The sequence below is a fragment of the Aporhodopirellula rubra genome (assembly GCF_014192335.1).
GTDB classification, from domain to species: Bacteria; Planctomycetota; Planctomycetia; order Pirellulales; family Pirellulaceae; genus Rhodopirellula; species Rhodopirellula rubra.
Map to the genome: position 1 here is coordinate 173015 of NZ_JACHXU010000003.1, position 57671 is coordinate 230685.

Sequence of the window (57671 nt, forward strand, 5' to 3'; positions counted from 1 at the left end):
ACCGTGTTGTTGGCGAAGTACGGATTCGTCGTTCATGTCGCGAGAGACGGTGCCGAGGCGTTCGAGCAATTGCAGCAGTGGGCGGTTTTGCCCGACGTGATTCTGATGGACATGCAGATGCCGATGTTCGACGGTCTGCAGGCGCTGCAGCGGATTCGCGAGGACGTGCGTCTTCGCGACGTTACGGTTTATGCCGTCACCGGATCACGACGAAATCAACAAGACGAACCTGTCGGGCGTGGTTGGGACCGTTGGTTCGCCAAACCAGTTGACGTTGAACAACTCATGCATGCGATCACGGAAGATTGCGCGAAGACTCGCGCCGGCGAGAATCGAATTGCTGGACAGGGAGTCGGTGCATGTCGTTTCTCGTGATCAATCGCAACGAACGTTCTTGGTCGGCTCTCGGTTTTCGCTACGCGACCGCGATCCTCAGCACGGGGGTCATGATTTGGGTGCGATTCCTGTTGCAGCCTTGGCTTAACGAGGAGTGCCCGTTCAGTCTGTTTTACCTCAGTGTTCTGTTGACGGCGTGGATTGCCGGCATTGGGCCCGCCATTCTCGCGATCGCTCTGGGAACGTTTGCCGCAGCGCACTTCTTTATCTTGCCATCGGCGAGTTTATGGGTGGATCACCTGCCGGATCTCGTGCAGTTGATCATCTATGTGTTTGTTAACTGCGTGGCAATCTTCCTGTTCGAACGTGCCGAACGGGAGCGACGGTTGGCGGAGACTCGGTCGGCCGAAAATCAACGTCTCAGTGACGACCTGCGCCGCGCCGACATTCGCAAGGATGAGTTTCTGGCGTTGCTCGCACATGAACTCCGAAACCCGCTCGCTCCGATCCGATCGAGCCTTGTTTTGTTAGAGCGAAAGGTGGACTCGCCTGACGTGGTCCGGCGCGTGCGTGACGTGATTCATCGTCAAACGTTACATCTGATCCGGCTCACTGAAGACTTGCTCGACGTCTCGCGTTTCTGTCAAGGAAAGGTGGAGCTGCAGGTTTGCCGCATGGACTTGCGAAAGGCCGTGCATGATGCGATTGAGATGGTCGAGAGTTCATTTGACGCCAAATCGCAGCGTTTCGAAACGATGTTACCCGACCATCCGATTTGGATCGAAGGAGACCGCGTGCGGTTGGCCCAATTGACTGCCAACCTGCTGTGCAATGCTTCGAAATACACGCCCGAGGCCGGTCGAGTGGTGTTGAACCTCGAGCAGATCGAAGGTTCGATCTCACTGGTGGTGTCGGATAACGGGATCGGATTTGATCCCGACCAAGCCGAACGCATCTTGGAACCGTTCGTTCAAATGGACGGCAGTCGAACGCGTGAATATGGCGGGTTGGGTGTCGGCCTGACAATCGTCAACCGACTCGTGTCGCTGCATCATGGTCGATTGTCGGCAAACAGCCGCGGACCAGGGATGGGCAGCAGTTTCTCGGTGACGTTGCCACTCGCGGCAGCCCCCGAAGACAGCAAGGACGTATCGAACGATCAATTCGAACCAGTGGGTTTGATCAGTGAAAACCGTTTCTCGGCGCCAACGTTTCCAATGCCAATGCTACCTCCACCGATCTTCACCGCCGCAAAATTCTCTGCACCAAAGATTCCCGCGCCGAAGTTTGCGGCAAAGCAGGCAGCCGATTCGAAACGGCTGTTATTAGTCGATGACAATGCCGACGCGTCTGCAATTTTGGCCGAGTTGTTTCGGTTCGAAGGCTTCTGTGTCGAGATGGCGAGCGACGGCTACGAAGCCGTTCAGCAGGCGCGGAGTTGTCGGCCGGACGTCATTGTGATGGACATCGGTCTGCCCGGGATGGACGGATATGAAACGGCGAGGCGAATTCTACGGTCGAATACGAGCGGCGATCTCAAACTGATCGCGTTGACCGGATGGGGACGTCCAGCGGACCGTGCACTCGCCGCGGAAGCCGGGTTTCATTTGCACCTGATCAAACCGGTCGCGTTCCGAGAACTGCTCGCTCATGTCCAGCGGGTGATCGCGGAACAGGACAGCGGTATGACCGGGCAGCCGGTGGTGTCGCTGTAGTCGGCAGCGGCAGATCGCCGTGCCGGAGAGATGCTCGCGTGAAGGAGGTGCACGCGGTATGGTTGGATGAGTGCCGCCTCGTTGGGCGGTTTAGTAGCGACCACGGTTCGGTGCCGAGACGCGGCTACTGACTTGAGGAACCATCGGAGCCTGAGTCAGGTTTTGCGATGCTTTGCCACGGAATTCGACAAACATCAACGCGTCGGCACGGCCGGCCGTGGTGCCCGTGATCGCACCAAGATCAAGGAAAGGCATCGCGGATTGCGTGCGATCAGGGCTAGCGACGACGCCGCACGAGAGCAGCAGCACCATGTCCGAAGGCCAACGGAAACGTTCGTGCAAACGCCAACTGACGAGTTGCGGGACTTCGATTTTGGTTCGGTGGACCTGTTGATTGGGCAGAGGCAGGTCGAGTTCAACGGGCACAAACTTGTCGACTTGGTCGATGTTCGCGTTGATCACACAGTCGAGTGTGCGTCCGTCAACGCTCAACAGTGGGCTGAGTTCGAGTTGATAGCCTTCTTGGATTTCCCCGGTTTCGGGTTCATAGGGAGGCCATCCGGCGGGAGACGGTTTGACGTTGATGACGTAGTTGCGTCCACGGGTGCTGGCGAGTTTTTCGGTTTGCCCGTTGTGCATGATCAGGTCAACCGCCTGAACTTGTCGAACGTCGGTTCGTTGACGCAGCAAGTTCATGACCAGAGCGGCGTTCTCTTTTGTCAGCAACCAGGCTTGGATGCCGGGAGTTTGTACGCTGACATGTTGCATCAACATGTGGGCTCGTGAACGCCAGTTGGGATTGCCGACCGTCATGACTTTGAGGTTCATGACTTGCGGGTCTTTGTCACCGGCGACGAATCGATCGACGATTCCCGCGATGACTTGATGCATTTCGTTGGTGTGATAGACGGTGAGTTCGTCACGGTCGGCGCTCATGAATCCGAACGGTTCGGTATGCCAAACGTCGGTTCCTGTTTCTCGAACGATCCAGTCCACCACGGCTTGGTGAGGTCGATCGTGAGTCGTGAGGTAACCGGTGTAGGATCGTAGGTCGTAGACGCGGTGTTCTTGCCCGGCGCCGCGTGGCAATTGTCCACCGGAACTGAGCTTTCCGCCCGGGGAACCGCCGGGGTTAGGTTGGTTCGGGGCCGCTTGCAGGCTGGGGGGCGTGTCGGCATTGCGAGGCATGAAGCCGCCTTGCGGCTGCGTCGAAGGTGGTTGGGTTCGGGACACCGAACTCGACGGAAGAGCCATTCCCTGCGCAAACGTTGCTTCATTCGAAGTCAAAAATGCGATGAGGGAGATCGCAAAAATCGCAGTCTTTCGGATCGCGTCCTGGATGGTCACAGGGGCGGGCGCGAGAAGGGTTGGATTGCGTCGCATGATGTGTTTGTTGAGCAAGAGGAACGGCCGTCGAATTGCCGGTGACGGGCATGCGTGCCTGTCGCCAACCGTTGCTCCTGCTATAAGAATTTTGCAGCCCGCTACGCAATATGAATCGCGAGGAAAACTCGGCGGAGCCGGCGTTATTCGCGATTTTTCTCGCCCCCTATTTGTTCTCCGCCTGCGCCAGCAATTTCTCCGCGTTCGCCAAAGCCACCTCGGCTTCAGTGAGTTGAGGTGCGGGCGTCTCGTCGGCGGGGTCCGCAGCGGGAGTCTCGTCGGCGTCGGGTTCTTCGGCTCGTCGTTTCGTTTCCATCATCGTTTGAATCTGGACGGCCTTTTTTCCTTTGTAGGCACCCGCCGACGCGTGGAATTTGGGGACGTCCTGAATCGCGACTTCGAGTGACTGCCCGACTTCCTGTTCCGTGGTGATGATATCGCCGACCGACAGATCGAGCAGATCGCTGGTTTTGATTCGGCTGCGGGCGAGCGTGACGACGACGTCAACGGCTGCGGTGTCGATGCTGTCGGTGATTTTCCGTCGGGTGCGATCGGTGGGTTTGCTTTTGCCGTAGCCGACCCAGCCGTTGCGAGAGAGTTTTGTGTTGTATTTTTCGATCGAGTTGAAGGGGATGCACAAGTTCATCATGCCTCGGTTTTTGCCGAGCAGAACTTCGAATCCGATCAAAATCGCGACTTCGTTGGGAGGAACGATTTGCGCCAGTTGTGGATTGCTCTCGGTGGATTCAATCACCGGTTCCAACTTAATGACGTTTTCCCAGGCCGGGACAATCTGTTCTAGAAACAAATCGACCACGCGGCACATCAGTCGGGTTTCGATCTCGGTGAGAGGCCGGCGGATCGTTTCCCCTGGTACCGGATCGCCGCCGAGCATCCGGTCGATGATCGCAAACGCGAGCGAGGGGGCGATGTCGAGGACCCAGTGGCCTTCCAGGGGCGAGGGTTTGATGATGTTGAAGCAACTCGGGTTGTCCAGCGAAAACACGAATTCGCTGTACGTCAATTGATCGACACTGAGCAGTTTGACCTCGAGCATGGTCCGCAGCAGGCCCGAGATCGATGCACCGAAGTTACGTGCGATTGACTCGTGGAGCGACTGCATCGCCCGCATTTGGTCTTTGCCGACTCGCTCAGGCCGCTTGAAATCGTAGGCGGTGATACGTGCCCCGGGCTGAACACCGGGGGAATAGGGCTTGCCTTCCGGGCTGCGTGCTTTGGTGCCCGAAATCATCGGACCGCGGTCAACGTCCGTTTTTTCGTCGGTGACTTCCGAATCGGTACTGGGCGAATCGGCAGATGGGGAATCAACGCTCGCGGTCTCTTCCATGGTTGAGACGGCGTCCTCGGTCGCGGCGTCTTCGGAATCGGACTCAGTTGCAGCGTCGTCCTCGTCCAAATTGGCCGTTTCCATCGCCTTAAGCAGATTTTCGACTTGATTTTGGCTCAGTGATTCGTCGGACATAAATAACCTCAGCTTCGCAGATGACCGTTCCCACGTACGATGTACTTGTAGCTGGTCAATTCACGCAACCCGCATGGGCCGCGAGCGTGGAACTTATCGGTGGAAATTCCGATTTCGGCCCCTAATCCGAACATTCCGCCGTCATTGAACCGCGTGCTGGCGTTGACCATCACGGCGGCACTGTCGATTAAGTCCGTGAATTTCTCTGCGGCCGCGATTTTACTGGTGATGATCGCCTCGGTATGGCCGGAACCGTATCGGGCGATGTGTTCGGCGGCCTGTTCCAGGGAGTCGACTACCGCGATGCTGATCGTTGGGCCTAGATATTCGGTCCCGAAATCCTCCTCCGTGGCTACGACGCCGCCAGGAATGTGTGGCAGGGCTCGTTCGTCGGCTCGCATTTCGATACCACGCGATGCCAACCGTTCCGCAATGGCGGGCATCGCATCGGCCAAGATCTGTTCGTGAATTAGCAGTGATTCACAGGCGTTGCACACGCCCAAACGTTGGCATTTTGAGTTTTCAATCACGTTGACGGCCATTTCGATATCTGCGCTGGCGTCCACGTAGACATGGCAGTTTCCGTCATAATGCTTGATCACGGGCATGGTGGCCTCGGCCGCAACGCGGCGGATCAGGCCTTCCCCACCGCGTGGGATTGTGACGTCGATCAGCTCGTGCATCTTCAAGAATTCGCCCACCGCGGCTCGATCGGTCGTGCCCACCAATTGGACGGCGTTTTCAGGAACACCGACTTTGGCTGCCACCCGGCCGAGAATTTCAACGATCGCTCGGCTGCTATGCATCGCTTCTTTTCCGCCACGCAAAATCACCGCATTGCCGCTTTTGACGCAAATGCCGGCGGCATCCGCGGTGACGTTGGGACGGCTTTCGTAGATGAAAAACACCACACCCAATGGCACACGGCGTTTTTCGATCCGCATTCCACCCGGACGGGTGAACCCGTCGAGCACTTCCCCGATGGGATCTTTCAGTGCCGCGATTTCACGCAGACCGGTGGCAATCCCTTCGATTCGACCCGCGTCGAGTCGCAGCCGATCAATACTCGCGTCCGTCAGCCCGTACCCTGGGGCGGCGGCGAGATCCTGTTCGTTGGCGGTCATGATCTCGTCAGTCGCCGCGATCAACGCGTCCGCTGACTCGAGCAGCCACTGGTCTTTGATCGTCGTATCGAGCGACGCAAGCTCCCGGGACGCCTTTTTGGCAGCGGTGGCGGTTTTCAAACAGGTTTCAGACAACTCAGCAGACATACGTTTGGTTTGGCAAGGATGGATTGCGGGAGATTCAGTGAGAGCTTCGCGAAATGGTCGTGCAGCTTAGGACAAGACGGCTTTTGCGTGCAAGGAGCGTTGCATGAGAGGAGCGGCAAACCGTCGCGGCGGGCCTCCGTCCCAAAACAGGAATTGTCCTGAGCCTTGATTGTTCTGCGACATAATAGGTCAACCCACGGAAAGGAAAGCCCTCAAGGCCAGACACGACCGGTTTCGCACCGAGTCACCCGAGCATCTTGCACGACGCAGCGAAGCATCCTGCACCTACGACGGAGACGCGAATGGTGAACGGTGTTCGTGAAGTGCAATCTTCATCTCGTTCGACGCCCAACGACGTTCCGGTTGGCCTTAGAATGAGCGGGTGTTATTCCAGAGAGGTTCGGCGGTCACGAGGTTCGTGCGAATGGATTGTGGACGTGGAGAGTGTTTCGTGATGCGAGTTCTTGCAACGATTGTTATGGGAACCGCTCTTGAAACGACGTTCCCGATGACGGTGTGCTTCACATTGACGCATTGCCTTTACACAGCCGTGGCATAACCCAGAATGCCCCCATCGCTAACGCAGCCCACGCCTGCAAGACGCTTCTTATCACTGCAAAAAAGGAAAAGGCTCATGAAACCGGTTCAATCTCTAAATCACATTGGAATCGCCGTGCGGTCACTAGATGACCAGAAAGCCTTTTACGCTGACACGTTGGGTGCCGAATTCGAAGGCGTCGAAGAAGTTCCGAGTCAGAAAGTTCGTGTTGCGTTTTACAAGATCAACGACGTTCGTTTGGAACTGCTCGAGCCGACCGATCCTGAGAGCCCGATTGCGAAGTTTATCGAAAAACGTGGTGAAGGAATGCATCACATGGCCTTCACGGTAGATGACCTTCCCGCCCGCATCTCTGAACTGCAAGCCGAAGGGTTGCGGATGATTGATGAAACACCGCGTCCGGGGGCTCACCACATGAAAATAGCGTTTATCCATCCCAAGAGTAGCTGCGGCGTTTTGACCGAGTTGTGCCAACCACCCCAATAAACAGTTGATGTTGTGGTTCATCAATGAGTAAGAACGATCGACCACAACGAACGGCTACATCCATGAGAGACCAAAGCATGTCAACGATACCTGAACTCACGATCGCGGATGATTTTCCGCCTGTTGATTACGATACCTGGCGGGCGACCGTCGAAGCGGACTTAAAAGGAGCTCCCTTCGAACGCAAACTTGTTTCGCATACGTACGAGGGCATCGATGTCCAGCCTGTCTACACGTCGCGTGACGACCTCGGCGAGGATGCGGCGGGGATGCCGGGTTTCGCTCCTTTCGTGCGTGGTTCCCATCCGCAGGGGCCCGTCATGTGTGGGATGGATCTGCGTCAGGAACACGCCCATCCGGATATCAAAAAGACCAACGAGGCCATCCTGGGTGACCTAGCGGGTGGCGTGACATCGTTGCTGTTGCGGCTCGACCTTGCTGCCCGGCACGGTTTTGGAGTGGACGATCCTCAATACGCCCATCTTGGCGGCCAGGACGGTGTGATGGTCGCGGGCGCCGATGACCTCGACGCCGCACTCGCTGGCGTTCACGTCGATCTTCTTGACGTGGCAATCGATGCTGGTGCCGCCTTCTTGCCAGCGGCCGCAACGCTCGCCGCGGTGTGGAAGAAACGTGGGATCGGAGACGCCGCCGCACGAGGATCATTCAACGCTGATCCGCTGGCCGCGCTGGCTCGCGACGGAGAACTTCCCGTTGCACCGGAGAGAGCGTTAGCCGATTTGGCGGAACTGGCGCAGTGGACCAAAGACAATTATCCGAAGGTCACCACCGTTGTTGTTGATACATCGCCTTACCACGATTCGGGGGCCACCGCGGCTCAAGATATCGCGATGGCGATGTCCACGGCGGTTGAATATTTGCGAGCCATGACTGGGGCGGGGATGTCGATGGAAGACGCCGCCCGGCAAATCTGTTTTCGAATGAGTTTAGGGACACACCACTTCTTAGCGATTGCAAAGATTCGGGCCGCCCGGATGCTTTGGTCTCGTGTTTTGGAAGCGTCGGGATGTCCGCCGGTTGGCATGCGGATACATGCCCGCACCAGCAACCGTGTGATGACTCAACGTGACCCCTACGTTAATTTGCTGCGAAATAGCGTCGCGATGTTTGCCGCGATTGTTGGCGGCGTTGAAAGCGTCACTTCTTTGCCGTTCGATCATGCGTCGCGATTACCGGATGACTTCAGTCGCCGAATCGCCCGTAATACCGTGTTGGTCCTGCAAGAAGAATCTCACCTGCACCGCGTGCTCGATCCCGCCGGTGGCAGTTGGTTTATCGAGAAACTCACCAAAGACGTTTCCGAAAAAGGCTGGGAGGTGTTCCAGAGCATCGAACGTGAAGGCGGGATGCTCGCGGCCTTGATGAGCGATCACATCCGAGAACAACTCGACACCGCCTACGCACCTCGAGCCAAGGACATCGCGTCTCGCAAAGAAGGCATCACGGGCGTGAGTGAATTTCCCAATCTCACCGAACAGCGTGTCGAAAATGTCCCACCGGACCTCGATGCGTTGCGAAGCGATGCATCGACGCGGGCAGCGGCCCAAGACAAATCGGGTGTCGCTCTCGAACAACTCGCGGGGATCTCTTCGCGAGTAGAGATGGCATTCGATGCCGCCGACATGGGAGCATCGATATCTCAAATCGCCGGTGTCCTTGGGTTTGAAGAGGAGGCGACCACGATTCAACCGATCGAACCGCACGCCTTCGCACAGCCGTTTGAAGAACTGCGGGATGCGAGTGATCTGTGGATGGAGAAGGAAGGACACCGTCCTCATGTGTTCCTCGCGAACATGGGACCGGTTGCTCACTTCACCGCCCGTGCGACTTTCTCGAAGAACTTCTTCGAGGCGGGAGGATTCGACACCATCGCCAGCGAGTCGTGTGCGGACGCTGAGGCCGCCGTTGCGGCGTTCAAGGCCAGTGAAGCAAATATCGCGGTGATCTGTTCGTCTGACAAACTTTACGCGGACATGGTTGTTCCCGTCGCTCAGGCTTTGAAACAGGCTGGTGCTCGCAACGTTATCGTCGCCGGTTTCCCCGGTGCGAATGAAGACACGTGGCGGAAAGCGGGTGTCGATCGATTTATCTTTATGAAGTGCGACGTGCTCGGCACGCTCCGCGAGTTACTAGCACAAGAGGGGGTACTCTAATCATGACTACGACCAACGCCACCAAACTACCGAACTTCGCCGATGTGCCCCTGCAATCCGAGCAGGCGGCGAAGGCGACCACGAAAGAAAACTGGGCCGACGCGATCGGCGGTGACCCGTCCCGTTTGAACTGGAAGACGAACGAACAGATTCCGATCAAGGGGCTCTATACCTCGTCCGACCTTTCGGACGTCGATCACCTTGAAACGATGCCAGGGTTTGCACCTTTTCTTCGCGGTCCCTATCCGACGATGTACGTGATGCGTCCTTGGACGGTCCGGCAATACGCGGGATTCTCGACCGCAAAAGAGTCCAATGCGTTCTACCGCCGGAACCTTTCCGCCGGTCAGAAAGGGTTGTCGATCGCATTCGATTTGGCGACCCACCGTGGTTACGATTCGGATCACCCGCGAGTCGCGGGGGACGTCGGCATGGCGGGCGTCGCGATCGACAGTATCTACGACATGCGGACACTGTTCGATGGCATCCCGCTCGACGAAATGAGCGTCTCGATGACAATGAACGGTGCCGTCTTGCCGGTGATGGCGTTGTATATTGTCGCCGCCGAAGAACAAGGTGTTGCGCCGGAGAAGCTTTCCGGAACGATTCAGAATGACATTCTGAAGGAGTTCATGGTCCGGAACACTTACATTTATCCGCCCGAACCGAGTATTCGGATCATCGCGGATATCTTCGACTACACCAGTCGTTTGATGCCTCGCTTTAACAGCATCAGCATCAGTGGCTATCACATGCAGGAAGCCGGTGCGACGGCCGACTTGGAACTCGCCTACACGCTCGCCGATGGGCTGGAATACGTTAAGACCGGGATTCAAGCAAACCTGGACGTGGATGCCTTTTGTCCGCGACTGTCCTTCTTCTGGGGCATCGGGATGAACTACTACATGGAGGTCGCCAAATTGCGAGCGGCCCGAATGATTTGGGCGAAGCTGATCAAACAGTTCAACCCAAAACAACCCAAGAGTTTGTCGCTGCGAACGCACAGCCAAACGAGTGGTTGGAGTCTTGTCGCTCAAGACGTTTACAACAACGTGATTCGTACTTGTGTGGAAGCCATGGCGGCCACACACGGGCACACGCAGTCGTTGCACACCAACGCACTCGACGAAGCGATCGCGTTGCCGACGGACTTCTCCGCCCGGATCGCACGTAATACGCAGTTGTTCCTGCAACAGGAAACGGATACCTGCGACGTCGTCGACGCGTGGGCGGGCAGTTACTATGTCGAAAAACTGACGCATGATCTGGCTCAGCGAGCGTGGGAACACCTCGCCGAAGTCGAAGCGGCAGGCGGAATGACCAAGGCCATCCAGGCGGGGATTCCGAAAATGCGGATTGAAGAAGCCGCCGCTCGGACGCAAGCTCGAATCGATTCGGGGCAGCAAACCGTGATCGGTATGAACAAATACCGACTCGCCAAAGAAGATGACTTGAAGGTTCTCTCGGTGGACAACACCGCCGTGCGGGAATCTCAAATTGCCAGCCTGAAACGGTTGCGTGAGGACCGAGATCAAAACGAGGTCGATCAACGACTCGCCGATCTACGTGCCGCCGCAAACGACTCGAGTAAGAACCTTTTGGAAGCCGCCGTCGCTGCCGCTCGTGCGAAAGCGACCGTGGGTGAAATGAGCGATGCCCTCGAATCAGTTTATGGGCGTTACGAAGCACCGGTCCAAGCGGTCCGGGGAGTCTACGCAAGTGAAACGGAAGGAAACGTGTCGGTTCAAGCAGTGCAACGATTGGTGACGGCGTTCGAGAAAGCCGAAGGGCGACGACCTCGGATTCTGGTTGCGAAGATGGGCCAGGACGGACACGATCGAGGGCAGAAGGTCATCGCGTCCGCGTTTGCTGACCTCGGGTTCGATGTTGACATCGGGTCGTTGTTCCGCACGCCCGCCGAAACCGCAAAGCAGGCTGTTGAAAACGACGTGCATATCGTTGGCGTCAGTTCGCTCGCGGCCGGTCACCTGACTCTCGTGCCTCAACTGCGTGATGAATTGGCGGCACTGGATCGCGAGGACATCATGATCGTTGCCGGTGGTGTGATCCCGCCTCAGGATTACGACACGTTGTATGAAGCCGGCGCGGCTGCTGTGTTCGGTCCGGGCACGGTAATCAGTGAAGCCGCCGCGGCGCTGCTGAAACGACTGGCCGAGGAACTCGAGCTCGATATCAAAATCGACGACGTTTCCGCATGAGTCGTCGCCGAATCATCACAGCAGATGACTATTTCGACGGGGTTCGTGGTCAAAACGTCTCCATGCTCGCGCGAGCGTTCACGCTCGTCGAATCGAGCAGTGCGCGGCACATCCCCGTCGCCGAAGAATTGCTGACCCGTTTGATGCCGCATACCGGCGGCGGATTGCGGATCGGCATCACGGGCGCACCTGGTGCGGGTAAGAGCACGTTTATTGAAGCACTCGGGTTGTTACTCGTTGCGAAAGGTCTCCGTGTAGCGGTGTTGGCCGTTGATCCATCGAGTGGGATCACCGGTGGCAGTATCCTGGGTGACAAAACTCGCATGGGGAAACTCGCCGCCGAGCAAAATGCGTTCATCCGTCCTTCGCCGTCGGCAGGGACCCTTGGCGGCGTCGCGAACAAAACCCGCGAGATCATGCTGGTCGCCGAAGCAGCCGGATACGATGTGATTCTGGTCGAGACGGTCGGTGTCGGCCAAAGTGAAACGATGGTCGCCGAGATGACGGATTGTTTCCTCGCGATCATGTTGCCGGGGGCCGGAGATGAACTGCAAGGCATCAAACGAGGTCTGCTCGAACTGGTCGATGTCATTGCGGTAAACAAGGCCGACGGTGCCAATCGGAAACCCGCGTTGCTCGCCGCGCAGCAATACCATAATGCGTTAGATTCGATCTCAGGCAGTGCGAGCGATGCCGCTCCCGCGATTTTGACATGCAGTGCCCTGCAACAAGAAGGCATTGATGATGTCTGGGATGCGATCGAGAAAAGGTGCCAGCAGAGCAAGGAAAACAAACGGTTCGAACATCGTCGCCGTCAACAGAATTTGCGTTGGCTATGGGCGATCGTGGAAGACCGATTGAGACAAACGCTGCACACGCATCCCGGTGTGCAGGAAATATGCGATGATGTCGAAACACGCGTCCTCGCCGGTGAAATGCCACCTGCTGCCGGAGCACGGCAACTGTTTGCCGCATTGAAACTAGACCACGAGTAAGTCACCGAGATCACGAGTCGATCCTATGCCGATTATCAAACCCGTTCGCGGATTCACGCCTCAGTTTGGCGAGAATTGCTTTTTCGCCGAGAACGCCGTCGTGGTCGGTGATGTGATCATGGGAAACGATTGCTCGGCATGGTTCAGCACCGTGATTCGCGGAGACGTCAACTCGATCCGTATTGGGAACAAGGTCAACATTCAAGACGGCGCGGTTCTCCACACGCTGTATCAAAAGTCCGTCATCGAAATCGCCGACAACGTGTCCATCGGACATAACGTCTGTGTTCACGGCGCGAGGATCGACCAAAACTGTTTGATCGGAATCAACTCCGTCATTCTGGATCACGCCCACATCGGCGAAGGTTCCATCATCGGTGCAGGATCGGTTGTCCTGCAGGGAACAAAGATTGAACCGGGAAGTCTTTACGCCGGAACGCCTGCTCGGCGGATCAAAGATGTTGATCCGGAACAGGCAAAAGAAATGATCGAAAAGATCGCCAACAACTACATGATGTACGCCAGTTGGTTCCAAGAAGAGTCGTCTGCACCAGACTCGTAAACCGAACGCATCTTGTTGGTTGAGAGGGCGTTCCCGCGAGTTTGTTCGCTGGGGTTAGTTTGCCGCGCCGAAGAGGACGCAAATCGAAGACGGTACCACCTGTGTCTCGCGAATGAAGGTGAGTTCGCCTGTTTCGGCATCGATGGAGAAGACGGTCGCGGTATTGCTTTCTTGACCGACGACAATGAGCCAACGGCCGCTCGGGTCCATGCCAAAGTTGCGAGGCCATGCTCCGCGAATCGGTTCCACTTCCGTGAGTGAGAGCGTCCCCTCGTCGTCAACCCGGAACGCACTGATGCTGTCATGGCCTCGGTTTGCGGTGAAGATAAAACGGCCGCTTGGGTGAACGCGGATTTCCGACGCGCTATTGAACGTTTCCTTGGCTTTCACTTCCTCGGACAACGTCGCAATCGTTTGCCCGGGAGTCATCGTGCCGTCGTCCGCGTTGTAATCGAAGACGGTAATCGACAGGGCCAATTCGTTGAGAACGTAAACTCGTTTCCCGTCAGGGCTGAATTTCATGTGTCGTGGTCCTCCGCCGGGCGGGCAGACACCAAAACCATGAGGAGTCAATGCGGGAGTTTCCGCATCGAGTTTCCAGATGACAACCCGATCCATTCCCAGGTCAGGTACAAACGCGAAACGGTTGTCAGGTGATGTGCCCGTCCAGTGCGCGTGCGGTGTGTCCTGGCGGTTGGGAACCACTCCAGAACCGGCCTTAGGCAGCAATTCGGAATGTTCTTTCACTTCCGCGAGTCCTTTGATCGAGCCGTCGTCGGCAAGACCATAGAGCGACGTTGAGCCGCCACCGTATTGCGCCGACATTAACACTTTGCCTACTCGGTCCGTCGAGACATGAGCTGCCCCGCCGTCTCCCGTTGGTGCCGATCCGATGTACTCGAGTTTCGCTTTTCCGACTTCGCCCGTGATTCGAAATGCCGACACCGCATCGCCGGAAGTGACCGAGCTGTTTGCTGGGCGGCCCGTGGCGTAGAGGGTCTTTCCATCGGGATGCATCGCCAAGAAACCGGGGTTTTGGATTTCCGCAGCAAGTGTCGTTGGCGTCAGCTTTCCCGTCTCCGTGTTGAAGGTCGCGTAATAGATCCCGCGGCTGTCACTCCCTCGACCGGTCGAGGTGCCAAACCAAACATCAACCATCTGTCCGTAAGAATTTGATACTGAGGTCAAAAAACAAATGGCCGAAAGGAATGCGATACACAGCGTGCGAATCATGGGCGGGAGCCTCTTGGGGTGGGAAAGGACGAAGTCGTCGCCGACAGTCTAAATCCTTTCAATCCACGAGTGTGCTTTTTTGAGACACCGCGGCGAATTTATCTCGCATCCTATGCAAGCACGCGATTTTCGCGGATATCGGCTACATCGTTTTAGGGGATGATCTAGGCATCCGCGCAGAAAAATACCCTCCGTCAACTGAGTTGGCGGAGGGTAGTCGATGAATCAGAACAGTTTAATCCGGCGGAGTCGGGTAGTCCTTGGGCGTTCCGGTATGTCTGCAAAGATGCAGGTGGAAGCGACGTCTCGTTAGCCAGCCATACGTGTGATGCGGTTGTGCGGTTGGGCGAGTTCTTCGGCGGTCGGCTGATAACGGAATTGCATGAGGTACGCGTCTTCGGTGGCGTCGTCATAGAAGTCACGCAGAACCGAAATCGCTTTGAAGCCGAGGTTCTTGAAGAACAACTGAGCTTCGAGGTTCGTTTCGCGAACTTCGAGCATGATGCGGTTTCGCCGCTCTTGGGAAAGCTTGCCGAGCAGTTTTTGCATCATGACGTTACCGATGCCTTGGCGACGGTAATCGCTGTGTACGGCGAAGTTCAGGATGTGCAGGCGGTTCTTGTGCAGTTCATAGATCATGAACCCGACGACGCGGTCATCACACTCGGCAACCATGCCGATGCAGTTTCGTTGGCGAAGGCAACGGATGAAATCATCCTCGGTCCACGAAAACTCGAAACAATCACTTTCGATGCCCAACACGTCTGGCATATCACGACGGATCATCCAGCGGATGTGGGCGGTTTTGGTCGCTTGTTTTGTGTGTTCCACGTCGGACTCCCTTCCGGTGCAATGAAGTTTTTATCGTCGGTTTCGGAAACCATCCTGGTGTCCCCGGCGAGGAAACGGAAATTAGCAGATCACCCCGATGGCACCAAGACAGAAAAAGAAAAAGGCAGCCGGCACATTGAATGTGCCGACTGCCTCGGTTTACTTGCACAAGGCAAGCCAGTGGCAGGGTGATTAACGCAGTTTGCGGGGACTAGGGTGCTTTCTCGAACGGCGTATCCAATATTACCGGATCTCGGAAGACCGGATTGTGGTGGGGCCAGCGCGTATGTGCGTGCCATCGTTTCGCAGGCTCGAGATCGCGTTGGCGGATTGGATCCGCACGAGCCACATACCTGGACCGGAAGACGTTCGCTCGCGTACCTCAGCCTGCCCCGAGTTCGACGTCGATTTTGGCTTCACGGGCCGCGTCGCGGAGTTTGCTTAGGGCCCGAGCTTCGAGTTGGCGAACGCGTTCTTTGGTCACGCCCATCTCGGCGCCGACTTCCTTCAATGTCAACGGTTCGGCACCGCGTTGGAGACCGAAGCGAGCCGAAATGATCTTCTGCTCACGTTCGTCCAAACGATCCAAGATCCGAGCCAACTCACGTTGACGTTGGCGTTGGACGGTCTCTTCCGTGTACGGGTCGAGACGTTCGTCTTGATGGCCCACGAAGACCTCTTCACCGCTGGTGCGGAAGCGATCGCGGTGACGGAATTCCTTTGGAATCGTGCGAGCGAAGTTCTTCATGATCGCCCACGTTGCGTACGTGCTGAACTTGTTACCACGCGAGTAGTCGAACTTCTCGACCGCACGGATCAGCGACATGTTGCCGTCGCTGATCAGCGAAAAGAAGTCTTCACTGCTAGCGACGTGTCGTTTGGCGATCGAGACGACCAAACGCAAGTTAGCTTGGACGATCTTGTTCTTCACTCGGACAGCGTCTTCGTAGAGCGATTGGATTTTGTCCATCGTTTCGCTGCTGCTCTGGCCGCTGGCGATCAACTCGTCACGCAAAACACCGGCGCGGTGTTTGAGGTAGTTCATCTTGCGGAACAGGTGGCCTTCTTGCTCGCGGTTGAGCAACGCGACGTCGTAAAGTGCCGCCAGATAGCTGGGCAAGTCCGCAGGCGGACGCACTTTGCGTGACGCGGTGGCTTCCGGCATCTCGGCGAGGTACTCGGACTCTCGGCTGAGGTCTTCGAAATCCTCGTTGTAGATGTGGTCGAGCGGCAGTTCAGACAATTGCTGCATCCGAACTTCGTCGAGGATCCGGCGGATGCTCGAGCGGGTGCGTTTGAAGCGTTTGCACAGTTGAGGAATGGTGGCGCCGTGAGCGTGGAGCTGGGCGACGACCCGTTTGTCTTCCTCGGTCAGCGATTCACGGTGATGCGGGAAGATCGCGAGTTTCTGGTTCTGGGCATCGAAATTCTTCAGCGTGTAACGGATCGTTTCGGGCGATCGGTTCATTTGCTGAGCCAATTGCACGGTCACCTCCGACAAGCTCGCACCGCCCTCGGCCAATTGCCGAGCACGCTCGATCATCTCGGTCTTCTCGTCGCTGCTGAGTTGGCTGAAACGCTCGCCACGGCGGACTTTGTCCCGGTTGGCGGCGATGAACCGTTCCACGCTGCTGTGCAGGAACCCAACACGTTTGCGTTTGCCAAACAGGAACTTGCGGCTGACGAGGCCGGCTTCGCGCCACCGGCTGATCGTCTTGGTCGAAACATGGAATTGTTTCGCCAAATCGTTGACGGTGTGAACCCGCTCGCCTGCGGATTGCGAATCCAGATCGGCTGAATCGGCGAGATCCTCGATCAGCAGACGCAAATCATGCTGCAGGTCTTCCGAGCGGATCGTTTGACGAAGTTTGGATTCGGGGCGGTAGTTTGTGATGCGAAAGCAAACATAGTCGATCACATAATCGCGATCGGGTACGAGTTCGCCGAGCAGTTTTTCTGCGAGCAGTCCTTGTTCGATTTTCTTGTTACGAGGTGCGAATCGTGTGAGTTGATCGCGAAGTTCGATCAGTCCGACATGACGATAGCTGGTATGCATTGTCTCTAGTTCCCAGTGCTTGATCGTGCGTGTCCGATTTTTCCTTGCAACCCCGGCGGGTCGCCGACACGATAATCTGATTTGCCCGGGGATCGCCAAATCCATAAGGCGATTAAGGGTGCTGACTCGCAGGCAATCCAACAACCGGTCAATGCCGGGAAGTCTACCAAACGAGTCAAGTGTCTTCGTGCGGCTCCATGCCGCCCGAAACCGGAACTCTTTGCCGAACGCTAGTCTGCTTGTCTCCTACCGTTGGTTCATACCGTGGTTGGAGACGCACCCGTTCGACGCGGAAGTCCATGTCCTCATGAGACCGTTGAAGTGACGAAGGAGTTCATCGAAAAGTTCGAAAATTCCCCGGAATCACTGGGCCAGGACTCTCCGTTTTACCTGACTTGCCTGGTCGGAAACGCACATGGTTCGTTTCGTCTCGCAGCTTCACAGCGGAGATGTCAATTCTGGTCACCAATGAGTCGCCACGAATGGCGGCACCCAGTTGGACGGGAGCTACTAGTGAAAATTTCAGACCAAAACGGCCGATCTCGCCAGAATGCAGCGGCTTGACTTCGTAAGTGTCCCGCAAATCGCAGGCTTTTCGGGCCAAGAAAAAATTCGGAGGCTTGACCAAGTGTCCTATTGAGGACAGCAGAATTGTCACATTTACAATCAGATTGCAACATTTGCCGTCTCAAAACGAGATTCTGGTCAATTCTTACACAACCATTCAATCGGTTGACCGGTTCATGCCGATTCTGCCGGAGTAGCGGTACTTTTTCGCCGTTTTCACGGGTGTTTCTCCCTCCGCCTTCCGTTGTCTGAGTTTGTCCCCATGAGCCACCAAACCCATCGCGAAAACCCAGCCCAGAGTCCTCTTTTTGCTCATCCGACCCAGTGTGATTCTGGCCGCATTGTCTCGGCGGATTCTGCAAACTGGGCCGGTGACTTCGCGGGCGAACTGAATGCGTCTGGCAACGTGTCTGACAACGTGAAGGCCTCGCGGCGTGGTTTCTTAGCGTCTGCGATCATTGGCGGAATGTGTGGGGCAGGCGGATTGTTGCCCGGTGGAGTGTCGGACGCTGGTGCGGCAGGTGCTGGGGAAACCCGTTTGTCGATTTCGCACAACAACGATCTCTTTCGCGTGCGGATGCAGATGGAGGTCAAAGGCAATGTGACGTTGGTGGAAGACCCGTTGCTGCCCGATGGCAAGAAAAAGCTGTTGCCGGTGACCGCGGACTTAAACCTGGATTACGAAGAACGGTTTTTACGCCCCGCCGGCGCGACACCCGAATCGGAAGTGGTCGCCGTCGAGCGACACATTCACGACGCGGTCGAGAAGAGTCGTCTGAGCCGCACCGCTCAAACGACCGAGCTTCGCGGAACCGTCACGGACGTCATCGCACGTCGCGAGCAATTGCCCGAAACGATCTATTCCAACGACGAATACTTAACGCACAAAGAGATCGATTTGCTTCGCACGCCGATTTCCAGCGTCGCGATCGATCGGCTGGTTCCTCAGCAAATGATGCGTCCTGGGGAAAAGGTCGCCATCACGAAAAACGACTTGGCTTCGTTTTTCAATCTCTCCGGAGTCGCCTCGAGCGACGTGGAAATCGAGTTGGTCTCGGCGGATTCGTCGCAAGCAAAACTGCAGATGCGTGGCAAGATCGAAGGATCAGTGTCGGGAGTTCCCACTCGATTGCAAATCGTCGGGAAGTTGACACTCGATCGCCGTGCCGGCGCCGTCGCGTGGGCAGCGGTCGCGATCCACGAAACACGTGAGATCGGCAAAGCGGAGCCAGGTTTCGATATCACCGCGACGGTCCGCATGGTCCGAAAACCACTGGCCAAAGTCCAGACGCTGCCCGCGAAGCCGGCCGAGATCGTATTCGATGAACCGCCACCGACAGACCGTTTGCTGGTTGCCGTTGCGAGTCGGCACGTTGGGCTGGAGGGATTGATGGACCGTCGATGGCGGATGATGCAAGACGTCCCCGGCGATGCGGTGCTGCGGATGATCGAAAACGATCAAGCAATCGCGCAGTTGAACCTGCGTCCTTTGCCCCGTTTGCCTGAGGGGCAGCAGTGGACACTCGCGGCATTCGAAAACGATGTTCGCAAAACGCTCGGAAAACGCTTCGGTGAACTCATCGAGAGCCATGAGGGAATGACCGACGGCGGGCTCCGGTTGTTGCGCGTCGTCGCGGGAGGACGTGTCAAAGGAGTGCCGATCCAGTGGATTATGATGCACATCAGCGACAACGAGCGACGTCGGGTTTTGGCCACTTGGACGATGGACGGGGACAGCGTTCCGCGACTCGCCGGGTCCGATATTCAGCTCGCCGCTTCGCTGCGATTGCTCGATGGGGTGAATCAGACCGCCCAAAACGACTCAAAAGCAATGAAAACCGGGGAAAACACTGATTTGTCCGTCGTCGATTCGTTAGACGAAGTAGAATCGGTGGCGTCGACCGCAGACGTGGTTTCGCCGAGTGACGTGAAACGCCGATAAGGCCGTATTACCGTTGGGAAATGAACGTCACGGGGGTGGCTCGTAATCCTCCCGATCAGTTTTGTCAGTCTGTGCGTCGTACAGAATGTCCCCGCATCCGGTCGGCACCTCATCAGCACGCTATTTTTGACGAAACCAATGCAACTACCCGGCATCGATTGTTCTCATCGCCCAGGCATCGGACGACGCGTTCGCGAGTTCGTGATCGCGGTTTGCCTACTTTCCACCCTGGTTTCTTCGGAAGTCATGGCCCAAGACGGGGCCGTTGGCGGAAAAGCGGACGCGTCGAGTCAATCGCAGACGCAGTTTGCGCCGGGCGTTGTGACGGTGATTCCGCCTGCTCCCGATCCGAAGGAGACCTTCGACGGGCCACTGACGCTGCAATCGATGATTGACGCCCATCCTGAAATCAGTTGGGAGGGAACCGGAAATCACCCCGAGGGGCGGCCCCATTTCGATCCGCGGAGCCGCACGCTTCAGGAACAACTGAAACAGGTGATTCTTCGCCGGGAGATCTATTGCTTCGAGTTTTCGTTCAAGCCGCTGCGACAGATTTACCTCGATATTCCTCGTCCCGACGGGCGAATGCAGCGAAAACTCGTTCAGTACATGGTTTACCGCGTGCGATATCGTGGCGGAGACATGCGTCCGGCGGCCGATGATCTGAATCAGCCGATTTATCGCCGGATCGAGTCGGTTAGCTACAACTCACGCCGCCTGTTTCCTATGTTCGTTCTCGAAAATCACGAAACGGGGAAACAATTCACCGACCAGATTTTGCCTACGGCCGTGGACCGGATCGCGATCCGCGAGCAAATCACGGCACCGCTGTATAACAATGTCGAAATCTCGCGGGTGAAAGTACCGCGAACGAAAGACGAGGACGCCCCGGGTGTCTGGGGAGTGGCGACATGGGTCGATGTCGATCCCAATCTCGATTTCTTTTCGGTCAACGTTTTTGGTCTGACCAACGCGTTTGAGCAGGATGGTGAGGGGGCCGACGCACCCTATCGTCGCAAGGCTCTGATGCTGAATTTCTTCCGTCCGGGGGATTCGATGGACCAAATCGCCGACCGGGTCCGTTTCGGTGTGCCCGCCTACGAGAACGAAAAAGACCAAGCATACGTGCTGGAAAAATATGGTCTCGATAAACGGCTTGATTACCGGTGGGTGTTCCGGTAACTTTCTCCCCTCTCACATCGAACATATCCGCGTCACCTTTGCGTGACGCCTCCCCCAACCAATTATCGGCCGGCCGCATCAGCGTCGGTTTCGAGATCAGCAAGCGAAAAGACAATGGCACACAAAAAGGGTCAGGGCAGTAGCCGTAACGGTCGCGACAGTAACGCACAACGTCGTGGAGTGAAGCGATTCGGCGGCGAATCCGTCCGAGCAGGCAACATTCTCATCCGCCAGGTTGGCACGAAGTTCCACCCCGGTAAGGGCGTTGGAATGGGCAACGACTACACGCTCTATGCATTGGTCGACGGAAATGTCCGTTTCGACCGCGAAGGCCGTCGCATCAATATCGACGTCGCCTGAGCATCTACGATTGAATGGATTCAGCGTTGAGGGACTGAACCCTCCGCAAGCCGAAGCGGTCAAGACACTGTCGGGGCCGCTGTTGGTGTTGGCCGGTGCGGGGACCGGAAAAACCCGTGTGGTGACGTTTCGCATTGCGAACTTGATCAAGCACGGCATCGCTCCCGAGCGGATTCTCGCTGTGACGTTCACTAATAAAGCCGCCGGCGAAATGCAGGAGCGGGTGGGCGAACTGCTCGGGCACAGCAACAAACGCCGCCGCAAAGGCGAGCCCGCTCCTCCCAAACCCACTATCAGTACGTTCCACTCGCAGTGCGTTCGCATGTTGCGGGAGCACGCCAACGTGCTGGGGTTTCCTAAAAAGTTTTCGATCTACGATCGGAGCGATCAGGAGTCACTCGCTCGTGCGATCTTGCGCGAGTTGCGATTGCCCAACACCGCGCTCAAGCCGTCGGACATGCTGTCGATCATCGGTTCGTGGAAAAACGAGTCGATCACGCCTGACCAAGCGGTCGGTCACGCCAGCACGGATAAAGAGCACTTCGCCGCCGCCGGGTATCGTCGATATCAGAATGCACTGCGGGCACGTGGGGCGATGGATTTCGATGACCTTCTGTTGCACACCGAAGTGTTGCTCACCGAGCACGAAGAGGTTCGCGTTGCCGAAGCGGCGAAGTATGACCACGTGCTCGTTGACGAATATCAAGACACCAACGGCAGCCAATATCGGATCACGCAGGCGCTCACCAAAGAACACCGTAACTTTTGCGTTGTCGGCGACGACGACCAATCGATCTACGCTTGGCGAGGTGCCGACGTCACTCACATTTTGAGTTTCTCGAAGGATTGGCCCGACGCGAAGATCGTGTGGCTCGAGGACAACTATCGCTCCACCGGCGCGATCCTTGAAATGGCGAACCGCCTGATCGCGTTCAATACCGAACGCCACGATAAGATTCTTAAACCCGACCGGCCGACCGGCAAGCGACCCCGTATCGTCCAACATAAAGATGAGACGACGGAGGCGGAGACGGTCGTGCGTGAGATTCGCCACCTGATCGATAACGAGCACATTCAACCGCGAGACATCGCGATTCTGTTTCGTACCAACGAACAGCCACGATTGTTCGAAACCGAACTGCGAAAGGCGGACGTGCCTTACGTGATGTTGGGGAGCCAATCGTTTTTTGATCGACGCGAAGTTCGCGATTTGATTGCTTACTTGAAATGGATCAATCAACCCGATGATGAGATCTCGTTGCTGCGAGTGATCAACACGCCCGCTCGTGGTTTGAGTAACAAGACGACGAAGCTGTTGATCGAGCGTGCGGTGCAGCGTGGAGTTCCGGTTTGGCAGGTGATGCAAAACAACGCTGCCATCGAGGATCTCCCGCCGGCGGCGAAGCGAGGCATCGAGCAACTCCGGCAGCTTTGCGCCGACGTGCAATTACGGGCCGAGAGCGATTCGCTCGTCGACGCGATGGAAACCCTGATGCAGCGAACCGGTTACGCCGACGAGATCGCGAGGTTGTATGAACAACCGGATGAACGCGAAGCCCGCATGGCGTCGATCGGTGAATTCACCAACGCGATCGCCGCCTATCAAGACAAGCAGGAGAAACCGGAGCTGTCTGGTTTTCTCAGTGACATCGCGCTGGCGGGGCGAGAGATGGGCAGCGAAAAAGACAAACTCGCGATGAAGAACGCGGTGTGGTTGTTAACCATGCACGCGGCCAAGGGGCTCGAGTTCCCGGTGGTCTACATGGTCGGGATGGAAGACGGCTTCCTGCCGCACAGTCGTAGCGTGAAGAGCGGGCGTGAGGAAGACATCGCCGAGGAAAGGCGTTTGTGTTACGTCGGAATCACGCGTGCCCAAGAAACGCTGACAATGTCGCTGGCGCTTACCCGGCGTAAATGGGGGAAGCCGCGACCGACCCAGCCCAGCCGGTTCCTGTATGAGATCACTGGCAAGGCTGACAATTCGAACAAGTATCGCAAGCAAGGCGTTCGCGGCGCTCGCGTTCAGCGCTGAGGCGAACCATCGGTGGGCGGAATCAGTCTTCGTAGGTGAACGTGTCACTCGCATTTGTGTTTGCTTTGACCCGCAATGGAGACTGACCGATTCCGATGGTGGTTCACTGTCACGCGTGAGTCATCAGTCGGTGTCCGGTTCCAAAGCGGATGCTGATCGGGTCTGATTGAATTGGCGGCAGCTAGGGTGTGTTTTAAAAAGACGTAGCCAATGTTGCCTGACTTCGACGGCTGAATTCGGGCGAAATCGGCTACCGTGAAGAGGCACGTCTTCATTTGAAACGCTCTCGGTTTTGCAACGTGCGCGTGTTGTAAAGCGTTCTCAATGGTGGTGCCGGCGACCAAGGCAAGGGAATTTCCAATTGGTTACAAAAATGAAGAATACGGGCGGACGTGGACGTCGTGCCAAAAACACTTCTCAGTGTCAGCGGGTGTTCTGTGGTTGGGACACACCGCTGCTACAAACGGCAATGCATTGGTTGATTGAAAACAGCGGGCAGTGGGGATCGGTCCAGGAAGAAGCCGAGGCGATGCCGTTGCTCGCCGATCAACTTGATGAGGAGCCTGGGCAGCCGGCTGGTGATGGTGCCAGCAATGCGATCGATTTGAGTTCGATTGACCTCGTGTTGCCATCGAGCCGTGCGGTCAGCCGCCTCAAAGAGAAATTGCTGATGGCGGCGCAGGCTGCGGGACGTGCCTACCGTCCGCCGCGTTTTTACTTGGTCGGTCGTTTGCCGAGTCTTCTGTATCGCCGGCCTGCGGAATGGGCCTCGGACTTTGAACAAACACTTGCTTGGGCACGTGTTTTGTCGTCGTCCGATCCGGCGCAATTGCAGACGCTCGTTCCGACGTTGCCTGACGCGGATTCGACAACCGGTTGGCTCGATTTAGCGACCACAACGAGACGGTTGTGGACGAAGACGTCGGCGGAAAATTTGACCTTCGCGGCCGTGGCAGACAAAGTCGAAAATGCGGCCGAGCGTCGACGTTGGGAGTTCTTGGTCAAAAGCCATGATGACTATCTCGCTGAACTGAAGAAAGCCGAACGTTGTGATCCCAATGCAGCCGCGCTCGATGCGATCGCCGACAATCGATGTCGGGCACTGCGTCCTCTTGTTCTCGTCGGCGCGACCGATTTACCTGAAATGGTGAAGGTGATGTTGTCGCAAATCGACACACCGTTGACGTCGTTCGTTGCGGCCCCCGAAAGCATGGCTGGCCACTTTGATGCGTTGGGATGTTTGGTTCCGGAAAAGTGGAAAGACCACGTTTTGCCGATACGTGATGAACAACTCATTCCTGCCGCCGGAATCGAAGATCAGTCGCACGGCGTGACGGAACTGCTCGCCGAGTTCGGTGAAGACTACAGCGTCGACGCGATCACGATTGGGGTAACCGATGAATCGCAAATCGAGCCGATCGAGAATCAATGCCGAATGTTGAAAGTGGACACTTATCGACATTTCGGATGGACGGTGGCGGAGACGTCGGTTGGTCGGTTAATGGATCTGCTCGTTGTTTATCGCCAACGCAGAAATTGGCGTTCACTCGCTGCTTTGGTCCGGCACGCGGCTGTGTTTGAAATGGTTCAAAATCATTTTCGATCGGTTGCGGAAAAAGAGGGCGGTAATAAAACGAGCGTCGATTGGTTAACGCGTTTGGATCAATTGATGGCCGAGGCATTTCCACGTAGCCTCGATCAACCGTTGCCATCCAAGCGATTTGAATCTGCGCTCGCGGATGAAATTCGCGACTGTGTCGAAACATGGCTTGCGCCGCTGAATCAAAAACGACAAGCGATTCGGAGTTGGAGTAAGGTCGTTGCGGAGGTGCTCGGTAAACTCTTTCCGCATGCTGAGCGACCTGAAATCGACTCGCCAAAGGATGCTCCTTCGGATCGTACGGCAAAAAGTGCGGCGCGAACCGTCGAGGCCGTTGAGGCGACGTTCCGAGTCCTCGAAGGTTTTGAGGAACTCAGCGTGCCGTTGGATTCGCCCGTTGATTCCAATACCGCACTCGAGCTGTTGTCCGCTCGTATCGCAGAAATCAGTCTGCCAGACTCCCCTGCCCCGAACAAAATTGAGATTCTCGGTTGGCTCGATTTGGCGTTGGACGATGCACCAGCGTTGGCGCTTTGCGGGCTCAATCACCCGTTCGTCCCGGAGGCATCGTCGGGTGATCCTTTCCTGCCATCGTCGCTGCAGAAATCGCTCAACCAACGGATCAACGATCGACGCTACGCTCGCGACGTGCATGCAATGCACCAGATGTTGTGTGGTCGGCAACAAACCCGCATTCTCGTCGGGACTCATTCAGCGGACGGATCTCCGACACCGCCGAGTCGCTTGCTGGCGGCGTCGACGGCCGATGACGCCGCTCGACGTGTTTGTCGTTTATTAACCGATCATCGGGTGAGCGTTGAGATCGTTGCGGAATCCAACGAAGCCGAGCAGGAGAGCGGTGGCGATACGAATCGAATCGATTATTTCCGTCCGCCTCCCCCGGAGCCCGGGCGAACGATCGAGACGCTCAGCGTGACTGCGTTCTCTGCGTATTTGGCATGCCCGTATCGGTTCTATCTGCGTCACGTTTTGCGGTTGCGTCCGCTCGATGATGCGGCGTTAGAACTTGCCGCGAATCAGTTTGGTGATCTCGTCCATGGAGCTCTCGAGTATTTCGGTGAGAGCGATTTGAAGGATGAGTCGGATCCGAGCAAGATCGAAGCCGAGTTGATCGCTCAGTTGCATCGTTTTGCGGACGAACGTTATGGCAACAACACCGCGTCGACGGTCGCTCTGCAGGTGCGTCAAGCCGAGCGACGATTGAAAACAGTGGCACTTCGACAGGCTGAGCGAGTCGCGGCGGGATGGCGGATTCACGCGGTGGAGGCGTCGGTCGACGAACTCGACATTGACCGTGTTACCAAGAAGCCGAAAAAGCCCACCGGGATTTTGCTCGATGGTCAGTTCACCGGATTGCGAGGACGGTTTGATCGTATCGACTATCACCCGGAATTGGACCGATGGGCGATTCTCGACTACAAAACGCATGGGCATTTGCCGGAGAAAAAACACCTGAAGAAACTCGCCGATGGATCCACCACTTGGGTCGATTTGCAACTGCCGCTGTATCGGCGATTTATTCCGGATCTCAACATTCCTGCTGATCCCGTGGATGTTGAGTTGGGGTACTTCAATGTTGCCGAGAAAGACACCGAAACAAAAGTGAATATTGCTTCGTTTACCGAAGCTCAGTTCGCCCAAGCGGACGAATTGATTCACTACTGTGTGCGTCAAATTCGAGACTGCCGGTTCGAACCGAGTGAGTCGGGTGTCGAGTATGACGACTACGAGATGATGTTCAACGAAGCCACAACGACGATCGCTGAGGACGACGATGAATCGAGCGAGGTGTCACGATGAATAAAATGGCCGACTCCAATCCGGAAACTGAGGACATGCAATTCGTTTTTGCGGACGACGACGTCAACGATGCGTTTGACGAGTTGTTGCTCGAACGTGAAATGTTATCGCCCGAGTTGTTGCGGAGTGCGTTTGAACCGACGCTCGTTCGTGCGTCCGCGGGGACCGGGAAGACGTATCAATTGACTGCGAGACTGTTGAAGATCTTGCTGACCGGTGCGCCACCGGAATCGGTGCTCGCGACGACGTTCACTCGGAAGGCAGCGGGCGAGATTTTGACGCGGGTGCTCGTGACGCTTGGGGCGGCAGCGGATCCGGACAATTCCGATGCGCTCGAAGGATTGCGGCAACAGGTCGGTTTGCCCGGATTGCCGCGTCATGTTTGCGGTGACCTTTTTCATCGTTTGCTGCGAAATATCCATCGATTACGAATCTGCACGCTCGACAGTCTCTTTTCGCAGCTGGCTCGCGCGTTGCCGTTTGAACTCGAATTGCCGCCGGGTTGGCGATTGACCGATGAGGTCGAAGAAGTTTGGTTGAGGCAGCTCGCCGTCGGTAACATGATCGACGTTTTGGAGTCGTCTGAGATCGAGTCGTTGATTTCCATGCTCGGTCGGGGTGACGTCAAACGCAACATCGCTCGGGAATTGATCCAGGTTGTCGAGACGACCTACGAAATGTCGCGACAGGGTGGCGTTGAGGCGTGGGATTCGATTCAGGTGCCGACGCGTCCTGAGTCGAAGCTCGTGACGTCGACCGCGGGTGCGTTTCGAATGGTGGAGATCAAGCAAAAGTCGCTACGAGAACTGCTCGAGAAAATGGCTGACCATCTCGACGCTCGTGATTTCGGTCCGTTGGTCGAGCAGACGTTGCTCAAGAATATTCACAAGTCCCGAATCGCGAAAGAAGAGGTGAAGTTCGGACGCAGCAAGTTTCCGCCGGAGTTGGATTCTAATTTTGATGTGCTGTATCAGGCCGTGCAGTGTGAGTCGTTGTCGCTGCTGCGGAGTCAGAATCAAGCCACCGGAAGTGTTGCGGTTTACTACGAGGGAGCGATCAATGATGTCAAACAGTCACAGCGTGCGTTTGCGTTTGACGACATCGCGGTCCGATTGGCGAGAGTGTTTCGTGATCTCGATGCCGCCACCATTCAAAACCGGCTCGACTCGAAAATCGATCATTTGCTCCTCGATGAATTTCAGGATACCGCTCCGGTGCAGTGGCAGGTTCTCAAGGTGCTTGCGCAGTCGGTTGTTTCCGGCGCAGGCGGAGACGACAGTGCGGACGCGGAGGGCGGTTCATTGGTGCGAACGATCGATCCGCGACGCAGTCAGTCGTTCTTTTGTGTTGGAGATACGAAGCAGGCCATTTACGGCTGGCGCGGTGGTGTTGCGGAAATCTTTGACGCCGTCGATCGACAGGTCGATGGGATCATCAGTCGTTCGCAGGACCAGAGTTTCCGAAGTTCGCGAGTGGTGCTCGATGCCGTCACGGTGGCGTTTCAAAATCTGACGAAGCACCCGTTGGCGGAACCGCCCGAGATCGACGACCCATCGGAGAAGTCGGTTTATGAGGCAGAGGCGTTGCAGGACTTCGCCAAGAAGTTTCCTGCCCATACGGCAGCCAAGGACCTTCCCGGTTATGTCCGTTTCGTGACGGGGCCTCTCGTTCCACCCAAGGTGGATCCCGAGAATCCAAAAGCGAAACCGGTCAAGCCGACCGCAAAGGAAATTACTGCAGCGTTGATGGATGCGACGGCGGAACAGATCCAAGCGTTGAACCAAGCGGCGCCGGAACTGACGATCGGTGTCCTGACGCGAACCAACGCCACGGTGGCGATGTTGATCGATCGGTTGGAGTCGCTCGGTGTGGACGTTAGTGCCGAAGGTGGTAACCCGTTAACCGATTCGGTGCCGGTGCGATGGGTGATGTCGGCGTTGATGATGGTCGAACATCCCGGCGATGGACGATGGCGTTTTCATATCGCCCATTCTCCGTTGGCCGATCATCTGCCACTGGCTGAATCCGATCCCGTTGATGCGGCTGCCAATCGATTGCGGTCCATGATTGAGGACCGAGGGCTTGCTGAGACGGTGATGTTTCTCACCGAATCGCTTCGTCCAGCCTGCGATTCGCGTGACAGCGTTCGGCTGCATCAGCTCGTCGAACTGACCACGTTGTATCGACATACCGCTCGTTCCCGATTGCGTGACTTTGTCGATCTGGTCAATGTGAAGCGGGTGCAGCGTCCTCGTGCTGCGGCGGTGCGTGTGATGACGGTTCACCAGTCCAAGGGGCTCGAATTTGATGCGGTCTTTTTGCCTGAGATTCACAAAGAGTTGATTGGTCAACCGCCCCAGTGTGTCGCGGACCTGCCTGATCTCGGGCAACCACCCGTTGGCATGAGCCGAAGTGTGAGTGAAAAACAGTGGCATTATTTGCCGACCCGCTGGCAACGAACCTTTGGTGGTAACGTGAAATCTCGCGTGACTGAGGCCTTGTGCCTGTTGTACGTGGCGATGACTCGTGCCCGACAAGGCCTTTATATCGTCACGCCACCGAGCACCAAGCGTGACTTCGCCAACAAGAACGCCGCCTCGTTGTTGTTTCATGCTTGGGCGGGGGCCTCCGATGAAGCGGACATCGACCCGACGTCGGGCAACGCGGTCTTATATGAGTCGGGGGATCCGAGCTGGTGGGACAATCTGGATCGGGGCGAGGATGCGGGGCCCGATTCATCCGGAGCCGAATCCGCGGACAGCGATGATGTTACGCCGCGACGCGCGATCCGATTCCGTCCCGTTGGGGAAACTCCCTTGCGAAACGCTGTCTCGGTCTGATTTGCTGTGTTCGCGGGGTTAAACGGAGGCGTCGGCTGAAATGGGCGGATGGTCACTGCCCGAATCATCCGCGGCCCCCTGTGGCGTCTTCGGCGAGATGGGTAATCTTTGGTGCATGCCGACGCATTGCCTTATCAGTTTTGGATCCAATTTGGGCGATCGCGATACCGTCGTCGCCCGAGCGGCACGGTTGGTCGATCAGTCCGGCGTGGTTGCGCGCTCGACCGAGAGTCTGTCGGCTTCGTCTGGCGCTCAATTAACTGAGGCTGCCCAATCAACTGGGGCGACCCAATCAACTGAGGCGACACTGAGCGGTAGCGGATTGCGGACGAGCCGGCTGTTTGAGACACCGCCGATCGGTGGTCCTGGTGGACAGTCGCCGTTTCTCAATGCGGTTGCCGCGTTTGCGACCGAGGCTTCCGCGGCCGAAGTTCTCGACGTTCTGCAGCATGCCGAGCAACAACTCGGCCGCGAGCGAAACGACCGTTGGGGGGCCCGTTCGATTGATCTCGACGTCGTTCTGCACGGCAGGCTGTGCGGCGAGGCGCCTGCGGGGCGTCGCGGTCTGATTGGTGGTCGTGGCCCCATCGGATCGGCCGGTGCGTTGGTCGTTCCGCATCCACGCTACACCGCTCGCAAGTTCGTTGTCGTGCCGGCTTGTGACGTGGCGGCCGACTTTTGCGATCCTCGGTTCGGTTGGTCGCTCGCGGATTTGGCGGCGCACCTCGATGCGGCACCACCCTCGATGGCTCTCGCCGGAGGCGATGACGCGTTGCGTCGAACCATCTGCGAACGGCTGGCGGCCGAGCATGCGATTCAAATTGTGGACGCCGACGCGGTTGCTTCCGGGATTCCGATTCAGGACGCCTGTTGGGGCGAGTCGAAATGGGACTCGTCACGTTCCTGGGTTTCGCCGAGCGTGCCACGACCTCTGCGCGAGAACGTATCGGATGTCGACGTGAAGTCGGTGATGCGAGGTTGTGAATCGGTGCGGACGCTCGGATTGCCACGTTTGATCGCACGAATCGAACGGACAACGGAAGCGACGCGTTGGCCGGCCCCTCATCGGATGTGGCCGTCGAGTTGGAGGTGGCCGGAATACCGACTCGAGGTTGATGACCTTGACTGGGCGGTCGGAGAAATCGCGTCGGCATTGGATTCAATGTGTTGCGAGGCGAGACCCGTGACCGACGACGGAGATTGGTGGTGATCGACCGCCACGGGCGGAGTCGTTGCGGCGTCCTCGTTATTGATAAAACACTAGCCAGAGAGTTTTGAAAGACATGTTTGAATTAGTACTCGGAACGAACAACGCAAAAAAGTTGATCGAGCTGCAGATGATGATGCCAGCCGGGATGGCACGCCTGACAACACTCGCGGACATCGAGGGTTCGATTGACGTGGTCGAGGACGGAACCACGTTTGCCGAGAACGCCGCGAAGAAAGCGACCGAGCAGGCGTTGCATCTCGGTCGATGGGTGCTCGCCGAAGACAGCGGCCTATCGGTTGATGTGTTGAAAGGCGAACCCGGCGTTTACTCGGCCCGGTATGCGGGAACGCACGGTGATGACGCAGCCAACAACGAAAAGTTGCTCGATGAACTTCGCGGAAAGCCCGCCGAAAAACGAGACGCACAATTCAATTGCCACCTTTGTCTGTCGGATCCAGAAGGCCAAGTGCGATTGACCGCGTCAGGAATTTGTCGCGGGCGGATCGCCGAATCGTTGTCCGGTGCAGCAGGATTCGGTTACGACCCGCTCTTCATTGTCCGTGAATATCATCGCACGTTCGGTGAACTCGATCTGACGGTGAAACGCGCCATTAGCCATCGTTCGCGTGGTTTGCGAAAACTATTGCCGCAACTCGCCGCGTTGATCGCACGAACAGCGAACTAACGTCGCTCGATTTCGGAATCGAGTGCGACGCGTGTCGTACTCGACTATTGTGGCGCACCAAAGACGGGACGTGTCGGCACCGGATGAAATCGCGGCCAGGGCACTTCGGGGGGCTTTTCTTTGGGCTCTTTGAGGCATCCCGTTTTGGGGCTGACGTCCAATGGTGAGACGTCGGAGCAAAACACTCCTTCATCAGGAGAGGTCAGCACGGCTCCTTCGTGCAGTAACTCTTGCGCCATTTCGGCAGGGCCATACTGCACGTCACTGTTCCAGTCGCCTAGCAGTCCGCCTCGATCGGCGGGATCGTGGATCCGCTCGCTCGGGATACCGAGTGCGAGACATCCGCTCGAACAAACACAAACGCACGTCCACAGGCTGAGCCAGCAAGACCGTCGGAGTGATCGTTGGAGGTGAGTGGAATCCATATTCTCCTGTATCGGGCGTCAGAGGCGATGTCTTTAGAAAAAACTGTGCAACCGTTCTTTCTTGCCAAGCCCGCCACTTTAAACGCTCGGTGTTGGGTCCGGTTTTGACGCCCTGTAGGGTTGTTCTGGTCGTGTTTCGACGGAAATTCATCGTTTTTGAGTTCTGGATTGTCATCCATTGGGGGTGTGCACCTCAGTCGCACACTTTTGAATTGTGCGATCTGAGGCAGACGTTCGGTGAGTTGTATCGGTGGTGTGACGTCATCGCACATTTAGAAGGATCGGAGGCTGATCGCGCGTGAATGTTTGACGGTTGGATCGCTAATAGAGCCCCAGCCAAGATCATAGGAAGCACATGTGTTCCCTATTCGATGTCGTCTTCAGGAAGCCAGCGCTGTGAAGCATTCATCGCAGGCCCATTTGCCACTAAGGCGGTAGTTGACGAATTCGAATCAGGAGATTGAACGGTGAAACGGACTTATAGAAGATGTTTGATGGTTGCCACACTCGTGTGCGGGCTGGCGGGCGCATCGGCATCGGACGTTCAGGCAAACGGGGCGTGCTTTAGTGACCTTTTTGGTGGATCGTCCGCGTGTTGCGACGACGTCTGCTGCGACGACGCATGCATGACCGAGTGCTGCTGTGGAGATGCCGAATGTGATTCCTTCGGGTGTTGCGACGACGGGAGCTGCGATTCACTGTCTTGTTGTGACTCGGCCGGGTGTGCGGAATCGTGTTTGCCGAAGCTCGACAGCTTTGCGAAAAAGCTCGGATGTGGAGGCTGCATTCAAAAGAGCGATCAGTGCTTTGATGACTTCATCAGTCCGATGATCGACTTCGTGCACTTTGAGGATCCTCGGAACGTGACCGAGTTGCGTCCGATCTTCGTGCATCATCGTTTTCCTAACCAACTCGGCCCGGGCAATATTCCTGCCGGTGGTAGCCTGCAACTCTTCGCGTTGCAGTTTCGGATCGCGTTGACCGAACGATTAAGTTTGATCGCGGTCAAAGACGGTTATGCGATCGACAGCAGCGAAGGTGCGTTGGATGGGTTGCTCGATTCAGGATGGGCCGATGTCACGGCAGGCTTGAAATACAACCTGATTCGCAACGTTAAAACCGGCACGCTGTTGTCGGCCGGTTTCACGTATGAGATTCCGATGGGCAGCGAGCAAACGTTGCAAGCGATTGGAGATGGTCAATTTCACTTCTTCGCCACCGGTGGCCAGCGATTCCTCGATGGCAACGCTCACGTGCTCAGTTCGGTCGGCTTTCAAATGCCTGTCGATCAATCGGTGCAAAGCACCACAGTGCACTGGAACAACCACATCGACGTTCGATGTCATGACAAGGTTTATTTGTTCACCGAAAACTCATGGTGGCACTGGACCGATGACGCGGATGCCGGCAGTGCCTTCGGTGTGTCCGGATTGGACCTGTTGAATCTCGGTGATACTGCGGTGGAAGGTAACGACGTTGTGACGCAGAACGTTGGCCTGAAACTGAAACCGAAACGCAACATGGAACTCGGGATGGCGTACGAATTCCCGTTGACGGATTTCGAAGACATCATCCGCGATCGTTGGACCTTCGACGCAATCGTTCGCTACTAGGTCGTAGGCGAATTGATCGTACTGAAGTGAATTTTTCGTTGGAACAATACGAGAACCGCTTGCCCGACGACTCGGGGTGGAAACGCCTCGGGTCGTTTTTTTGTTGTGACGCTTCGATTTCGCCCGAGCACGTCGTGCACCACAGGCCGTCATCGGCGGCGGTATTCTGTCTGTCGTCTTCGTAATCGAGGCGGCGTTAGGTAGGCCATTGAGCTAAATGCGTGGAGGCCGTCGCAACCGAGATTGAGGAGCGTGCCAGGGAATCGGCGATTCTTGGAGGTCTTGCTTCACCGGGCTGACCCCGCTTTTCGCCGCGTTCTGTGGGGAATTTAGGGGGCCGCGAGGGCGAGATCTTCGAGACCGGTTGGTGTCACCGTTCTGCACATGACGGCTCCGCCATGCTAGACTTTGCCAACGTGGTTTCGGCCACTTAAAAATGCTATTTTTCATTTTGGCTCTCACCTTTGGCGTTCAATCATGTCCACTGTCGAATCGATGCAGGCCGACGCAGAGGAATTTCGCAACCGCTACACCGCGGTACGCGAGATGATCGGTCGTGTGATTGTGGGCCACACCGACATCGTGGACGGTGTGTTGACCGCAATGCTGTGCCGCGGCCACTGTCTTCTCGAAGGAGTCCCAGGGCTCGGCAAGACGATGTTGGTGCGAACGCTCGCCGAGGTGCTCGAGTTGCAGTTCAGCCGAATTCAGTTTACGCCCGATCTGATGCCTGCGGATATTTTGGGCACGAACATGATCGTCGAGGACGAGAGCGGACGGCGCAAGTTTGAGTTCCAACGCGGCCCCGTGTTCACCCAAATTTTGCTCGCCGACGAAATCAACCGGGCCACGCCGAAAACTCAGTCCGCCATGCTCGAAACGATGCAGGAAGGCACCGTTACCGCAGCGGGAACGCGATTCGAGTTGTCACAACCTTTCTTTGTTCTTGCGACGCAAAACCCGATCGAGCAAGAGGGGACGTATCCGTTGCCCGAAGCTCAGATGGACCGGTTCCTGTTCAAGCTCGTCGTCGGCTATTCGTCACGCGAAGAGCTCGGAACAATCGTCGATCGGACGACAAGGGGCGAACATCCGACCATCGAAAAGGTAATAAACGGCGATGAAATCATTCGCTGGCAAAAACTCGTCCGCGAAGTCATTTTGGCGCCACACGTTCAGGACTACCTCGTGCGTTTGACCATGGCTACGCACCCACAGGGCGCGCACAGCGTTCCGATCACCAACGAATATGTTCGCTGGGGAAGCAGCCCCCGTGGCGCTCAAACACTCGCCTTGACGGCCAAGGTTCGCGCCTTGCTCGATGGTCGGTTTAATGTTTCATTCGAAGACATTCGACGTGTGTTTTTGCCCGCGATGCGGCATCGAGTGCTGCTGAATTTCGAAGCCCAGGCCGAAGGCATCGAAACGGATCAAGTGTTGCTCGACATCCTCGAAAAAGTACCCGAAAAAGCGGAGTGAACTTTCGTTCTCCCCTCCAAATCTCTCATCAATTGAAAATTAATGTCCTCGCCAGGTTCGATCGAAATCTCGTCACAGTTGCTTCGAAAGCTACACCGCATCCATCAACAACGCGCGGATTTGCAGGGGCAGGCCCGTCGAGGACCGATGCAAATCAAGGCTGTCGAATCATCGGTCGTTGCGGCGCAGGCAGAGCTCGATAACGAAATCGCGGTTTTGAAAAAAACTCGCATGGTGTCGGATGAAAAGCATCTGCAACTGCAAAGCCGCGAGGCTCATGTTCTCGACCTGAATCGAAGGCTCAACGAAGCGGCGAGTAACAAAGAATTCGCGTTGCTGAAGGAACAGATTGCGGCCGACGAACAGGCCAACAGCGTTCAGAACGATGAGATCTTTGAGATCCTCGAACGGATCGATACTCTTGAATCGGGTTTGGTTGAAACGAAAGCCAAACTCGCCGAGGCAGAAACCGAGCGAGACAAAAGACTCGCCGAGATTGAAGATCGGCAGAAAAAAATCGCGATGGACCTCGAACGCGTCGAGATCCAACTCGAGGAGGCCGAGACGTTGCTTCCTGTTGCGGTCCGCGGCGATTACAAGCGTTTGTTGGAAGCCCGCGGTGAAGAGGCCCTCGCCCCGATCGAAGACGAGTCCTGTGGCGGTTGCTATCAAACTCTGACCACGCAGGTCGTCAGTCAGGTCATGTTATCGAAGCTGACCTATTGCCCCAATTGCAACGCGATGTTGTACCTCGCCGAAGATCGATACGTTTGATCGGGCATTTGCGAAACTCCCTGTTTCTCCGCGGTCAATTGATCCCACGCGAGGTTCACAAACCAGGTTGAGATTTACTGCGTAGAGCTGACTTCGGTAAACAGGTTGCACTGTCGTTGGTAAATCGGTTTGCTCCGTCGAGAGGTGTTCCACAAGATCTGCTATGCAATTTGATTTCACCCAATCTCCATTGCAGTTGCTACTTCGTCGTTCATTTGCCGGCTTCGCGTGGTTGTTGCTCGCAGGCTCCTACGGGTTCCTGTCTGAAACGCGCGGTTCAGCCGCGGAGGTTCGAGCGGAACTATCTACCCGCGAAGCTTACGTCGATGAACCGATCGAACTGAAGGTTGTCATCGAAAACGCCGAAGACATTCGCCGCCCTGAAATCCCAGACGTCGACGGGCTAGAAATTCGCTCCTCTCGCGCGCCGTCGCGTAGTTCGGAAACCTTTTTCGAGAACGGCAGGGCGAGATATAAGTCGTCCGTGATCTTGTATTATTCGGTGACAGCCGAGCGGACCGGTGAGTTCGAAATTCCACCGATACGGGTTTCCGCGTCAGGACAAAATCTCGCCACCGAACCGGTGAGATTTGTCACGATTGACAGCGAGACCGGCGATCTGTTGTTTGTCGAAATTGAGGGCAAACAGGACCGCGTCTACGTGGGCGAACCGCTCGACATGACGCTCAAGATTTGGATCCGGCGTTACCGTGATCGGCAATTTGAGGTCACGTTGGACGAGAGATCGATGTGGTCGACCCTTTCGCGGCAGACGTCATGGGGAAGTTTTGCCTCGAAGATGCAAGACCTCAATGACCAACGCAAACGACCGGGCGGACGTGAAGTGCTCCGCGAGGACGGTGAGGGAACAAAGCGGAGTTACTACCTCTTTGAAATCGACGCGACGATCTACCCGAAACGTCCCGGCCGAATTGACGCCAGCGACGTTGACGTGGTGTTCAATTACCCGGAGGAACTGGATCGATCGGTCGATCCAATCGACAGGTTCTTCGGCGGTTCGCCACTGTCGCGTTTGATGGACGATGAGTTCGGATCGCCGTTTGGTTCGGAGCGGCTAGCGATTACGAAAACGCGACCCATCCGGGCAACCGCGAGCGTAGACGCGACCGAGGTCTTGCCGATCCCGACGCAAGGACGTCCGGCGAATTATCAAGGTGCGGTTGGACGGTACGAGATATCGGCTCGTACGAATTCTCGCTCGGTCCGTGCCGGAGATCCGATCACTTTGCAGATTGCGGTCAGCGGCGACGGGCCGTTGGAATTAGTGCAGGCCCCACCCCTTGATGTCTTGAACGAGGGGTTTCGCGTCGATCAGCAACCTTTGGCCGGGTTCGTGCAGGATGATGCTAAATATTTCACGACGACGGTGCGACCACGGAGTACGTCAGTGACCGAGGTCCCCGCGATCTCGATGAGCTATTTTGACCCCGAATCGGAACAATTTCAAACCATCGCGACTCAGCCGATTTCGATCGACGTGAGTGAATCTGAAACGTTGGGGATGGACGCGATCGTGAGTGATTCCGATACGGCGAGGCGTGCGTCGGAGGCAGCGGAGTCTTCGCCATCGGACGTTCAGAGTTTCTCTCCGAGTGCATTCTTGTTTCGCAATGAAGCTGACGAATCGATCTTAGTCAATCAACCGACTCGCTCAATTTTGCGAGCGGCGTTGATGCTCGTTCTTTTGCCGCCGCTCTGTTTTGTTGTCGTGTTCGCGATCGCCAACCGATCCCGTTTGACTTCACCGGGGCAGTGGTTGGGGTCTCGCCGCCAGAGAGCGATCAAGGTTTTGCGCTCGACGTCGCAGAATGTCGAAATCCCTTTGGTATGTGCCTCGTACCTCAATTCGTTGCGTGGCGCGGGGCGAGCGAACGCGACGGTAGACTCCATTGATGCGGATTGGTTCGATGGCCTCGGATTCCTGCGTCGTCACGGGCAATCAGAATTAGCTGCCGAACTCGAAACGCTTGCTCACGAATGTCGAACCGGTACCACGTCACACACCGTGATGGTTGATCAAGCGGTTGACTGGATTGAGCGAACCGACGCGGCGAGGAAGTCTCGTTGGAGAACCCACGGTTTGAGGCGACCGGATCCGAGTCGTTCGACGGTCAACGGCATTGGTGCCGGGCAAACCGTGGCGGGGATCGTTTTATTGCTATTGCTGCCGTTCGTCACTGCGGCCGCTCATGCCAGTGACGGCGATCCAGGATACGGCGTCGCTAGTGGAAGTGAACTTGGTCAACTCAAACCGCTATTTGAAGACGTGACGACGGAATCAGTGGTCAGTGCAAAAGCAGCTCCCGAGGCCGCGGGGCGTGAACCCAGTGGTAGTGAATCGGATGGAAGTGAATCGGAGGGACGCGACTTGGCACAGTCTCTTTCCCGATCGCAACGGTCAGCGTTGCTGGCAGAAGCGGACACGCTTTATTCCGAGGCGATGCAGGGCGTCTCGGACGACGCCAAGACGCAGTTCCTAGCCGCAGCGGAGAAGTATCAGCAGATTGTTGATAGTGGCGTGAACAACGGAAGCCTGTTTTTGAATTTGGGGAACGCGTACTACCACAGTGGTCAAACGGGACGTGCGATCGCGAGTTATCTGCGGGCCCAGTTTTATGCGCCAATGAGTTTTCGTTTGCAGGTGAACGGTTTGCTCGCACAGATTGGTGCCGGGGTGCCGTGGTCGATGTGGCGGGTGCCGTTGATCGGCATGATCGTATTGGCGTTCGGCTCGTTGTTAGGTTGGGGACTGTTGATTGCTCGTTTGTTTTCGCAGAACCGTTCGCTGGTGCGTTGGGGGGCTGTTTGCCTTGTGATCGCGGCGACGGGGGGCGTGATTTTGCTGCGTGAAAACACGTGGCAAACGGGAGATCACGCGGTCGCTGTCGTTGCCGAATTGGCGTTGCGGACGGGCGATGGCGAGTCATTCGATTTGGCCGAAACGCTCGATTCCGCCGAGGGAATGACGTTTGCCGTTGATAGGATTCGTGGCGATTGGGTGAAACTGCGGATCGAGGAAAATCGACTGGGCTGGGTGCACCGCAGTGATGTTGAAATCCTCAGATGAAAAGCGGTGGGGCGGCCTTGCGGTCCCTCGGTCGGATTTGATACCGCTGAGAGTGAAATACCCAGGTAGCGCGACGTCCGTCTTTGCGGCGGCGCCGGACGCTGCTTCGAAATAGTCTGATTTCTCGCCATGGAAGGCTCGTCAGGAATGTTTGCAGGACGAAATTTAACGCTTTTTGCCGTGATCGTGACCGGCCTCATCTCCCCGCTGGGGTTAGGATTTTCGCTATCACCTGCTGGGCCGCTCGGTTCGGTCGCTTCGGCAACCGAGGCCCAGTGGATTTGGGCTGGCGGGACAGACCGTGACCAGGCGATTGAGGTCGGCGAAACGTGCTGGTTCCGTAAGGTCCTCAACCTCCGTGAGCGTGGCGAAGGAATTCTCGAAATTGCAGCCGACGATGACTATGAGGTCCGTGTGAACGGACGTGTCATCGGCGACGGAAAATCGTATCGGCAGATGCAGGAGTTCGAAATTTCGGACTATCTGGAAGTCGGTCGCAACGTTGTCGCGGTCCGAGTCAAAAATACAAACGGCGATACCGCCGCTCTCGTCGCGCGTGTGTCGATTCGACCCGAGGGCGATCAGAAGTGGTACACGTTCAGCAGCGATGAGACTTGGCGAACGAGCCTCAGCGAAGAGAGTGCGTGGGACAATCCGATGCTCAACGATCGGACATGGGACACGGCAACGTCTTTTGGCGTTCTAGGCGAAACCGTACCCTGGGATCGGGAAAAGACTGTCGCTGTCGAAACCGAAAAAGAACAAACCGAACGATTTCAAATTCAGCGTGGGTTCGGCGTCCAACGCGTTCTTAATGATGAACAAGTCGGATCCGTGATCGCGATGGCGTTCGATGAATTCGGACACGTTGTACTATCGCAGGAGCAGGGACCTTTGTTGATCGTGGTTGACCGCGACGACGACGGTATTCCGGAAGACGTTCGCACTTATTGTGACAAAGTTGAGTCAGTGCAAGGCATCCTGCCGCTCAACGGGGAAGTCTTCGTTACCGGGAAAGGTCCCGAGGGAACGGCACTGTATCGCCTATCCGATACGAACCGCGACGGAACGCTCGAAAGTGTAAAGACAATCTTGAAATTTCGCGGTGAAGGCGGAGAGCACGGGCCACACGGTCTGCGCCTCGGTCCCGACGGAATGATCTACGTCTCGTTAGGAAGTCACGTTCAGCCGATCGGCAAAACAGGCAAAGGTGAAACCCTTCGCGATATCTACGAAGGTGATCTGTTGCCTCGCTTTGAAGATCCCGGCGGGCACGGTCGCGGTGTGAAGGCACCCGGCGGAACGATCATTCGGACCGACATCGATGGTGACGTCGTTGAACGCGTCGCCGGCGGATTACGCAATACATATGACTTGGCGTTCCATCCTAGCGGCAGTTTGTTCGTTCACGACGCGGACATGGAAGCCGATGTGGAAACACCTTGGTACCGGCCAACGGCATTAATGGAAGTCACCGAATCGGCTGAATTTGGATGGCGCACGGGTTGGGCGAAATGGCCAGAATATTACTATGATCGCGTTCCAAATCTACTCGATACCGGTCGCGGTAGCCCGACGGGGATTGAGTGCTATGAACACCACATGTTCCCGGTCCGATATCACGACAGTATCTTTCTGGCCGATTGGTCCGAAGGACGTATTCTCAATGTTCGTCTGAAATCGGGCGGAAGCGGCTATTCCGCGGACAGCGAAGTGTTCCTGAAGGGGACACCGCTGAATGTCACGGACCTTTCTGTCGGTCCTGACGGGGCATTGTATTTCTGCACAGGTGGACGTGGCACCGCCGGCGGTGTTTATCGCGTTGTTTACCAAGGCAAAATTCCTGATGCGATGAAACAGATCGGCAACGGCATCGCCGCCGCCGTCCGTCAACCGCAACTCGACGCGGCGTGGGCCCGTCAAGAAATCGCAACCATCCGTCACGAACTCGGTGACGATTGGAGTCGACAAGTCGCAGGCGTCGCGTATAGCGAAGACAACCCACCGTCCTACCGCATCCGGGCCATGAATCTGATGCAAATGTACGGACCCGCACCGAGTGAAGAACTGCTCGTTGAGTTATCTCGAACCGAAAACGAAGCTGTCCGACGCCGGGCTACGATGCAGTTGGGCCTGTCGCCTTCACGGGGCGCCGCTGCTCGATTGCAAGAACTCCTTTCCGATGGTGATGCACGCGTTGTTCGCACCGCCTGCGAAGCAATTCTCCGAAGTGCTCAATTTCCGAGCGACACGGAGCGTTTGATCGAATTGCTCGCTTCGCAAGACCGTACGGTTGCTTACCTAGCTCGGCAGGTGTTGCAGCGGATGCCGCTGGACACGTGGCGTGACGAAGTGATGACATCGGCTGACACCCGCGTCGCGTTGGTCGGTATGCTCGGTTTGGTTGCGGCCGATCCGACGAAAGAGACCGGCGGTAAGGTGCTGCAGCGTACCGGCAAAATGATGGAAGGCTTCCTCAGTGACAAAGACTTCGTCGATAGCCTGCGGCTCTGCCAAGTCACGCTGACTCGTTGCAAAATTCCGCCGACCGCGGTTCCATGGTTGCGAGATCGTATCGCTCAAGAGTTTCCGTCCGGTGACTCACGCATCAATCACGAATTGATCCGTTTGGCAGCGTACCTTCAAGCCGAATCGATGGTTCCACGAGCGATGGAGTTTATCGATTCCGATGCGCCGAAACTCGATCGCGTGTTGACCGCAATGTGTCTGCAACGAATTGATCGCGATTGGAGTGCTCAGGAGCGATTTGCGATGTTGAAGATGTACGAACGCATCGCGAGCGAAGATTCCGACGGATCACTTCCGATGTACATGGTCGCTGTCACGCGAGATTTCGCTCGGCATCTCTCCGACGACGACGTGCAAGCGATCTTGGATGAAGGCTCACGCTGGCGAAATGCCGCACTCGGCGCCATCTTCCGCTTGAAGCGTCCGATCGACGACGTGACCGCAGCCAAACTGCGTAGCCTCGACGACGAGCTCGTCGCTGAGCCAACGATCGATGACGTTCACCGACGTCTTCGTACCGGTATCATCGCGATGTTGTCGACCGCCACGGACGAAGAGTCTGCAGATCATCTTCGCAAGATTTGGCGCACCGAGCCACAACGGCGAGCCGTTGTCTCACTCGCGTTGGCTCAAAAACCCGATGGTGAGAATTGGGACTACCTCGTCCGAAGCCTCAATATTCTCGATGGCCCTTCCGCAGAAGAAATCGTCTCGAAACTGCGTACCGTGCCGATCGCAACTGACGATCCAATGGCCTTGCGTGCTCTTATCCTGATGGGACTGCGGCAGGAGAAAGACGGCGGTAAGTTTGAGAACGTGGAACGATTGCTCGAACACTGGACGGGGATGACTCGTCCCGAAGGAGCCGCACGGTCGATGGCCCTTTGGCAGCGATGGTATTCGAAAACGTTCCCCGATCGTCCACAAGCAGAATTGCCACGTGAAGACGAATCGAAATGGGACTTGGATCAATTGCTGACTTTCCTCGATTCGCCCGAAGGTGAATCGGGTGACCCGCATGCAGGACTGGCGATCTATCAGAGCGTCCAGTGTGCGAGCTGTCACCGTCACGAGGGAGCGGGCGTTTCGGTTGGCCCCGATTTGACGAACATGGCCAAACGCTTCACGCGTCGCGAGATCCTGGAATCGATCCTTCATCCTTCGCACGTGGTCAGTAACCAATATGCGAGCAAGAAAGTCTTGACCCTTTCCGGCAAGGTGTATGTCGGAATGGTCAGCACGATCGGGGATGAGTTGCAGATCCGTGATTCCAAAAATGAAATCACAACGATCGCGAGTGACGATGTCGATTCGATCCAACCGAGCGGCATGAGCATTATGCCCAGCGGCCTGATTGACGAACTCAGTCTGAACGAAGTGCGTGACTTGATGACGTACCTCGGGCTCGTCCGTCCGATCGAGATCGCATCACGTCCGCAACGCTAACGTGTCGACCGACTAAGGTCGTCGCCCGGCAGGTGACGTGAACTCAGGTTCGGGAGACCGCACGCCAAGCCCGAACATCGTTTGGGCCACAGAACTGCACGAGAATTGCTCCTCGTGCGGCGTAGCGATCGAAAACGAGTTCGTGAAATTCGTCTTCGCCTGGCCACGGATAGCTGTAGACGACTGAGAAATCGTCGAGTTCCAATCCGATTTCTTCGTAAGCCGTGGCCGTGTTGTGTCCTAGGCTCGGTAACGTGGGATCGTCAGCGAGTTCCTCCGATCCGGTGGGCAGGAAATTGCCGAGTACCAATTCCGGCTCAGCCGGCGTAGCCAGTGTTTGCTCACGATTGGCCTGCGGTTCGCTGCGTAGGGTTGCGCACCAATCCGAAACCGTTTTACGCCCGTGTTGGAGCAGCGTCGGTTCGGATTCGATTCCGATGCAGTCCCAGCCGAGACAATCGGCGAGCAAGGTGACAGCCGCAAAGCCGCAGCCCCATTCGACGAAACGATTGCCGATCATCATTTGCGACTCACGCACCCAGTCGAGTGTTTGGTAAACGAGTTCGTAATCTGCGGCGACGAATTGTTCGATCTGAGGAACGTCCCAACGATCTTGAAATGCTTCGATGCGACAGCGAAGGTCGTGTACCATCGCGTGAACAGGAGTTGGGATCGGCCGCGTGTCGAGGTTGCGTGGCAGCGAGATGGATTGCAGCATGAAGGTTGGTGTTGAAAAAGACAAAAATGAATGAAATCAAGTGGCTCGTAGGATCGCTGCCGCTCGGTCGCGGCATGATTGGAGATAGCTCGCGCCGAAAAGGTTAAGGTGATTGAGCAGATGGTAGAGCACGTAGACGTCGACGCGTCGCTTCCACCCGTCCGGCAAAGGATAGCGTGCGTGGTAGGCTTCATAGAACGACGCGGCGCATCCGCCGAACAGTTCGATCATGCCGAATTCCGCTTCGCGGCATCCTCGATAGACGGCCGGGTCGATCCAAACCGGTTCGCCACCGGGATCGGACCAAAAGTTGCCACTCCAGAGATCACCGTGAAGGAGTGATGTTCGGTTTTCACGTCCGATCAACCACTGGTCCATCTGATCGATGACTCGCTGCAGTTGGTTCTTCAGAGAGGTATCGATCAGGTTTGAATCCGACGCCATCCGCACTTGTGGCGCAATCCGCCGCTGGGCAACGAATTCCGGCCAGGAGTCAGCATCGCCGTCCCAGCGGTTGTGCTGAACCGTCGAGCCTAGGAAGTTGTCAACTTCCCAACCGATCTGATTCCCCGCCGAGGCGTGATGGTGTTGAGCGAGTGCATCGCCAAACTGCTGGTAGTTGGTGCCTTTCGTGGTGCGATCGATGAATTCGAGCAACAGATGCGACTGTCCTCCTGCGATGCCGACGCACAATACTTTCGGTGTTCGGATTCGGCCGAATTCGGCGAGATGTTGCAACCCGTTTGCTTCGCAGCGGAAATTTTCGATAAACGGGGCGGCGTTTTTCTTCCAAAACAGGACACGCTGAGACGAACGATCCTCTTGAATCGTTACGCATTCCGCGTCGCTGATGCATCCACCACCGAGCGGTTTTCGCGAAACAACGCGATAGTTCGCGTCGTTGGGCATCAGTTCAGCGAGTAGTTTTTCCGGGGACATGGTGTTTTGATAAAGGGCTTCGGCGAAACGCGAAAATGAAATCGAGGGACACAGGAGCCGCAGAGGTGGATTCAGTGAGGACGAGGCAGAATAGTCTGGGGAATTCCTATGGGATAGGAAGCAAAATGGATGTGTCCCTTTCTGGTGAGTCGCGTTAATCTATCAATTCGGTCATTTGTTTCAGTTGTGGGAAATGTGATGTCTCAGCATGCTCAAATTGTTCGCCGCCTTGCGGGGTTCGTCGGATTGCTTTTGCTCGTCAGTTTGAGTTTGGTTTGCCTACGCGGTCGAGTGGCGAATGCCGCCGAAACCGAATCGGCGTTGCCTTCTTTCGAATTGAAAGATCCGCTCGGATCGAGTTTCGCTGACTCCGAATTTCGAGAGGAGGGGACGTGCCTCGTCGTTGCGTTTCTGGGAACCGAATGCCCGCTGGCGAAATTATACGCGACCACACTTTCGGATTTACATCAGCGCTACCGAGAACGCGGTGTCGTGTTTCTGGCCGTGATGAGCAACCGGCAGGACTCGCTCGAAGAGATCGCCGCGTTTGAGCGTCGCAGTCGACTGCCGTTTCGTGTCGGCAAAGATCTCGGCAATCGATTCGCCGATGCGGTGGGGGCGCAACGGACGCCGGAGGTGTTCCTGTATGATTCGTCGCGAAAACTGAAGTACCGAGGTCGTGTGGATGATCAGTACGGAATCGGTACGATCCTCGATCAACCCCGGCGTAGCGATTTGCGAGAAGCGATCGACGAAGTGTTGTCTGGAGAAAAAGTGTCTGTTCCGCATACCGAAGCGGTCGGGTGCATCATCGGGCGTCGCAAAAATCGGAGTTCAGGCGTCTCGCAGCCTGCTGGAGTAACCTCGCAAAACGCTCTGAACGACAAGGTGACTTATCACGATCACATCAAACCGATTCTGCAATCGCACTGTGTCGAATGTCACCGTGACGGCGAGATCGGCCCGTTTGCGTTGAATGATTACGACGAGGTCGCAGGCTGGGCGGACATGATCGTCGAGACGACCGGCGACGGGCGGATGCCTCCGTGGCATGCGGGGACGCAGTCAACGGTGAAATTCCGAAACGAGCGAAAACTCACTCACGCGGAACTCAATCTGCTATCGCGTTGGGCGGACACCGGCACGATCGAAGGAGCCCCCGCAGATGACGAACAGGCATTGGCTCTGACGTCGACCGAGGACGAGGGGGTGCGAGGCGAAGATGGACGATATTGGCAATTGCCGCGACAGCCGGATCATGTTTTTCCGATTACCGAATCACCCGTGTCGATTCCGGCAACGGGCGAAGTGAAGTACCGATACTATCGTGTCGATCCTGGATTCGAAAAAGATGTTTGGGTTTCCGCCATGCAACTCCGTCCGGGCAACCGCAGCGTGGTGCACCATATTCTCGTCTTCGCCCGCGAGCCCGGTTCGACGCAACGGCTACATGCCCAACGTGGTTTTCTCGATGGTTACGTGCCGGGATACCGAGTGGAACCTTTCACGCGTGGGTATGCCAAGCGGATCCCCGCGGGAAGTGAGCTGATTTTTCAGGTTCATTACACGCCCACCGGGACTCCTCAAGAAGACCTCAGTGAGTTTGCGATTGTGGAAGCTGATGTTTCAGAGATCACACACGAGATACGGACCGACAGCGTCGTGCAAACACGATTAAGGATTCCGCCGGGCGAAGCCGATTACCGAGTTGCCGCAAATGGACCGCGTTTGCCCAAGGGGGCCGAGTTGCTGGCGATGATGCCGCATATGCATGTCCGCGGAAAATCGTTCCGGTATGAATTAGAGGCCGATCGTTCATGGTGGTCTTCGGACAGCAAGTCGACCGTGCTTCTCGACGTGCCGAACTACGATTTCAATTGGCAGACCTCTTATGTTCTCGACGAACCAATGAAACTACCCGCGGGAGGCCGTTTAGTTGGCCATGCCGCGTACGATAATAGTGAGAAAAATCTGAGCAATCCGGATCCGACCGCGACCGTCAAATGGGGCGATCAAACGTGGGAAGAAATGATGATCGGTTATTACCACTATGCCGTTCGTCGTTGAAGGGAAACCCAATGCGGCGTTCCCTGAAACGTATTCGCTGCGACGCCGGTGCATCTGATTTGAGACGCTCGTTAGCATTGCGTCAGTAAGGCCAGCGTTTCAGGTGCCCGGCATGAATGAGAGATGTCGCAACCATCCTTCGGTTTGACGGACGACTGATTCGGACACGTCGATGTCGTATTCGGTCAAGAAAACGTCATGCTCGCGAGTTTTCGTGGGTTCATGGTTTAGCTGCGTCTTGGCATGCGTTTCGAGTCGGCTGATCTGGGCCAATGTTGGTGCGATGTAATTGTCGAGCAATTGCTCGTCGCGGTCATGGATAGACGTCGCGTTTGAATTCAGAGCGTCCGAGGTCATGACAATGTCGATCAGTTCGGTGCTCCTTAAGGCATTGCCGGATCCATCGGGAACCAAATCGATCGCCGACGTGTGATTGAGGCTCGGTGACGTGAGCAGTCCTGCTGCGGCGTAGGCGACCGTTGTCGTGGCGGATGCCGAACCGATCGCATCGGAACCTGAAACGCGGCCAATGGTGCCGGTTGCGAGCAAGTTGCGGAGGTCGCGGTTGGTCAGATCAGGATTGCTCGAAAGTGTCAACGCGGCCAATCCGGCGACGTGAGGGCTCGCCATGCTGGTGCCTGATAGGGTGGCGTAACGCCCGCCGACGTACGTGCTGAAAATGCCAGCCCCCGGTGCATCGATTTGCACAGCGAGGCTGTCGCCGACACGGTTGCTGAAGCTCGCGATCGATCCCGATGAGGTCGAGGCGCCAACGGAAATCACGTTGTCATCGGTGGCGCTGAATCGTGCGGGAAAACCGGGGGCGGTTGCGGATTCATTGCCTGCTGCGGCCACGACAAGGGAACCCAAGGAGCGGGCGTAGTCGATTGCCGAGTCGATCGCCCAACTGTAGCCGCCCCCAAGGCTGAGGTTAATGATATCGGCGCCCATCCGAGCGGCGTAGCGAATTCCGGCGGCCACGTCGTTAGCGGTACCCGATCCGTCGGCGTCTAAAACCCGAACAGGCAGAATCGTTGCGTCAGGAGCGATGCCGGTGGCACCAAATCCGTTTTTGGACGCGGCGATCGTCCCGGCGACGTGAGTGCCGTGACCGCGGAGGTCGTTGGGGTCGTTATCCCCATCCGTAAAATCGTATCCATGGACGTCATCGACGAAGCCGTTTTGGTCATCGTCGATTCCATTGTTCGGAATCTCACCCGGATTCACGAAAATGTTGTCGGTCAGGTCGGCATGGTCGAGATCAACACCCGTATCTACAACCGCGACGACGACGCCTTGTCCGGTGTATCCCGCCGCCCACGCTTCCGGGGCACCGATCGCGTTGATATTCCAGTCTCTTGTCGAGCCAAAATATTCGACATCGGGTAATGGAGCGACGGTTCCATCACCGCTATCCGATTCGGCATCGTCACCGCCTGAATTCGAGCCTGGATCGATTGGCCCAATCGGAGCGAGCGGTTCGGCCGAGATCGATAACGTGTACTGTGTGGTGTAGAGCGACGTGGAGGTTACCGCGATCCAGTAATCGCCAGCCGCGAGCGTTGTGGTGATGACGTCAGCCGTCAGTCCCGTTTCGATCGAATAATCGATCAAACTGCCTGCGAAGTCCGTTAGGTATAAATTCGCGTTGCGAGTGAGTTGCGACAGATCGACTTCGATCTCGGCAGCCCGTTCGAGGGAGAATTGAATCACGTCACTTTGGTCGTGCCATCCCAGTCGTCCGAGAAAAGATCGACTGCCGTCAACGGTCCCGATGTTGGTCGCGGTATCGCGAGTCGAACCGGCGTCCGAAGTTACGCTGAAATCAGTTGGCGTCGTGCTGGACACCTCGGCAGAAGTGGCATCGAATTGACTCGCGACTGACGGGACGCTGGTTGTCTCACCGGTCAGTCCATCGGCGGCGAGTAGGCGTCGATTTTCGAGCGTTTCAAGCCCGAGAGCTCGGTTTCGCGGCCACTTTCTCAATGGGGAATGCATGGCACGACATCCTTTCCGTGTAGGCTGGGAGAGCAATCCTTTTGGTCCGTTTTGATTTTAGCTGTGGTGCGTGGCGAGGAAACCTTGGACGCTCGGTGACGAAGCCGGGGGGGAGTCGTGAGACAGGTAAATCCTTGTTTTGCAGTTATGGGTTGGTGATTTTGCGTTGTCGGCGATTAGGTCGTTTGGGGACCGTTCGGTTGGGCTTTAGGGGGGCGTTCGTTTTGCGATGCCGTTCCGGGCTGTTTTCCTGTCCCGCCGTCGACGATACTGCATTTCTCGAGTTTGCTTTTAATTTGTTATTCGGTTTGTTTGGCGTTTATGTGTGGAATCACGGGTTCGGTATGGATGCGAGAGGATCAGCGTGTTGATGACGCGCTGATCGGGCGGATGACTGAGATCATTTCGCATCGCGGGCCTGATGACTCTCAGATTTGGACGGATGCAGGGCATCGAGACGCGAGTGGAAACCCGATGGGCGTTGCGCTCGGGTTCCGACGGTTGTCCATCATCGATGTCGAAGGCGCGCGGCAACCGTTGAGCAATGAAGACGGCCGTGTGAAAATGGTGTTCAACGGCGAAATCTACAACTATGTCGACTTGCGACGGCGGCTCGAGGGTTCGGGGCACTCCTTCGCGACGCATGGCGACGGTGAATCCATCCTGCATCTCTATGAAGACATCGGCACCGATTGCTTCTCGCAACTCAACGGAATGTTTGCGATCGCGATTTGGGACGCGAGCAAAAACCGGTTAATACTCGGTCGGGATCGAATCGGCCAAAAGCCGCTCTACTATTCGTTCAAAAACGGTCGACTCGTCTTTGGCAGTGAGCTGAAGTCGTTGGCGTTGGTGCCCGGCATCTGTGAGGAGATTGATCCGGCGGCGATCGATGAGTTTCTTACCTATCAATACATTCCTCATCCGGGCACGATTTGGAAAGGTGTCCACAAGCTGCCACCCGGACATTTTGCGGTTCTCGATGCTCAGGGATTTCGGGTCGAGCGATATTGGAATTACGATCCATCCATTGAGATCGAAATCGGACATGCCGAAGCCGTCGAACGATTGCGAGAGTTGTTGAGCGATTCGGTCCGGTTAAGGATGCGTAGTGACGTGCCGCTCGGTTCGTTCCTGTCCGGTGGTATCGATTCGTCGCTAATCACCGCGTTGGCGGGCGACCATACTGACAAACCGCTAAAGACGTTTAGTATCGGTTTTCCGATCGCGGATTTCGATGAGACAACCTACGCCGCTCAGGTTGCCGAACATTTGAAAACGGACCACACACGTTTTGAGGTCACTCCTGATGCGATCGGGATTCTCGAGAAATTGGTTTGGCACTATGACGAACCGTTTGGTGATTCTTCTGCGGTTCCGACGTGGTATTTGTCCGAGTTAACGCGGCGGAATGTGACCGTGGCGTTGTCAGGCGATGGCGGTGACGAATTGTTCGCGGGATACGAGAGGTACCGTGCACTATGGTTGAGCCAAAAGATTCAACGTTTGTTTCCGATCCACGCGATGCCAGGAATTGGGCTGATTCAGAAGCTCCCTGATTCGAATCGACGGCGCAGTATCGTGCGACGTGGCAAACGTTTCTTGGAAGCGATTGGGCAGCCGGATGTGCGACGATATTTGAATTGGTTGCAAATTTTCCCGGAGTCGCTGCGAGCGTCGATGTACACCGACGAATTTGTCAATGAATTGCCGGGGGAGGATCCGGTTGCGTTTTTGGAATCGGTTTGGGCACGCAGTGAAGGACGCGATTTGGTGACGCGCGCATCCACATCGGACGTGCTGTCTTACCTGCCGTGTGATTTGATGACGAAGGTGGACATTGCCTCCATGGCTCACGGGCTCGAAGTCCGCCAACCGATGCTGGATTATCGTGTGGTGGAGTTCGCCGCGACTCTTCCGGTGCGACACAAATTTCGCGGCCGTCGTGGCAAACTACTGCTTCAAGATGCGTTTGGTGACAGAATTCCGCCTGGAATTTTTACGCGTCCTAAAATGGGGTTTGGGATTCCGATCGGAAGCTGGTTCCGCAATGAGTTCCGTCCGCTGGTGCATGACACGATGATGGCAAGTGACGCTTCCATTCATCGTTTTTTCCGTCCCGAAGCAATTGAAGAGTTGGTGACTGCCCACGAAAGTGGTGAGCAAAACCATGGCTATCGACTTTGGAATCTATTAATTCTCGAAACTTGGATGCGGGGGGCGGGCCTGTAGCCGTTGCCCGATGGAAAGATGCTGGTCGAGGCACTAGCATGTGGTATCGGAAGTTCGCACTTCCGCCCTTTTCCTTCTCACACTGCCTCGCTTTTAGAAGTTTTTCATGGCCCAGCGCAGCGCATTTGATATCTGCAGACTGCTCCGCGATAACATCGCTAAGGTTGTCTTAGGCAAAGACGATCTGATCGACTTGCTGATTTTGGCCGCGATGGCGGGCGAACATGTCTTGTTAGAAGACGTGCCCGGTGTGGGGAAAACCTTGGCGGCGAAAGCGCTTGCTCATAGTCTGGATGCAAAATTCTCGCGTTTGCAGTTCACGCCAGACTTGTTGCCGAGTGATATCACGGGAAGCATGATTTATCGCGCGGCCACAGGCGAGTTTGAGTTTTCACCTGGTCCGATCTTCGCCAACGTCGTTTTGGCTGACGAGATCAACCGCGCCCCGCCTCGGACGCAATCGGCGTTGTTGGAGGCGATGAGTGAGGGGCAGGTGACCGTCGATGGCGTGACACACGATCTGCCTAAACCGTTCATGGTCATCGCAACGCAGAACCCGTTCGAGTATGAAGGTACGTACGCGTTGCCCGAGAGTCAGTTGGACCGTTTTCTGTTGCGGACCTCGATCGGCTATCCGATCCGCGAAATTGAACGCATGGTTTTGAAGACGCACCAGGCCGGCGAGCCGGTCAACACGTTAGAAAGTGTGGTCTCGCCCGAGCAAATCGTTGCGGTTCAGGAAGAAGTCGGCCGCGTGCGGTTTGATGATTCGTTGACGGGTTACCTGTTGGATATTGTCGCTGCGACTCGCCAACACGAGGCGTTTCAGGTGGGAGTGAGTACGCGGGGGGCACTCAGTTTTTATCGTGGCTGCCAATCGCTGGCGCTCTTGCGTGGACGCGACTACGTGGTGCCCGACGATCTCAAATTGCTGGCTGTTCCCGCGTTGGCCCACCGGGTTTTGCCCGAGGGGATTTTCCAGGGCGGCAGCCGTACCGTTGTCGAGCAGCAGTTGGCCGATTTGATCGAGCCGATTCCAGTGCCCGTATAATATTCGGTGCCCGTATTATTTCTTGTTCATCCTCACTGACGTGCGAATCCTCCTGCGCGTGAGGCGGTCAAAGCAAACTCATCCATGGAAAGACGCAGTACCCGCCACCGGCTGACGCGACTGGGCATCCAGGTGATGTTGATCGGCATCTTTGGCATCTTGGGTGGTTCACTCAACGGGCTCAATCTGCTGGTGGTGGTGGCCGCGATCACGCTGGGCTGCGTCATCGCGCAGTGGCGGATCAGTCGCGCGATGATCACGTCGCTGCGGATCGATCGCCGGATGCCTTCGGAAGCCTTTGCGGGCAAGCCGATGCGGATCCGCTATCAGATCAATAACCAACACCGGCTCATGCCGCTTTGGATGATCAGTTTGGTTGACACGATGGAAAAGATGCGTCTGGCGAAAAGCGAGGTTTCCGTCCCGAGTAAGCGGCCTGCTATCGTGCCTTTTGGCAGTATCGAGGCGTTGACGGGGGTCGGGTTGCTGATGCCGGGACAGACCACCAGTGCGTATTTTGATTTGATCGCACACCACCGGGGCCGATATCGATTCGGGAGATGGCGGGCGTCCACCCTCGCACCGCTCGCGTTATCGACGGCGTATCGGGAGTCGATCCGCGAAGAGGACTACGTCGACGTTTACCCTCGCCTATTTCGATTGAAGCGATCTTGGCAGCGATTGCTGCCCAGCCGAATTGGTAATGTTTCGGCAACTGTGCACCGACAGGGGCCATCGAACGATGTCTTCTTCGGTTTGCGTGAATACCGTCACGGTGATAGTCCACGTCATATCCATTGGCGGACGACGGCGCGGTTGGGTGAGCCAGCGGTGCGTCAGTTTGAACAGCAAAAGCGTTTCGACCTGTGTCTGTTGGTCGATGCTTGGTCGCCTAAAGCGGTCGACCCGAGTGACCGTCAACAGCGCTCGAGTTCGTCGACTTTGCGTGGCAGGATCAAATCACTCGGGCCAAAAACGGCAACTTCGAAGAAGGAAGCCGAATCCCGGGCGGTCGACGAATTTGCGGTCGATGAACACGTCGAACGAGCGATCAGTTTGGCTGCGACGTTGGCTGTGGAGTTGACCCACGGCAGCGAAAACCGCGTGCTGTTGGTGGTCGCCGGTCAGGAGATCGGTGTCATTGCGACCGGGGCCTCCCTGGTCGGACGGAAGCGGATGTTGCAGGCGTTGGCCCGGATGAACCCGAGTTCTCACGTCCCTATTTCCGATGCCTTGTTGAAAGCCTCTTCGGCAGCGACGCGGTTGCCGGATCTTCTGGTGATCAGCTCGAGATCGCAAACACGGGCCGCAGCATCGGACGCGGCCACGGCTACTTCGCTTCGGCGGTGGAAATCCCGCAGCCAAGTGAATTGGGTCGACGTGTCGAGCAAAGATGCGAGTCAATGGATCGCGTCGGAGAATATTTAAAATGAGCGAACCAGTGTCACCCACCGTCGAGCCAGAGGACGAGTCTCAAGGTGTCCCGCAGGATGCCGGGGTTTGGCATCAACCGGACACGCCGCTGAGGTTGCGGACGAAGTTTGCGTTTGCGCTCGCGACGGGGCTCGGTGGGATGCTGCTCGGGACGGCATCGGACACTCAGTCTCTGTCGGTCATCGTCGTCACGTTTGCGGTGATCGGATTCGTTTGCGTCGACTGGCAAAAACTATTTGCGCTTCCTTCGTTGGTTGCCTATGCAGCCATGGCGTTGACCGCGTTTGTTTGTGTCGCGGAGTTTGTGCAGGATGCGGACCAGTTGGGCCGAAAAATGGTTGCTGTGGCACAGTTGCTCGCGGTCGCGCAGGCGATCTTGATGCTGCAAGAGAAGACGCATCGACTGTTCGAGCAATTGCTGATCTTTGCCCTGCTGAACTGTGTCGTTGCGGCTGTCTTCAATGATGCCTTCAATTACGCGATCTGGTTCATCCCGCTGACGATCACGGCGGGTTTTGCACTCGCGTATCTCGCCGCCGACGAGACAACGACGCGTGCGGTCGAAGCCAGTCGTACCGCAAACACGCCTTCCAACGATCATTCCAAACCTGCTCTCTATGCGTTGGATAATCGAGCGGCGAAGCGTGCGTTTGCGAAGGTCGCGTTGGGCGTGCCGTGGACGAGCGTCTTTGTGTTGTTGCCAGCAGTGACTCTCATTGCCGCGACGATTTTCTTTGCATTGCCAAGACGAATTGAGGCTCAGCGTGGGGCGTCGACGGAGGCCTTGGTCGGCTTCAGCGGTAGTGTGAAATTGGGCCAAATCGGCCAAATGCAAACGAGCAAGGAGCGTGCTCTTCGGGTGAAACTGATCGATCCTGAAAAGAACCAGCCGTACTCCGTTTTGGGTAGCATTTATCTACGTGGGCGAACGCTCGAACAGTACATCGCCGATCGGGATATTTCCGAAGGTGGAGGCACTTGGCAGACAGTTCCGATTGGACTTTCGGGGCCGAATCAGGTTCTTCCGGTCCGCTATGTTCCCAAGCGTAACAGTGATTTGATCTTTTTCGATCGGGTTCACGTCGAGGTGCATTGCGAATCCATGCGGACGCCTGATCTGTTCGCGATTGCACCTTATCACCGAATCATTGGTAGTGAGGCGGTAACGAATCTTCCGTTCCAATGGACGATTACTCGGAACCAGAAACTCGCCGGTGGAGACGGGTTTTCGCAGTTCCCGCGTATCGAATACTTCTTCGGAACGCACGCCTTTCGTGATGGCGTGCAATCGGAGTGGATTAACGACCTTTCGTTAGCGCCGATGGACTTAGTGGATTCCGATGGCATGCAAAGCGTCTCAATCGACGATGAGTTCAATACGGCTCAGCCAGAGGCGTTGGTCGCCGAGCAGCTCGAATACCTCGATGAGTTGTTAGAGTATTCTGAGCAAGTGATGCCGTCGGCTCGTGAAATTGCCGATGAAGTCATCGCTGAAATTCCGAGGCGAAAACGCACGCCTGTCGAGATCGCCAAACGGCTCGAGCGTCACTTGTCGTTAAGTAACCAGTACCAGTACACGCTGAATCTGGATTCCAAAAACATTTTGGGGATGGATCCGATTGAGCAGTTTCTCAGTATCGATCGCCGAGGGCACTGTCAGTACTTTGCGTCGGCGCTCGCGATGATGCTGCGTAGTCAGGGGATCCCAGCACGGTTGGTGGTTGGGTATCACTGTGATGAGTTCAGTGATCTCGGTCAGTACTTTATCGTTCGTCAAAGCCACGCCCACGCGTGGGTCGAGGCGTTGATCGATGCCGAAGATCTACCGCTCGGCAAAAATATCTATGGGCAACCGCGATCGCGTCGGTATTGGTTACGGCTCGATCCGACTCCCGGTGGCGGTGGCGTCGTCGATGAGTCAGGTGCCAGGGGCAGTCGGCAGATTGCTGACTTGGCTCAAAACCTCTGGACGGATTACGTGATCGAGATGGATCCGAAGACGCAGGAGTCCACCTTGTTGTCGACTCCGGGGTTCGCACCGATGACTCAGTCATATCGGACGTGGATCGAGCGGACAAAAACTCTCGCTTTAAAAATCAACGCCGGCGAGGTCCAGGGTATTGGAGGTGGTGAGCTGTTCTCAACGAATGGGGCAATTATCGCGATTGCGATCGGTTTTGCAGCGGTGATTTTTCTGAAGCTTCAGTTTCCAAATCTCTACGGCCGCCGGCGAGGCGCCGCCAAGGCTCAGAAGTCCGCTCGTCCTTCGATTCCGTTTTATGCCGAGGCGCTCGAATTGCTTGAGCAAGCCGGTTATGCTCGGGCGCCTGGGCAGACGCCCGCTGAATTGACCGCCAGCCTTTCCGATGATGGGCTGCGGAGTCCGACGTCGGTGCTGACGCAGTTGTTCTATCGGTTGCGATACGGATCTGAGACTGCAGCAAGCTCGGCGGCAGTCGGTGGCGACCCAGCCTCAAAGAAATCGATTGAGCGGTCGCTCGATTTGATCCGAGGTGCTATCAAGCAGCATCGCAAGCCAAAAAACAAGTAACGACGAAAAGATCGCACACGCATGATCGTGACCATCGATGGGCCCGCAGGGGCGGGCAAAAGCAGTATCGCACGCGATGTCGCAGTAGAGCTCGGGTTCGCATTTCTCGACACCGGTGCGATGTATCGCGCCATCACGTACGGGGCAATGCAGGCGGGGGTCGAACTGCAGGATGTGGCGTCGCTTGTCTCGTATGCCGAGGCGGCGACGTTGACGTGGGAGGACGATCGCATCGACCTCGATGGTGAGGATGTCTCCGATGCGATTCGGACGCCCATGGTCACGTCAAATATTCGATTCATCGCTGACCCGCCTGAGATCCGAGGGTGTTTGACGGAACAGCAGCGTCGCATCGCGAAGGGACGCGACATCGTTACCGAAGGGCGTGATCAAGGGACGGAGGTTTTTCCCGATGCCGAGTGCAAGATTTTCTTGACCGCTTCGCCTGAGGAACGAGCCCGACGACGTCAGTTGCAGTTGATTGCCTCCGGCCGGGAGGCGAGTCTGGAGGAAGTGCTGATCGCTCAAAACCAGCGTGATCTTGAGGACCGTATGCGGGATGTTGGGCGGCTGCGTGCGGCGTCTGACGCAACGGTAATTCAGACCGATGGCATGTGCCCCGAGCAGGTCAAGCAAGCCGTTCTCGATACCGTGCGTTGTCGCCAGGCATAGCTTGGTCGAGTAAGGGGCGGGCTGTCAGCAAGTTGTGTCGCCTGGGTTCGGGTGCCCGGAGTCTGGCGATATCGGCTGCCTCTTTGACGAAAGGCTTTAGTATTGAAAGCTTTCAGCGTCCTCTTTCGGGGCGGCCTGATAGCCGTAGGGTTCCATGCTGCTTCCCGCGCGGCCTTGGCTCAAACTGCGGATCGCACTGCTGTAGCCGAACATCTCTTTGAGTGGTGCGTGTGCCGTGATGACGGTCATCATGCCGCGCGACTCCGTGGATGCGATAATGGCACGACGTTGTTGAAGGTCACCGACGATCTCGCCCATGTAGTCTTCGGGAGTCGTGACTTCGACCCGCATGATCGGTTCGAGCAAGACCGGTCCGGCGGCTTCGAGCCCCGATTCGAATGCGTCACCGGCTGCGATTCGGAAAGCGACCTCATCGCTGCCTTCGTCTTGCATTTCGGCGTCGTAGACTTCGAAGCGGACACCAGAAAGCGGGAAGCCCGCGATCATCCCCCCGCCGCCGGCTCGCTCTCGCATCTCTTCGATCGCGGCGGTGCGAATGGCGTTAGGCAGTGGGCAGTCCGGTGGTAGGCGATCGAAAACGACGACTGGCGCTGAGGGATCTTCGGTCGGCATCACGCGGGTTTTCAAGCGGGCGAACATCTGTGTCGCACCAACAACCCGGTTGCATTGCCCGACTACATCCGCCGTGCCGCCGATCGTTTCACGATAGTTAACACGAGGTTTGTAGAACTTGACATTGAGGTTGAAGTCGCGCGTGAGTCGGTGCTGAATCACCTCGAGGTGCAGTTCACCCATACCGCTGATGATCGTTTGTCCGATTTCTTCGTTCTCGACGGCGCGGAACGTTGGGTCCTGACGCCGGAGCATGTTGAGGGTTTCTTCGAGCTTCTTCCGGTCCGCTGTGCTCTCGGGCTCGATCGCCATCGAGAGGACGGTCTCGGCGAATTTGATGCTCGGCAATTCGATCGGGGCCTTTGAGTCGCAGACGGTGTCGCCGGTGATGGCGAACCGAGGTCCGATCACGCAGCAGATATCCCCGGCGCCTACCGATTCGCTCTGTCCGTCGCGATCTTTTTTGGTGGCGTGGATCTG

37 protein-coding genes (2 of these 37 running past the window's edge) are annotated in these 57671 nt (G+C 56.5%); 26 read left to right on the plus strand and 11 right to left on the minus strand.

Annotated features, from left to right (window positions below; genetic code table 11):
- On the plus strand, window positions 1–375 hold the 3' portion of the coding sequence (locus FHS27_RS05310) for a response regulator (protein ID WP_184302713.1). Its footprint begins 510 nt before the window's first position; only the last 375 of its 885 coding nucleotides appear in the window; its start codon lies beyond the left edge, outside the window; it ends in the stop codon at window positions 373–375.
- Window positions 360–2051, plus strand: coding sequence for an ATP-binding response regulator (locus FHS27_RS05315; RefSeq protein ID WP_184302715.1), 1692 nt, complete (start codon window positions 360–362; stop codon window positions 2049–2051). Before FHS27_RS05310 ends, FHS27_RS05315 begins: the two co-directional genes overlap by 16 nt.
- A gap of 90 nt (window positions 2052–2141) precedes the next feature.
- On the opposite strand, the gene FHS27_RS05320 is transcribed toward FHS27_RS05315, so the two are convergent.
- From FHS27_RS05320 to FHS27_RS05330, 3 genes are all read right to left on the minus strand, one after another.
- Window positions 2142–3434, minus strand: coding sequence for a hypothetical protein (locus FHS27_RS05320; protein WP_184302718.1), 1293 nt, complete (start codon window positions 3432–3434; stop codon window positions 2142–2144).
- Between the two features lie 166 nt (window positions 3435–3600).
- The gene (fliM, locus tag FHS27_RS05325) at window positions 3601–4917 is read right to left on the minus strand and encodes a flagellar motor switch protein FliM (protein ID WP_184302721.1); all 1317 of its coding nucleotides are present in this window, start codon (window positions 4915–4917) and stop codon (window positions 3601–3603) included.
- Window positions 4918–4925: 8 nt separating this feature from the next.
- On the minus strand, window positions 4926–6188 hold the full coding sequence (locus FHS27_RS05330; protein WP_184302725.1) for a glutamate-5-semialdehyde dehydrogenase: 1263 nt from the start codon (window positions 6186–6188) through the stop codon (window positions 4926–4928).
- 634 nt (window positions 6189–6822) lie between these two features.
- Between FHS27_RS05330 and mce the strand changes: the two genes are divergently transcribed.
- The 5 genes from mce to FHS27_RS05355 all read left to right on the plus strand — a co-directional run bounded on the left by mce (window position 6823) and on the right by FHS27_RS05355 (window position 13183).
- A complete protein-coding gene (mce, locus tag FHS27_RS05335) occupies window positions 6823–7233 on the plus strand; it encodes a methylmalonyl-CoA epimerase (protein WP_184302728.1) in 411 nt (136 codons plus the stop codon).
- Between the two features lie 77 nt (window positions 7234–7310).
- Window positions 7311–9407, plus strand: a complete 2097-nt coding sequence (locus tag FHS27_RS05340; protein ID WP_184302730.1) for a methylmalonyl-CoA mutase subunit beta — start codon at window positions 7311–7313, stop codon at window positions 9405–9407.
- A 2-nt stretch (window positions 9408–9409) separates the two neighbouring features.
- Window positions 9410–11626: a methylmalonyl-CoA mutase gene (gene scpA, locus FHS27_RS05345; RefSeq protein WP_184302733.1), complete on the plus strand. Its 2217-nt coding sequence runs from the start codon at window positions 9410–9412 to the stop codon at window positions 11624–11626.
- Entirely contained in the window at window positions 11623–12621 is a 999-nt protein-coding gene (gene meaB, locus FHS27_RS05350) for a methylmalonyl Co-A mutase-associated GTPase MeaB (RefSeq protein ID WP_184302736.1), read from the plus strand. Before scpA ends, meaB begins: the two co-directional genes overlap by 4 nt.
- Before the next feature lie 25 nt (window positions 12622–12646).
- Complete coding sequence (locus FHS27_RS05355) at window positions 12647–13183, plus strand: gamma carbonic anhydrase family protein (protein ID WP_184302739.1); 537 nt, start codon at window positions 12647–12649, stop codon at window positions 13181–13183.
- A gap of 54 nt (window positions 13184–13237) precedes the next feature.
- Here the strand turns inward: FHS27_RS05355 and FHS27_RS05360 are convergent, their stop codons facing one another.
- The 3 genes from FHS27_RS05360 to FHS27_RS05370 all read right to left on the minus strand — a co-directional run bounded on the left by FHS27_RS05360 (window position 13238) and on the right by FHS27_RS05370 (window position 17303).
- On the minus strand, window positions 13238–14416 hold the full coding sequence (locus tag FHS27_RS05360) for a lactonase family protein (protein ID WP_184302742.1): 1179 nt from the start codon (window positions 14414–14416) through the stop codon (window positions 13238–13240).
- A gap of 309 nt (window positions 14417–14725) precedes the next feature.
- Window positions 14726–15202 (minus strand): ribosomal protein S18-alanine N-acetyltransferase, encoded by a 477-nt coding sequence (gene rimI, locus FHS27_RS05365; protein ID WP_173405316.1) that lies wholly within the window; start codon window positions 15200–15202, stop codon window positions 14726–14728.
- 427 nt (window positions 15203–15629) lie between these two features.
- On the minus strand, window positions 15630–17303 hold the full coding sequence (locus FHS27_RS05370) for a sigma-70 family RNA polymerase sigma factor (protein WP_184302745.1): 1674 nt from the start codon (window positions 17301–17303) through the stop codon (window positions 15630–15632).
- 829 nt (window positions 17304–18132) lie between these two features.
- On the opposite strand from FHS27_RS05370, the gene FHS27_RS05375 reads away from it, so the two are divergent.
- The 8 genes from FHS27_RS05375 (at window position 18133) to rdgB (ending at window position 31542) form a co-directional block, all read left to right on the plus strand.
- Window positions 18133–19812, plus strand: coding sequence for a hypothetical protein (locus FHS27_RS05375; RefSeq protein ID WP_184302748.1), 1680 nt, complete (start codon window positions 18133–18135; stop codon window positions 19810–19812).
- Between the two features lie 138 nt (window positions 19813–19950).
- A complete protein-coding gene (locus FHS27_RS05380; RefSeq protein ID WP_184302753.1) occupies window positions 19951–20994 on the plus strand; it encodes a hypothetical protein in 1044 nt (347 codons plus the stop codon).
- Window positions 20995–21108: 114 nt separating this feature from the next.
- Entirely contained in the window at window positions 21109–21354 is a 246-nt protein-coding gene (gene rpmA, locus FHS27_RS05385) for a 50S ribosomal protein L27 (RefSeq protein WP_009097252.1), read from the plus strand.
- Window positions 21355–21364: 10 nt separating this feature from the next.
- On the plus strand, window positions 21365–23386 hold the full coding sequence (locus FHS27_RS05390; protein ID WP_184303350.1) for an ATP-dependent helicase: 2022 nt from the start codon (window positions 21365–21367) through the stop codon (window positions 23384–23386).
- A 373-nt stretch (window positions 23387–23759) separates the two neighbouring features.
- Window positions 23760–26807, plus strand: a complete 3048-nt coding sequence (locus tag FHS27_RS05395) for a PD-(D/E)XK nuclease family protein (RefSeq protein ID WP_184303351.1) — start codon at window positions 23760–23762, stop codon at window positions 26805–26807.
- Complete coding sequence (locus FHS27_RS05400) at window positions 26804–29647, plus strand: UvrD-helicase domain-containing protein (protein ID WP_246419133.1); 2844 nt, start codon at window positions 26804–26806, stop codon at window positions 29645–29647. Before FHS27_RS05395 ends, FHS27_RS05400 begins: the two co-directional genes overlap by 4 nt.
- 115 nt (window positions 29648–29762) lie before the next feature.
- Window positions 29763–30857 carry a 2-amino-4-hydroxy-6-hydroxymethyldihydropteridine diphosphokinase gene (gene folK / locus FHS27_RS05405; protein WP_184303353.1) on the plus strand — a complete coding sequence of 365 codons (1095 nt, stop codon included), beginning with the start codon at window positions 29763–29765 and terminating at the stop codon, window positions 30855–30857.
- Window positions 30858–30930: 73 nt separating this feature from the next.
- Complete coding sequence (gene rdgB / locus FHS27_RS05410) at window positions 30931–31542, plus strand: RdgB/HAM1 family non-canonical purine NTP pyrophosphatase (protein ID WP_184302757.1); 612 nt, start codon at window positions 30931–30933, stop codon at window positions 31540–31542.
- Window positions 31543–31586: 44 nt separating this feature from the next.
- Here rdgB and FHS27_RS05415 read toward each other — a convergent pair whose 3' ends face one another.
- Window positions 31587–31967, minus strand: a complete 381-nt coding sequence (locus FHS27_RS05415; protein WP_184302760.1) for a hypothetical protein — start codon at window positions 31965–31967, stop codon at window positions 31587–31589.
- Between the two features lie 494 nt (window positions 31968–32461).
- Here FHS27_RS05415 and FHS27_RS05420 point away from each other — a divergent pair, with 494 nt between their 5' ends.
- The 5 genes from FHS27_RS05420 (at window position 32462) to FHS27_RS05440 (ending at window position 42896) form a co-directional block, all read left to right on the plus strand.
- Window positions 32462–33580: a hypothetical protein gene (locus FHS27_RS05420; RefSeq protein ID WP_246419137.1), complete on the plus strand. Its 1119-nt coding sequence runs from the start codon at window positions 32462–32464 to the stop codon at window positions 33578–33580.
- A 477-nt stretch (window positions 33581–34057) separates the two neighbouring features.
- Window positions 34058–35059, plus strand: a complete 1002-nt coding sequence (locus FHS27_RS05425; RefSeq protein WP_184302762.1) for an AAA family ATPase — start codon at window positions 34058–34060, stop codon at window positions 35057–35059.
- A 42-nt stretch (window positions 35060–35101) separates the two neighbouring features.
- Window positions 35102–35833, plus strand: coding sequence for a zinc ribbon domain-containing protein (locus tag FHS27_RS05430; protein ID WP_184302765.1), 732 nt, complete (start codon window positions 35102–35104; stop codon window positions 35831–35833).
- A 163-nt stretch (window positions 35834–35996) separates the two neighbouring features.
- Complete coding sequence (locus FHS27_RS05435; protein WP_184302768.1) at window positions 35997–38921, plus strand: BatD family protein; 2925 nt, start codon at window positions 35997–35999, stop codon at window positions 38919–38921.
- A gap of 129 nt (window positions 38922–39050) precedes the next feature.
- Window positions 39051–42896: a DUF7133 domain-containing protein gene (locus tag FHS27_RS05440; protein ID WP_184302771.1), complete on the plus strand. Its 3846-nt coding sequence runs from the start codon at window positions 39051–39053 to the stop codon at window positions 42894–42896.
- A gap of 43 nt (window positions 42897–42939) precedes the next feature.
- On the opposite strand, the gene FHS27_RS05445 is transcribed toward FHS27_RS05440, so the two are convergent.
- Together FHS27_RS05445 and FHS27_RS05450 are read right to left on the minus strand one after the other, a co-directional pair.
- Complete coding sequence (locus FHS27_RS05445; protein ID WP_184302774.1) at window positions 42940–43614, minus strand: class I SAM-dependent methyltransferase; 675 nt, start codon at window positions 43612–43614, stop codon at window positions 42940–42942.
- 36 nt (window positions 43615–43650) lie between these two features.
- Window positions 43651–44553: a fructosamine kinase family protein gene (locus FHS27_RS05450; RefSeq protein WP_184302776.1), complete on the minus strand. Its 903-nt coding sequence runs from the start codon at window positions 44551–44553 to the stop codon at window positions 43651–43653.
- A 198-nt stretch (window positions 44554–44751) separates the two neighbouring features.
- Between FHS27_RS05450 and FHS27_RS05455 the strand changes: the two genes are divergently transcribed.
- Window positions 44752–46620: a redoxin domain-containing protein gene (locus FHS27_RS05455; protein WP_221224895.1), complete on the plus strand. Its 1869-nt coding sequence runs from the start codon at window positions 44752–44754 to the stop codon at window positions 46618–46620.
- Window positions 46621–46719: 99 nt separating this feature from the next.
- On the opposite strand, the gene FHS27_RS05460 is transcribed toward FHS27_RS05455, so the two are convergent.
- Window positions 46720–48618, minus strand: a complete 1899-nt coding sequence (locus FHS27_RS05460) for a S8 family serine peptidase (protein WP_184302779.1) — start codon at window positions 48616–48618, stop codon at window positions 46720–46722.
- Window positions 48619–48939: 321 nt separating this feature from the next.
- Here FHS27_RS05460 and asnB point away from each other — a divergent pair, with 321 nt between their 5' ends.
- The 5 genes from asnB (at window position 48940) to cmk (ending at window position 56558) form a co-directional block, all read left to right on the plus strand.
- Window positions 48940–50850, plus strand: coding sequence for an asparagine synthase (glutamine-hydrolyzing) (gene asnB, locus FHS27_RS05465; protein WP_184302782.1), 1911 nt, complete (start codon window positions 48940–48942; stop codon window positions 50848–50850).
- 106 nt (window positions 50851–50956) lie between these two features.
- Entirely contained in the window at window positions 50957–51901 is a 945-nt protein-coding gene (locus FHS27_RS05470) for an AAA family ATPase (RefSeq protein WP_221224896.1), read from the plus strand.
- A gap of 135 nt (window positions 51902–52036) precedes the next feature.
- Window positions 52037–53329 carry a DUF58 domain-containing protein gene (locus FHS27_RS05475; RefSeq protein WP_184303356.1) on the plus strand — a complete coding sequence of 431 codons (1293 nt, stop codon included), beginning with the start codon at window positions 52037–52039 and terminating at the stop codon, window positions 53327–53329.
- A gap of 1 nt (window position 53330) precedes the next feature.
- Window positions 53331–55886, plus strand: a complete 2556-nt coding sequence (locus FHS27_RS05480; protein ID WP_184302786.1) for a transglutaminase TgpA family protein — start codon at window positions 53331–53333, stop codon at window positions 55884–55886.
- A 21-nt stretch (window positions 55887–55907) separates the two neighbouring features.
- Window positions 55908–56558: a (d)CMP kinase gene (gene cmk / locus FHS27_RS05485; RefSeq protein WP_184302789.1), complete on the plus strand. Its 651-nt coding sequence runs from the start codon at window positions 55908–55910 to the stop codon at window positions 56556–56558.
- Window positions 56559–56654: 96 nt separating this feature from the next.
- Here cmk and fusA read toward each other — a convergent pair whose 3' ends face one another.
- Window positions 56655–57671, minus strand: partial view of an elongation factor G gene (fusA, locus tag FHS27_RS05490; RefSeq protein WP_184302792.1) — the final stretch only. Its footprint extends 1077 nt past the window's final position; only the last 1017 of its 2094 coding nucleotides appear in the window; its start codon lies beyond the right edge, outside the window; the stop codon is at window positions 56655–56657.

What these genes read in the sequence shown, in the direction of transcription:
- FHS27_RS05450 (WP_184302776.1), bottom strand. Translation starts at nt 44,553, where the DNA reads ATGTCCCCGGAAAAACTACTCGCTGAACTGATGCCCAACGACGCGAAC.
- FHS27_RS05425 (WP_184302762.1), top strand. Translation starts at nt 34,058, where the DNA reads ATGTCCACTGTCGAATCGATGCAGGCCGACGCAGAGGAATTTCGCAAC.
- folK (WP_184303353.1), top strand. Translation starts at nt 29,763, where the DNA reads ATGCCGACGCATTGCCTTATCAGTTTTGGATCCAATTTGGGCGATCGC.
- FHS27_RS05460 (WP_184302779.1), bottom strand. Translation starts at nt 48,618, where the DNA reads ATGCATTCCCCATTGAGAAAGTGGCCGCGAAACCGAGCTCTCGGGCTT.
- rimI (WP_173405316.1), bottom strand. Translation starts at nt 15,202, where the DNA reads ATGATCCGTCGTGATATGCCAGACGTGTTGGGCATCGAAAGTGATTGT.
- meaB (WP_184302736.1), top strand. Translation starts at nt 11,623, where the DNA reads ATGAGTCGTCGCCGAATCATCACAGCAGATGACTATTTCGACGGGGTT.
- FHS27_RS05320 (WP_184302718.1), bottom strand. Translation starts at nt 3,434, where the DNA reads ATGCGACGCAATCCAACCCTTCTCGCGCCCGCCCCTGTGACCATCCAG.
- FHS27_RS05415 (WP_184302760.1), bottom strand. Translation starts at nt 31,967, where the DNA reads ATGGATTCCACTCACCTCCAACGATCACTCCGACGGTCTTGCTGGCTC.
- FHS27_RS05455 (WP_221224895.1), top strand. Translation starts at nt 44,752, where the DNA reads ATGTCTCAGCATGCTCAAATTGTTCGCCGCCTTGCGGGGTTCGTCGGA.
- FHS27_RS05475 (WP_184303356.1), top strand. Translation starts at nt 52,037, where the DNA reads ATGTTGATCGGCATCTTTGGCATCTTGGGTGGTTCACTCAACGGGCTC.
- FHS27_RS05375 (WP_184302748.1), top strand. Translation starts at nt 18,133, where the DNA reads ATGAGCCACCAAACCCATCGCGAAAACCCAGCCCAGAGTCCTCTTTTT.
- FHS27_RS05440 (WP_184302771.1), top strand. Translation starts at nt 39,051, where the DNA reads ATGGAAGGCTCGTCAGGAATGTTTGCAGGACGAAATTTAACGCTTTTT.
- FHS27_RS05340 (WP_184302730.1), top strand. Translation starts at nt 7,311, where the DNA reads ATGTCAACGATACCTGAACTCACGATCGCGGATGATTTTCCGCCTGTT.
- FHS27_RS05430 (WP_184302765.1), top strand. Translation starts at nt 35,102, where the DNA reads ATGTCCTCGCCAGGTTCGATCGAAATCTCGTCACAGTTGCTTCGAAAG.
- FHS27_RS05445 (WP_184302774.1), bottom strand. Translation starts at nt 43,614, where the DNA reads ATGCTGCAATCCATCTCGCTGCCACGCAACCTCGACACGCGGCCGATC.
- FHS27_RS05355 (WP_184302739.1), top strand. Translation starts at nt 12,647, where the DNA reads ATGCCGATTATCAAACCCGTTCGCGGATTCACGCCTCAGTTTGGCGAG.
- fliM (WP_184302721.1), bottom strand. Translation starts at nt 4,917, where the DNA reads ATGTCCGACGAATCACTGAGCCAAAATCAAGTCGAAAATCTGCTTAAG.
- FHS27_RS05370 (WP_184302745.1), bottom strand. Translation starts at nt 17,303, where the DNA reads ATGCATACCAGCTATCGTCATGTCGGACTGATCGAACTTCGCGATCAA.
- FHS27_RS05315 (WP_184302715.1), top strand. Translation starts at nt 360, where the DNA reads ATGTCGTTTCTCGTGATCAATCGCAACGAACGTTCTTGGTCGGCTCTC.
- cmk (WP_184302789.1), top strand. Translation starts at nt 55,908, where the DNA reads ATGATCGTGACCATCGATGGGCCCGCAGGGGCGGGCAAAAGCAGTATC.
- asnB (WP_184302782.1), top strand. Translation starts at nt 48,940, where the DNA reads ATGTGTGGAATCACGGGTTCGGTATGGATGCGAGAGGATCAGCGTGTT.
- FHS27_RS05435 (WP_184302768.1), top strand. Translation starts at nt 35,997, where the DNA reads ATGCAATTTGATTTCACCCAATCTCCATTGCAGTTGCTACTTCGTCGT.
- FHS27_RS05420 (WP_246419137.1), top strand. Translation starts at nt 32,462, where the DNA reads ATGGTTGCCACACTCGTGTGCGGGCTGGCGGGCGCATCGGCATCGGAC.
- scpA (WP_184302733.1), top strand. Translation starts at nt 9,410, where the DNA reads ATGACTACGACCAACGCCACCAAACTACCGAACTTCGCCGATGTGCCC.
- rpmA (WP_009097252.1), top strand. Translation starts at nt 21,109, where the DNA reads ATGGCACACAAAAAGGGTCAGGGCAGTAGCCGTAACGGTCGCGACAGT.
- mce (WP_184302728.1), top strand. Translation starts at nt 6,823, where the DNA reads ATGAAACCGGTTCAATCTCTAAATCACATTGGAATCGCCGTGCGGTCA.
- FHS27_RS05400 (WP_246419133.1), top strand. Translation starts at nt 26,804, where the DNA reads ATGAATAAAATGGCCGACTCCAATCCGGAAACTGAGGACATGCAATTC.
- FHS27_RS05480 (WP_184302786.1), top strand. Translation starts at nt 53,331, where the DNA reads ATGAGCGAACCAGTGTCACCCACCGTCGAGCCAGAGGACGAGTCTCAA.
- FHS27_RS05380 (WP_184302753.1), top strand. Translation starts at nt 19,951, where the DNA reads ATGCAACTACCCGGCATCGATTGTTCTCATCGCCCAGGCATCGGACGA.
- FHS27_RS05330 (WP_184302725.1), bottom strand. Translation starts at nt 6,188, where the DNA reads ATGTCTGCTGAGTTGTCTGAAACCTGTTTGAAAACCGCCACCGCTGCC.
- FHS27_RS05395 (WP_184303351.1), top strand. Translation starts at nt 23,760, where the DNA reads ATGAAGAATACGGGCGGACGTGGACGTCGTGCCAAAAACACTTCTCAG.
- FHS27_RS05470 (WP_221224896.1), top strand. Translation starts at nt 50,957, where the DNA reads ATGGCCCAGCGCAGCGCATTTGATATCTGCAGACTGCTCCGCGATAAC.
- rdgB (WP_184302757.1), top strand. Translation starts at nt 30,931, where the DNA reads ATGTTTGAATTAGTACTCGGAACGAACAACGCAAAAAAGTTGATCGAG.
- FHS27_RS05360 (WP_184302742.1), bottom strand. Translation starts at nt 14,416, where the DNA reads ATGATTCGCACGCTGTGTATCGCATTCCTTTCGGCCATTTGTTTTTTG.